The 57,390-nt window shown below is 64.3% G+C and carries 52 protein-coding genes (1 of these 52 only partly in view); 22 read left to right on the top strand and 30 right to left on the bottom strand.

Annotated features, from left to right (window positions below):
* The first annotated feature begins 593 nt into the window (after positions 1-593).
* From CH294_RS10960 to purU, 3 genes are all read left to right on the top strand, one after another.
* On the top strand, positions 594-2,105 hold the full coding sequence (locus CH294_RS10960) for a BCCT family transporter (protein ID WP_170944692.1): 1,512 nt from the start codon (positions 594-596) through the stop codon (positions 2,103-2,105).
* Between the two features lie 177 nt (positions 2,106-2,282).
* On the top strand, positions 2,283-4,748 hold the full coding sequence (locus tag CH294_RS10965; RefSeq protein ID WP_094737944.1) for an FAD-dependent oxidoreductase: 2,466 nt from the start codon (positions 2,283-2,285) through the stop codon (positions 4,746-4,748).
* A gap of 25 nt (positions 4,749-4,773) precedes the next feature.
* The gene (gene purU / locus CH294_RS10970) at positions 4,774-5,622 is read left to right on the top strand and encodes a formyltetrahydrofolate deformylase (protein ID WP_094737945.1); all 849 of its coding nucleotides are present in this window, start codon (positions 4,774-4,776) and stop codon (positions 5,620-5,622) included.
* Positions 5,623-5,788: 166 nt separating this feature from the next.
* Here purU and CH294_RS10975 read toward each other — a convergent pair whose 3' ends face one another.
* From CH294_RS10975 to glyA, 8 genes are all read right to left on the bottom strand, one after another.
* The gene (locus tag CH294_RS10975) at positions 5,789-7,171 is read right to left on the bottom strand and encodes an L-serine ammonia-lyase (protein WP_094737946.1); all 1,383 of its coding nucleotides are present in this window, start codon (positions 7,169-7,171) and stop codon (positions 5,789-5,791) included.
* Positions 7,168-7,578, bottom strand: coding sequence for a glycine cleavage system protein H (locus CH294_RS10980; RefSeq protein WP_037153099.1), 411 nt, complete (start codon positions 7,576-7,578; stop codon positions 7,168-7,170). Before CH294_RS10980 ends, CH294_RS10975 begins: the two co-directional genes overlap by 4 nt.
* Positions 7,575-8,432: a dihydropteroate synthase gene (folP, locus tag CH294_RS10985; protein WP_094737985.1), complete on the bottom strand. Its 858-nt coding sequence runs from the start codon at positions 8,430-8,432 to the stop codon at positions 7,575-7,577. The genes CH294_RS10980 and folP overlap by 4 nt, the downstream gene beginning before the upstream one ends.
* Positions 8,433-8,525: 93 nt before the next feature.
* A complete protein-coding gene (locus tag CH294_RS10990; RefSeq protein ID WP_094737947.1) occupies positions 8,526-9,104 on the bottom strand; it encodes a sarcosine oxidase subunit gamma family protein in 579 nt (192 codons plus the stop codon).
* A complete protein-coding gene (locus CH294_RS10995) occupies positions 9,097-11,940 on the bottom strand; it encodes a 2Fe-2S iron-sulfur cluster-binding protein (RefSeq protein ID WP_094737948.1) in 2,844 nt (947 codons plus the stop codon). Before CH294_RS10995 ends, CH294_RS10990 begins: the two co-directional genes overlap by 8 nt.
* Positions 11,937-12,215 carry a sarcosine oxidase subunit delta gene (locus tag CH294_RS11000; RefSeq protein WP_027494732.1) on the bottom strand — a complete coding sequence of 93 codons (279 nt, stop codon included), beginning with the start codon at positions 12,213-12,215 and terminating at the stop codon, positions 11,937-11,939. The genes CH294_RS10995 and CH294_RS11000 overlap by 4 nt, the downstream gene beginning before the upstream one ends.
* A gap of 51 nt (positions 12,216-12,266) precedes the next feature.
* Entirely contained in the window at positions 12,267-13,505 is a 1,239-nt protein-coding gene (locus CH294_RS11005) for a sarcosine oxidase subunit beta family protein (protein WP_032367894.1), read from the bottom strand.
* Complete coding sequence (gene glyA / locus CH294_RS11010) at positions 13,502-14,782, bottom strand: serine hydroxymethyltransferase (RefSeq protein WP_094737949.1); 1,281 nt, start codon at positions 14,780-14,782, stop codon at positions 13,502-13,504. The genes CH294_RS11005 and glyA overlap by 4 nt, the downstream gene beginning before the upstream one ends.
* A gap of 166 nt (positions 14,783-14,948) precedes the next feature.
* Here glyA and CH294_RS11015 point away from each other — a divergent pair, with 166 nt between their 5' ends.
* Positions 14,949-15,620, top strand: a complete 672-nt coding sequence (locus CH294_RS11015; RefSeq protein ID WP_032405075.1) for a GntR family transcriptional regulator — start codon at positions 14,949-14,951, stop codon at positions 15,618-15,620.
* Here CH294_RS11015 and CH294_RS11020 read toward each other — a convergent pair.
* A complete protein-coding gene (locus CH294_RS11020; protein WP_037153086.1) occupies positions 15,604-16,539 on the bottom strand; it encodes a LysR family transcriptional regulator in 936 nt (311 codons plus the stop codon). The two genes, CH294_RS11015 and CH294_RS11020, sit on opposite strands and share 17 nt — an antisense overlap.
* Positions 16,540-16,675: 136 nt before the next feature.
* On the opposite strand from CH294_RS11020, the gene CH294_RS11025 reads away from it, so the two are divergent.
* Together CH294_RS11025 and CH294_RS11030 are read left to right on the top strand one after the other, a co-directional pair.
* Entirely contained in the window at positions 16,676-18,067 is a 1,392-nt protein-coding gene (locus CH294_RS11025) for an SLC13 family permease (protein ID WP_037153084.1), read from the top strand.
* Between the two features lie 112 nt (positions 18,068-18,179).
* On the top strand, positions 18,180-19,316 hold the full coding sequence (locus CH294_RS11030) for a PrpF domain-containing protein (RefSeq protein WP_094737986.1): 1,137 nt from the start codon (positions 18,180-18,182) through the stop codon (positions 19,314-19,316).
* Between the two features lie 10 nt (positions 19,317-19,326).
* Here CH294_RS11030 and CH294_RS11035 read toward each other — a convergent pair whose 3' ends face one another.
* Positions 19,327-20,223 (bottom strand): LysR family transcriptional regulator, encoded by an 897-nt coding sequence (locus CH294_RS11035; protein ID WP_094737950.1) that lies wholly within the window; start codon positions 20,221-20,223, stop codon positions 19,327-19,329.
* A 182-nt stretch (positions 20,224-20,405) separates the two neighbouring features.
* Here CH294_RS11035 and CH294_RS11040 point away from each other — a divergent pair, with 182 nt between their 5' ends.
* The 4 genes from CH294_RS11040 to CH294_RS11055 are packed head-to-tail and all read left to right on the top strand — an operon-like array spanning position 20,406 to position 25,560.
* Positions 20,406-21,536: a PrpF domain-containing protein gene (locus CH294_RS11040; protein ID WP_094737951.1), complete on the top strand. Its 1,131-nt coding sequence runs from the start codon at positions 20,406-20,408 to the stop codon at positions 21,534-21,536.
* Positions 21,537-21,581: 45 nt separating this feature from the next.
* Positions 21,582-22,697: an ABC transporter ATP-binding protein gene (locus CH294_RS11045; RefSeq protein ID WP_032405080.1), complete on the top strand. Its 1,116-nt coding sequence runs from the start codon at positions 21,582-21,584 to the stop codon at positions 22,695-22,697.
* A complete protein-coding gene (locus CH294_RS11050) occupies positions 22,694-24,454 on the top strand; it encodes an iron ABC transporter permease (protein ID WP_094737952.1) in 1,761 nt (586 codons plus the stop codon). Before CH294_RS11045 ends, CH294_RS11050 begins: the two co-directional genes overlap by 4 nt.
* The gene (locus tag CH294_RS11055) at positions 24,454-25,560 is read left to right on the top strand and encodes an extracellular solute-binding protein (RefSeq protein ID WP_094737953.1); all 1,107 of its coding nucleotides are present in this window, start codon (positions 24,454-24,456) and stop codon (positions 25,558-25,560) included. Before CH294_RS11050 ends, CH294_RS11055 begins: the two co-directional genes overlap by 1 nt.
* Positions 25,561-25,614: 54 nt before the next feature.
* Here the strand turns inward: CH294_RS11055 and CH294_RS11060 are convergent, their stop codons facing one another.
* Entirely contained in the window at positions 25,615-26,220 is a 606-nt protein-coding gene (locus tag CH294_RS11060; RefSeq protein WP_094703637.1) for a TetR/AcrR family transcriptional regulator, read from the bottom strand.
* A gap of 61 nt (positions 26,221-26,281) precedes the next feature.
* On the opposite strand from CH294_RS11060, the gene CH294_RS11065 reads away from it, so the two are divergent.
* The 3 genes from CH294_RS11065 to CH294_RS11075 all read left to right on the top strand — a co-directional run bounded on the left by CH294_RS11065 (position 26,282) and on the right by CH294_RS11075 (position 29,420).
* Entirely contained in the window at positions 26,282-27,817 is a 1,536-nt protein-coding gene (locus CH294_RS11065; protein ID WP_249305228.1) for an acetyl-CoA acetyltransferase, read from the top strand.
* Positions 27,801-28,610 carry an enoyl-CoA hydratase-related protein gene (locus tag CH294_RS11070; RefSeq protein WP_249305230.1) on the top strand — a complete coding sequence of 270 codons (810 nt, stop codon included), beginning with the start codon at positions 27,801-27,803 and terminating at the stop codon, positions 28,608-28,610. Before CH294_RS11065 ends, CH294_RS11070 begins: the two co-directional genes overlap by 17 nt.
* Before the next feature lie 114 nt (positions 28,611-28,724).
* Entirely contained in the window at positions 28,725-29,420 is a 696-nt protein-coding gene (locus CH294_RS11075) for a hypothetical protein (protein ID WP_094737956.1), read from the top strand.
* Here the strand turns inward: CH294_RS11075 and CH294_RS11080 are convergent.
* Together CH294_RS11080 and CH294_RS27990 are read right to left on the bottom strand one after the other, a co-directional pair.
* On the bottom strand, positions 29,393-30,298 hold the full coding sequence (locus tag CH294_RS11080; protein WP_170944687.1) for a serine hydrolase: 906 nt from the start codon (positions 30,296-30,298) through the stop codon (positions 29,393-29,395). The genes CH294_RS11075 and CH294_RS11080 overlap by 28 nt on opposite strands.
* Positions 30,295-31,149, bottom strand: a complete 855-nt coding sequence (locus CH294_RS27990; protein WP_094737958.1) for a LysR family transcriptional regulator — start codon at positions 31,147-31,149, stop codon at positions 30,295-30,297. Before CH294_RS27990 ends, CH294_RS11080 begins: the two co-directional genes overlap by 4 nt.
* 103 nt (positions 31,150-31,252) lie before the next feature.
* Between CH294_RS27990 and bla the strand changes: the two genes are divergently transcribed.
* Positions 31,253-32,182: a class A beta-lactamase gene (gene bla, locus CH294_RS11090; RefSeq protein ID WP_094737959.1), complete on the top strand. Its 930-nt coding sequence runs from the start codon at positions 31,253-31,255 to the stop codon at positions 32,180-32,182.
* 1 nt (position 32,183) lies between these two features.
* On the opposite strand, the gene CH294_RS11095 is transcribed toward bla, so the two are convergent.
* The 6 genes from CH294_RS11095 to CH294_RS11120 all read right to left on the bottom strand — a co-directional run bounded on the left by CH294_RS11095 (position 32,184) and on the right by CH294_RS11120 (position 38,741).
* Positions 32,184-32,636 (bottom strand): MarR family transcriptional regulator, encoded by a 453-nt coding sequence (locus CH294_RS11095; RefSeq protein ID WP_094737960.1) that lies wholly within the window; start codon positions 32,634-32,636, stop codon positions 32,184-32,186.
* Between the two features lie 79 nt (positions 32,637-32,715).
* Positions 32,716-33,525 carry a CoA ester lyase gene (locus tag CH294_RS11100; protein WP_094737961.1) on the bottom strand — a complete coding sequence of 270 codons (810 nt, stop codon included), beginning with the start codon at positions 33,523-33,525 and terminating at the stop codon, positions 32,716-32,718.
* On the bottom strand, positions 33,522-34,004 hold the full coding sequence (locus tag CH294_RS11105; RefSeq protein WP_349290432.1) for a MaoC family dehydratase: 483 nt from the start codon (positions 34,002-34,004) through the stop codon (positions 33,522-33,524). The genes CH294_RS11100 and CH294_RS11105 overlap by 4 nt, the downstream gene beginning before the upstream one ends.
* Positions 34,001-35,167 (bottom strand): acyl-CoA dehydrogenase family protein, encoded by a 1,167-nt coding sequence (locus CH294_RS11110; protein WP_094737962.1) that lies wholly within the window; start codon positions 35,165-35,167, stop codon positions 34,001-34,003. The genes CH294_RS11105 and CH294_RS11110 overlap by 4 nt, the downstream gene beginning before the upstream one ends.
* Positions 35,164-37,158: an acetyl/propionyl/methylcrotonyl-CoA carboxylase subunit alpha gene (locus CH294_RS11115; RefSeq protein ID WP_094737988.1), complete on the bottom strand. Its 1,995-nt coding sequence runs from the start codon at positions 37,156-37,158 to the stop codon at positions 35,164-35,166. Before CH294_RS11115 ends, CH294_RS11110 begins: the two co-directional genes overlap by 4 nt.
* A gap of 5 nt (positions 37,159-37,163) precedes the next feature.
* Positions 37,164-38,741 (bottom strand): carboxyl transferase domain-containing protein, encoded by a 1,578-nt coding sequence (locus tag CH294_RS11120; RefSeq protein ID WP_094737963.1) that lies wholly within the window; start codon positions 38,739-38,741, stop codon positions 37,164-37,166.
* A gap of 90 nt (positions 38,742-38,831) precedes the next feature.
* On the opposite strand from CH294_RS11120, the gene CH294_RS11125 reads away from it, so the two are divergent.
* Positions 38,832-39,449 carry a TetR/AcrR family transcriptional regulator gene (locus CH294_RS11125; protein ID WP_080737392.1) on the top strand — a complete coding sequence of 206 codons (618 nt, stop codon included), beginning with the start codon at positions 38,832-38,834 and terminating at the stop codon, positions 39,447-39,449.
* Positions 39,450-39,575: 126 nt separating this feature from the next.
* The gene (locus tag CH294_RS11130) at positions 39,576-40,124 is read left to right on the top strand and encodes a dihydrofolate reductase family protein (protein WP_094737964.1); all 549 of its coding nucleotides are present in this window, start codon (positions 39,576-39,578) and stop codon (positions 40,122-40,124) included.
* A gap of 121 nt (positions 40,125-40,245) precedes the next feature.
* Here the strand turns inward: CH294_RS11130 and CH294_RS11135 are convergent, their stop codons facing one another.
* A complete protein-coding gene (locus CH294_RS11135) occupies positions 40,246-40,611 on the bottom strand; it encodes a MerR family transcriptional regulator (protein WP_094737965.1) in 366 nt (121 codons plus the stop codon).
* A 61-nt stretch (positions 40,612-40,672) separates the two neighbouring features.
* Here CH294_RS11135 and CH294_RS11140 point away from each other — a divergent pair, with 61 nt between their 5' ends.
* Positions 40,673-41,569, top strand: coding sequence for a polysaccharide deacetylase family protein (locus CH294_RS11140; RefSeq protein WP_094737989.1), 897 nt, complete (start codon positions 40,673-40,675; stop codon positions 41,567-41,569).
* A 213-nt stretch (positions 41,570-41,782) separates the two neighbouring features.
* Here CH294_RS11140 and CH294_RS11145 read toward each other — a convergent pair whose 3' ends face one another.
* A complete protein-coding gene (locus tag CH294_RS11145) occupies positions 41,783-42,835 on the bottom strand; it encodes a DUF3068 domain-containing protein (protein WP_170944690.1) in 1,053 nt (350 codons plus the stop codon).
* Between the two features lie 184 nt (positions 42,836-43,019).
* Here CH294_RS11145 and CH294_RS11150 point away from each other — a divergent pair, with 184 nt between their 5' ends.
* From CH294_RS11150 to CH294_RS11160, 3 genes are read left to right on the top strand one after another with little or no spacing between them, the layout of a single operon-like run.
* Entirely contained in the window at positions 43,020-44,381 is a 1,362-nt protein-coding gene (locus CH294_RS11150) for an MFS transporter (protein ID WP_094737967.1), read from the top strand.
* 28 nt (positions 44,382-44,409) lie between these two features.
* Positions 44,410-45,537, top strand: coding sequence for a HoxN/HupN/NixA family nickel/cobalt transporter (locus CH294_RS11155; protein WP_080737395.1), 1,128 nt, complete (start codon positions 44,410-44,412; stop codon positions 45,535-45,537).
* A 53-nt stretch (positions 45,538-45,590) separates the two neighbouring features.
* Positions 45,591-46,694, top strand: a complete 1,104-nt coding sequence (locus CH294_RS11160; RefSeq protein ID WP_141216489.1) for a lipase family protein — start codon at positions 45,591-45,593, stop codon at positions 46,692-46,694.
* Here CH294_RS11160 and CH294_RS11165 read toward each other — a convergent pair.
* From CH294_RS11165 to CH294_RS11180, 4 genes are read right to left on the bottom strand one after another with little or no spacing between them, the layout of a single operon-like run.
* Positions 46,691-47,506 carry an SDR family oxidoreductase gene (locus tag CH294_RS11165; RefSeq protein WP_094737969.1) on the bottom strand — a complete coding sequence of 272 codons (816 nt, stop codon included), beginning with the start codon at positions 47,504-47,506 and terminating at the stop codon, positions 46,691-46,693. The two genes, CH294_RS11160 and CH294_RS11165, sit on opposite strands and share 4 nt — an antisense overlap.
* Complete coding sequence (locus CH294_RS11170) at positions 47,503-49,128, bottom strand: bifunctional 3-(3-hydroxy-phenyl)propionate/3-hydroxycinnamic acid hydroxylase (protein WP_094737970.1); 1,626 nt, start codon at positions 49,126-49,128, stop codon at positions 47,503-47,505. Before CH294_RS11170 ends, CH294_RS11165 begins: the two co-directional genes overlap by 4 nt.
* Positions 49,125-50,060, bottom strand: coding sequence for a fumarylacetoacetate hydrolase family protein (locus CH294_RS11175; protein WP_094737971.1), 936 nt, complete (start codon positions 50,058-50,060; stop codon positions 49,125-49,127). Before CH294_RS11175 ends, CH294_RS11170 begins: the two co-directional genes overlap by 4 nt.
* Entirely contained in the window at positions 50,057-51,190 is a 1,134-nt protein-coding gene (locus CH294_RS11180; protein WP_032405095.1) for a VOC family protein, read from the bottom strand. The genes CH294_RS11175 and CH294_RS11180 overlap by 4 nt, the downstream gene beginning before the upstream one ends.
* A gap of 124 nt (positions 51,191-51,314) precedes the next feature.
* On the opposite strand from CH294_RS11180, the gene CH294_RS11185 reads away from it, so the two are divergent.
* Complete coding sequence (locus CH294_RS11185) at positions 51,315-51,968, top strand: TetR/AcrR family transcriptional regulator (protein WP_094737972.1); 654 nt, start codon at positions 51,315-51,317, stop codon at positions 51,966-51,968.
* An 18-nt stretch (positions 51,969-51,986) separates the two neighbouring features.
* Here the strand turns inward: CH294_RS11185 and CH294_RS11190 are convergent, their stop codons facing one another.
* The 4 genes from CH294_RS11190 to CH294_RS11205 are packed head-to-tail and all read right to left on the bottom strand — an operon-like array spanning position 51,987 to position 56,400.
* Positions 51,987-52,820 (bottom strand): SDR family NAD(P)-dependent oxidoreductase, encoded by an 834-nt coding sequence (locus CH294_RS11190; RefSeq protein ID WP_094737973.1) that lies wholly within the window; start codon positions 52,818-52,820, stop codon positions 51,987-51,989.
* Positions 52,817-54,352, bottom strand: a complete 1,536-nt coding sequence (locus CH294_RS11195) for an NAD(P)/FAD-dependent oxidoreductase (protein ID WP_094737974.1) — start codon at positions 54,350-54,352, stop codon at positions 52,817-52,819. Before CH294_RS11195 ends, CH294_RS11190 begins: the two co-directional genes overlap by 4 nt.
* 12 nt (positions 54,353-54,364) lie before the next feature.
* Positions 54,365-55,474: a PDR/VanB family oxidoreductase gene (locus CH294_RS11200; RefSeq protein WP_170944691.1), complete on the bottom strand. Its 1,110-nt coding sequence runs from the start codon at positions 55,472-55,474 to the stop codon at positions 54,365-54,367.
* Between the two features lie 11 nt (positions 55,475-55,485).
* The gene (locus CH294_RS11205) at positions 55,486-56,400 is read right to left on the bottom strand and encodes a metal-dependent hydrolase (RefSeq protein ID WP_094737976.1); all 915 of its coding nucleotides are present in this window, start codon (positions 56,398-56,400) and stop codon (positions 55,486-55,488) included.
* Positions 56,401-56,502: 102 nt separating this feature from the next.
* Here CH294_RS11205 and CH294_RS11210 point away from each other — a divergent pair, with 102 nt between their 5' ends.
* A complete protein-coding gene (locus tag CH294_RS11210; RefSeq protein WP_037153023.1) occupies positions 56,503-57,075 on the top strand; it encodes a TetR/AcrR family transcriptional regulator in 573 nt (190 codons plus the stop codon).
* 12 nt (positions 57,076-57,087) lie between these two features.
* Here the strand turns inward: CH294_RS11210 and CH294_RS11215 are convergent, their stop codons facing one another.
* On the bottom strand, positions 57,088-57,390 hold the end of the coding sequence (locus CH294_RS11215; protein WP_094737977.1) for a TetR family transcriptional regulator. 309 nt of this gene lie beyond the right edge of the window; 303 of the gene's 612 nt are visible here — the last part of the coding sequence; its start codon lies off the right edge, out of view; it ends in the stop codon at positions 57,088-57,090.

A 57,390-nucleotide genomic window follows, 5' to 3' on the forward strand; every position in this document is an offset into this window, starting at 1 on the left:
ACGACCTCGTTGGGGCCGGGATCGGGGATGGTGATCGTCTCGATGGAGACGGGTGCGCCCTTGCTCTTGGCGACGACGGCGCGGACCTGCTGCGGCATGGTGGATGCTCCTGGGAGTAGTTGAGCAGCGGCGTTCGACGTCGCTACAGGTGTTGGAATCAAGTTAATATATCAGTTACCGGACAGTATCGAATGTTAAATGCGAGTATCGAATTCGGTTCGGGTGTCGCGCGTTCACTTGAGTGTTCCCAGGTAAGAGCCCATGTTCGGTAAAGAATTAGCGTGTCGAATGCATCGATGCGCCGTGCCATCTCTTGACATAGCCCTCGGGTCGGCTCAGTCTTGTTCGAGTTCAAGCAAATCGAAGTTGCGCAGAGAGCAACGCGTCGCGCATCTATCCGACCATCCACGCTGCGTGCACGGGCGACATACCTATTCGGCGAGAGCCGGAGGGAGAACGATGTGACAACGAACAGCAAACCCCGGGGCGACAAGACTCGGGTCGCGTCACCCGAAGAACATGCCCCTCATCAGTACGGCCCCCTCGAGGTCTATCACCACGGAGAGGAGGGCAAACCGCGCACCGACAAGGTGGTGTTCGGTATCACCGCCGCCATCGTCATCGCGATTCTGACGTGGGGCATCCTCGGCACCGAGAGCATGAAGTCCGTCAACGCGTCCGTACTGGACTGGGTGGTGACGAACGTCGGCTGGCTGTTCATCTTCTCGGCCACCGGGTTCGTGATCTTCGCGCTGTGGCTCGCGCTCAGCCGATACGGAAAGATTCCGCTCGGCAAAGACGGCGAGAAGCCCGAATTCAACACTGTCAGCTGGATCGCGATGATGTTCAGCGCCGGCATGGGAATCGGCTTGATCTTCTGGGGAGTGGCCGAGCCGCTCACTCACTTCGTCACCCCACCGCCCGGAATCACCGATTCGACTGTGGGAACTGCGCTTTCGACGGCCATCTTCCACTGGGGATTGCACCCGTGGTCGATGTACGCCGTGGTCGGATTGTCCATCGCCTACGGCACGTATCGGATGGACCGCAAGCAGCTCATCAGCTCCTCGTTCATTCCGCTGATCGGTCGTCACGCCGAGGGCCCCATCGGCAAGGTCATCGATATTCTGGCGATCTTCGCCACGATGTTCGGCACCGCGGCGTCCCTCGGTCTCGGTGCACTCCAGATCGGTTCGGGAATCGAGGTTCTCGGCTGGGTCAACCAAGCGGGGACGCTTCTGCTCGTCGCCGTCGTCGCCATCCTGACGCTCGCGTTCGTGGCCTCGGCAGTGTCGGGGATCTCCAAGGGAATTCAGTGGCTCTCCAACATCAACATGGTGCTGGCCCTCGTGCTCGCGTTGTTCGTGTTCGTTCTCGGGCCGACGGTGCTGATCCTGAACCTGCTGCCCACCACCCTCGGTGACTATGCCGCGCACATCGCCGGCATGTCGGCGCGTTCGGCTGCATCCGGTGGTCCCGAGACCGAGTCCTGGCTCTCGTCCTGGACGATCTTCTACTGGGCGTGGTGGATCTCGTGGACCCCCTTCGTCGGAATGTTCCTCGCTCGCATCAGTCGTGGCCGCACCATCCGTCAGTTCGTCATCGGCGTCATTCTCATCCCGACGTCGGTGAGCTTGGTCTGGTTCTCGATCTTCGGTGGAGCCGCAATCGGCGAGCAGCAGAAGGGAACCGAAGACCTGGTGGCCCTCGGTAAGCCGGAATCGCAGTTGTTCGCGGTTCTCGACCACTTCCCGTTGGCCGGCATCTCGTCCGTGCTGGTGATGGTGTTGGTCGGCATCTTCTTCGTCAGTGGGGCCGATGCCGCCTCGATCGTGATGGGCACCCTGTCGCAACGCGGCACCCTGGATCCGTCCCGTGGGGTCGTCGCCTTCTGGGGTGTGGTCACCGGTGGCATCGCGATCCTGATGCTGTGGACGGGAGGTTCGGACGCCCTCAACGGGTTGCAGACGATGACCATCATCGTGGCGGCACCGTTCGTGTTGGTGATGATCGGTACGTGCGTCTCGCTCTACAAGGACGTCACGAACGACCCGTTCGTCGTCAAGAACCCCAAGGCTCCGCCGAAAGTGAAGTCCGACAAGTGATGTGAGCCGTCGGTGCGGGACGCGTACACACGTGTCCCGCACCATCGGTATTTCGGGGGTTGACCGAAACAATCCCTGCCCATACTCTTGATATATCAATCTATGGTTAGTTGTCGTGCAGGCCGTCGATCGTCTCGGCCGAGCTCCATCTCTCCACCCCGATACGGAAGGACCACCATGGGTTCACCGAGAGTTGTCATCATCGGCGCCGGCATAGTCGGTACCAACGTGGCCGACGAGCTCACCGCACGCGGTTGGGATCGCATCACCGTGCTCGATCAGGGGCCGCTCCCTCTCACGGGTGGATCCACCTCGCACGCACCGGGTCTGGTGTTCCAGACCAATGCGTCCAAGACGATGACCGAACTCGCCCGGTACACCGTCGAGAAGTTCATGGGCCTGGAAGTGGACGGGCAATGGTGTTTCAACCAGCTCGGGGGTCTCGAGGTGGCAACCACCGAGGAGCGACTGGCCGACCTGCACCGCAAGCAGGGTTGGGCCACGTCCTGGGGAATCGAGGGGTCGGTCATCGACCCGTCCGAATGCGCCAAACTGCACCCGCTGCTGGATCGTTCGCGTGTTCTCGGCGGTCTGTACGTCGAGACGGACGGACTCGCCAAAGCGTCCCGCGCCGTCGTGGCACTGACCCGACGCGCAGAATCGCGTGGAGCCGTCTTCCGCGGTTCCACGAAGGTCATCGGTATCGAACAGACGGGTGGACGAGTCACCGGTGTGGCAACCGATCAGGGCGTGATCGAAGCCGACATCGTGGTGTCGTGCGCCGGCTTCTGGGGACCCGATGTGGGCGAACTGGTCGGCATGAAGGTTCCGCTGCTGCCTCTGGCGCACCAGTACGCCAAGACCGACCAGATCCCGGAACTGGTGGGACGCAACACCGAAGCGGCCGAGGCAGGCTTCCCCATTCTCCGCCATCAGGATCAGGATCTGTACTTCCGCGAGCACGTCGACCGTCTCGGAATCGGCAGCTACGCCCACCGCCCGATGCCTGTCGACACCAAGACCCTGCCCGGCGGAGACGGTGTGTCCGACGAGGCGATGCCGTCCATGCTCGACTTCACTCAGGAGGATTTCGCCCCGTCGTGGGAGCAGTCCAAGCTGCTGCTACCGTGCCTCGAGACCGCCAAGATCGACCACGGCTTCAACGGAGTCTTCTCGTTCACGCCGGATGGCGGACCGCTGCTCGGTGAGTCCCCGGACGTCAAGGGATTCTGGATCGCCGAGGCCGTATGGGTCACGCACTCGGCCGGAGTCGGCAGGGCCATCGCGCAGTTGCTGGTCGACGGACGCTCCGAGGTGGAACTGCACGGATGCGACGTCAACCGCTTCGAGGACTTCCAACTCGATCCCGCGTACGTCAGCGAAACCTCGCAGCAGAACTTCGTCGAGATCTACGACGTCCTGCATCCCTCGCAGCCGCGGTTGTCCCCGCGTGATGTTCGGGTCAGTCCCTTCAACGCGCGGCAGCATCAACTCGGTGCCGTGTTCCTCGAAGGCGGCGGGTGGGAACGCCCCCACTGGTACGAGTCCAATGCCGATCTGGTGCAACAGCTTCCCGCCGAGTGGCAGCCGCCGAAGCGGGACGAGTGGGCATCGATGTTCCATTCGCCCATCGCCGCGGCCGAGGCGTGGAAGACCCGCACGTCCGTCGCCATGTACGACATGACCCCGCTCAAGCGGCTGCGTGTGCGCGGCCCCGGTGCGCTGGCCCTGCTCGAAGGATTGACGTCCGGCAAGATGGACAAGACCGTCGGGGCCGTCACGTACACCCTTGCGCTCGACGAGAAGGGCGGCGTGCGGAGCGATCTCACTGTTGCGCGGTTGTCGGCCGACGAATTCCAGGTCGGTGCCAACGGCAATCTCGACTTCGACTACCTGCGCCGCGAAGCGCCGAGCGACGGTAGCGTCACCGTCGACGACATCACCGGCTCCACCTGCTGCATCGGTCTGTGGGGTCCGCACGCCCGCGAGGTCGTCGAGAAGCTGACTCAGGACGACTTCTCCAACGAGAACTTCAAGTACTTCCGCTGCAAGCAGGTTCGGATCGGGGGAGTGCCCGTCACTGCGATGCGGCTGTCGTACGTGGGCGAGCTCGGGTGGGAGCTGTACACCACTGCCGATTACGGTCAGCGACTGTGGGACATGTTGTGGCAGGCCGGTTCCGAGTTCGGCATCATCGCAGGCGGGCGCGCTGCGTTCAACAGTCTGCGCATGGAGAAGGGCTATCGGTCGTGGGGTTCGGACATGACCACCGAACACAACCCCTACGAGGCCGGCCTCGGCTTCGCGGTGCGCCCGCAGAAGGGTGAATTCCGCGGCCGCGACGCCGTCCTCGAGATGTCCGACGACACCGTCTCGAAGAAGTTGGTCTGCCTGAAGATCGACGACGGCACGTCGGTGGTGCTCGGCCACGAGCCCGTCCTGGTGGACGGCGAACCCGCCGGTTACGTCACCAGCGCCTCGTTCGGGCACACCGTCGGTGCGCCGATCGCCTACGCCTGGGTGCCGGCGCGGAGTGCAGAACCCGGTGCAGCAGTACAGATTCGATACTTCGATCGGCTCGTGTCCGCCACCGTCGTGGCCGAGCCTCTCGTCGACCCCGAGATGGCCAAGATCCGCAGCTGACGACCCACCAGTACCAGGAGATTCGATGACCGAGAACTTCACCCTCACGCTCAGCTGCGGACAGCGGCCGGGCATCGTGCGGGCCGTCAGTGCGTTCCTCTTCGACAACGACTGCGACATCGCCGAACACCAGCAGTTCGACGACTCGACGGACGGCTCGTTCTTCCTTCGCACGTCGTTCGTGGCCAGCCGCACCACCGATATCGAACAGTTGACCGAGAGCTTCCGGGAGGTGGCCGATCGATTCTCGATGATGTACACCTTCAACGGCTGCAGTCAGCCCCGCGTGCTGGTCATGGTCTCCAAGATGGGGCACTGCCTCAACGACCTCATCTTCCGGTGGCGCTCACAGAATCTCGGCGGAGAACTGGTGGCCGTGGTCAGCAACCACGAAGTGCTGCGGCCGATGGCCGAGGCCGCCGGGCTGCCGTTCGTCCACGTTCCCGTCACCCCGGGCACCAAGGCCGAGGCCGAGCAGCGTCTGCTGGACCTCGTCGCCGAGTACGAGGTGGACCTGGTGGTGCTGGCCCGGTACATGCAGGTGCTCTCCGACGAGACGTGTCGAGCGTTGCACGGCAAGGCAATCAACATCCACCACTCCTTCCTGCCCGGCTTCAAGGGCGCGAAGCCCTACCACCAGGCCTTCGACCGGGGCGTCAAGCAGGTCGGTGCGACGGCGCACTACGTCACACCCGATCTCGACGAGGGCCCGATCATCGAGCAACAGGTCATTCGCATCGACCACACTCACGACCCGTCTCGTCTGGCCACCGTCGGACAGGACGCCGAGGCACTCGCACTCTCGCGGGCAGTCCGCTGGCACTGTGAGAATCGCGTCCTGTTGCACGGACACCGGACGGTCATCTTCAGCTGAGCCGACACACACGAGGGGCCCGTACCGAATCGGTACGGGCCCCTCGCATGTGAAGAGGGCGAACCTCACACCCTTTCTGCCGAGTGCGCGCTGGTTCCCTCTGTAGAGAATCGGCGCGCACCCTCGAAAAGGGGTGTGAGGTCCCCGGGGTCTAGCACTCCACGCTCTAGCACTCCACGAAGTTGACCGGCACGTTGATCGCGAGTCCACCGCTGGAGGTCTCCTTGTATTTCGAGTGCATGTCTGCCCCCGTGGAGCGCATGGTTTCGATCACCTGGTCCAGGCTGACGCGATGAGTACCGTTACCGCGCAACGCCATACGAGCTGCATTGATCGCCTTACCGGCGGAGATCGCGTTGCGTTCGATACACGGAATCTGAACCAGCCCGCCGATGGGGTCGCACGTGAGACCGAGGCTGTGTTCCATGGCGATCTCGGCGGCGTTCTCCACCTGTTCGGGTGTGCCGCCCAGTACCTCGGCCAGGCCGGCTGCGGCCATCGACGCAGCCGAACCCACCTCACCCTGGCAGCCCACTTCGGCACCGGAGATCGACGCCATCTCCTTGTACAGCGACCCGATCGCGCCGGCGGTGAGCAGAAAGCGCACTGTGCTGCCATCGGGATCGGCGACCCCGTTGGCGGTGTAGCGAGTGGCGTAGTGCAGCACGGCCGGGATGATGCCGGCCGCGCCGTTGGTGGGGGCTGTCACGATTCGCCCGCCCGACGCGTTCTCCTCGTTGACCGCGAGCGCGACGAGATTGACCCAGTCCTCGGCGAATTCGCTCGAGCGGTGCGGATCCTCGGCGTCGAGTCGCAGGAACCAGTCCCTCGCTCGGCGTCGCACTTCGAGTGCGCCCGGGAGATAGCCGTCGCGGGAGATGCCGCGAACCTCGCACTCGACCATGACGTCTCGGATGTGCAGCAGCCCATCTCGTATCTCGTCGAGCGTGCGGCGTTCGAGCTCGACCTCGGTCATGACGTCACTGATGCTGCAGCGTCGTCGTTCACAGAGCTGGAGCAGTTCCTTGGCCGACGCGAATCCGTTCGCGGAGGCGACCGGCGCGACGGCCTCGACGCTTTCGGCCTCCGTCACCACGAAGCCGCCGCCGACCGAGAAGTAGGTCTCGGTGTGCAGTTCGGTCGAATCCGGCGCGCGAGCAGTCAGTTTCATCCCGTTGGGGTGGAACGGCAAGACCGTCAGCGGGCGCAGCACGATGTCGTCCACCGCGAGGTCGATCTCGCGGGCACCGCCGAACAGAATGCGCCCGGTGGCCGCCATCGACGCTTGCCGCTGTTCCATCACCTCGGTGGAAATGGTCTCGGGCAGTAGTCCTTCCAATCCGAGCAGCACTGCGGTCATGGTGCCGTGTCCCGCTCCGGTCGCGGCCAGCGAACCGTACAGGTCCACGGCCACCTCACGAACGTCTTCGAAGGCGGACATGGTGCGCAGATCGTCGACGAACCGAGCGGCCGCACGCATCGGACCGACCGTGTGGGAACTCGAGGGTCCGACTCCGACGGAGAAGAGGTCGAACACGCTGATCGTCATGAGTCCACCCGAACTGCGTCGGTGGGCTCGCGCGTAGTGAGGTCCTCGAACGACGAGGCGGCGGGAGTCAGGACGGCGAACAGCCAGCCGGCACCGAGCGGGTCTGCAGCCACGATCGACGGGTCATCGCGCACAGCGGGATTGACGATCGTGACCATGCCGCTCGCCGGGGCGAACACCGTGACCGACCCAGTGGACGTGCGGATGGTGCCGCACGCATCGCCTGCGGTGAGCACCGTACGCACCGTCGGCAGGTCGACGCCGAGAATGTCGGCCGCGCCGCCCAATGCCGTCGGCGTCACGCCCACTCGACTGGGGGTCTGAGCAGGTGAGCCGAACGGGTCGACGGCCATCCAGCCGTGCTCGGTGCTGAAGAGTCGGCGGGCAGAGGAGAGGGCTGCAGTCATGAGGTGGCCTCGGCATTCTTCGTGGATTGACCTGGAATCGAGTCGAGTGAACGCAGTGCCCGCATCACGGCCAGTGCGTCGATGGTGGCGGCGACGTCGTGAACCCTGAGGAGTGACGCCCCGTGCTGGGCCGCAATGATCGCGGCGGTGAGTGATCCGGCGAGCCGGTCGTCGACCTCTCTGCCGGTGATGGCACCGATCAGTCCCTTTCGGGAGATACCCGCCATGATCGGCCGTCCGGCCGAGGTGAGAGCTCGAAGTCCCTGGAGCAGCTGCAGATTGTGCTCGAGGGTCTTGCCGAATCCGAACCCCGGATCCACTAGAATGCGGTGCGCCGGTATTCCGGCCCGGATGCATTCGGCGGCCCGCTCGTCGAGGAACGCGCACACCTCCGCGGTGACGTCGCCGTAGCGAGGGGAATGCTGCATCGTCGACGGCTCGCCCTGCATGTGCGTCAGGCATACGGCGGCGCCCAGCTCGGCTGCGGCGGCGAGTGCACCGGGAAGGCGAAGGGCACGAACGTCGTTGATGACGCTCGCCCCGGCGCGCACCGCTTCCCGCATCACCTCGGGGCGTGAGGTATCTACCGACAGCGGTGTCGACGTACGCCTGGACAGTGCGTCGATCACCGGGACGACTCGGGCGATCTCCTCCCGGACGGTGGGTGGGGTTGCCCCGGGCCGGGTCGACTCACCGCCGATGTCGAGCAGCTCGGCTCCGTCGTCGACCAGCGACAGTGCGTGGGCCACAGCACGATCCGAGTCCAGAAACAGCCCTCCGTCGGAGAACGAATCCGGAGTCACGTTGACGATCCCACAGACCACGGGATGTGAGGTGGTCAGTCGAGTCAGCAGTCGGTCGCGGGCATCGGCTGCCCGTGTTGCTGTGGAAACGGTCGTGAGCACTGCGATCACCTTTTTCTGTCGCGCGGGGTTCAGAAGTCCGAATCAGCCGACGTCGGTGTATTCCTCGGCCGCGTCGATCAACCAGGTTGCGAGATAGCGTGCGAACGACGAGCGCACGAGGATGCGGTAGTCCGTTCCCGTGTCGTCACAGGCAATCAGGATCATGCCTGCCATCGCCAGCATCGTCTGGACCGTCGATCCCGCCGGGAAAATGCCGGGATGCAGATCGATCGAGCATCCCTTCGCCAAGACATCGCGGGCCCGAGAACCGCTCAGCCGCAGACTGGTTCGCTGAGCGGACACGTCGGTTGCCGCGCCCCGGTGCGCGCGAACGGCCGAACCGAGACGGTGTTCCAGGTCGACCGGGTCGATGCCGGCTCCGATCACCAGCCACTCCTCGGGACCGAGCCAGATGGCGGTGGTGTTCGTTCCTTCGGCGACGCGGCCGGGGCCGGGGAGTTCGGTGCCGAGCTCGGCCGAGGCAGCGGCCCCGCCCGGTCCGCTCGGGTCGACCCACAGGTCGATCCCGGCGAGGAACGGTTCCTCCACGATGCGGACAGCAGGCGAGTCCGGCAGGACTGTCTGTGCGAGTGGGCTTCTGGTGGCGAGTCGGTCAGCCATCACGGCGGTTACCTTCCGGATCGACGAGTACGGAGCCGGTGACTTCCACGGCGATCAGGGTGTCGCCCACCGGGACGTGCAGGATGTCGCCGAGTCGGTCACGTCCGGCCTCGAGCAGGGCCAACCCGAACGGGCGGCCCAATTCTGCGCTGGCGTAACTGGACGTGACGTGGCCGAGCATCGGCACCGGAAGTTCGGGTAGGACGCCGCTGTCGGAATGCTCGATGATCTGCGAGCCCTCCGGGAGGACGGTCTCCCGGTCGACCGGCAGGAGGCCGACGAACTGCTTGCGCAACGGGTTTCGGTTCTCGGCGCGGTCGAACGAGCGCTTCCCGATGAAGTCGAGCTTCTTCTTCGACACCGCCCAGCTCATGCCCAGGTCCTGCGGGGTGACGGTGCCGTCGGTGTCGTGGCCGACGATCGGGTAGCCCTTCTCGGCGCGCAGCACGTGCATGGTCTCGGTGCCGTACGGGGTGATGTGGTATTTCTCGCCCGCGTCGATCAGCCGCGACCACAGTGCGTGGGCGTGCCAGGAATCGATGTTCACCTCGAAGGCGAGTTCACCGGAAAAGCTGATGCGCGCCACGCGTACCGGCACACCGTCGATCGAGGCATCTCGCCAGGCCATGAACGGGAACGACTCGTTGGCGACGTCCAGTTCGGGAAAGATCTCGCCGACGAGATCGCGAGATCGCGGTCCGACGACGGGGAACGTGGCCCACTGCTCGGTCACCGACGTCAGCCGAACCGCGAGGTGCGGCCACTCGGTCTGCAGCCACTCCTCCATCCAGTCGAGCATCCCTGCTGCGCCGCCGGTGGTGGTGAACACCTGGAATCGGTCGTCCGCCAGACGCATCACGGTGCCGTCGTCGATCACCATGCCGTCGGCACCGCACATCACGCCGTACCGCACCATGCCGACCTTCAACGTGCTCATCATGTTCGTGTAGAACATGTCCAGCACCACACCCGCATCGGGGCCCTGCACGTCGATCTTGCCGAGAGTCGAACCGTCGAGCATGCCGACGCCCGAACGCACGGCCGCACACTCGCGGAGCACGGCGTCGTGCATCTCTTCACCGGGAAGTGGGTAGTAGCGGGGCCGCTTCCACTGCCCGACGTCCTCGAAGACGGCACCGCGTTCGACGTGCCAATCATGAACTGCGGTAACCCGTTCCGGGTCGAACGCCATGCCGCGATTGCGTCCGGCCAACGCCGCGAACGCCACCGGCGTGTACGGGGGTCGGAACGTGGTGGTGCCCAGGTTCTCCACCGGTTTGTCGAGCAGTTCCGCCACGATGCCCGAGGACACCACACCGGAGGTCTTGCCCTGATCGTGCGCGGTACCGATCGTGGTGTAGCGCTTGATGTGTTCCATCGACGACATGCCCGCACCGACGGCGCGGACCAGATCGGCCACCGTCGCGTCGCGCTGGACGTCGACGAACTGGCTGTCGGCACCTGCGTCGTCGCGCACCCGCCACAGCACCGGAGACTCGCTGCTGGGCACGGAATCGACCACAGGAAGAGAGGTTTCGGGAGCATCGAAGCCGAGACGGGTCAGCGCGCCTGCCGCGGCCGAGCCGCCGTCGCGTAGACATCCGGCAAGATCGAAGACCCCCGAGGCCGAGCCGGCGACACTGATGCCCTCGACGTCGTCCGCGGGCACGAATGCGCCGAGTTCGCCGTCGTAGCGCAGTTTTCCGCGGGCCTGGCTGAACAGGTGCACCGCGGGGTTCCAGCCACCGCTGACGAGCAGTACGTCGCAACCGAGAGCTTCGGTGGAACCGTCGGCCCCGGTCACCAGTGCATGGGTGACGCGGGTGTCGCCGTGGGTGCCGGACACGACGCTCCCGGTGCGCACCTCGATGCCGCGCTCGCGGCACAGGCCGAGCCAGTACTCGGGCGCACTGTCGCGAGCATCGACGATGCTCGCGATGCGGACCCCTGCGTCGTGCAGATCGACGGCTGCCTTGTACGCACTGTCGTTGGTGGTGAAGACCACGGCCTCGGTGCCCACCGTGACGCCGTAGCGATGCAGGAACGTACGTGCGCTGTGCGCCAGCATGATTCCGGGACGGTCGTTGTCGGTGAAGACGACCGGACGTTCGTGGGCACCGGTGGCCACCAGTATGTGACGCGATCGAATGCGCCAGACGCGCTGACGGCTCAGTGCTGCAGGCGCTTCCAGTCCCAGGTGATCGGTGCGGCGCTCGAGCGCGAGGACGAAGCCGTCGTCGTAGGAACCGAACGCGGTGGTGCGGCGCAGTAATGTCACGTCGGGGAAGGTCGACAACTCGGTCACCGCGTCGGTCACCCAGTCCAGTGCGGGCCGGCCGTCGATGACGTCGTCGGAGCCGAGGAGCGAACCGCCGAACTCGCTCTGATCGTCGACGACGATCACCCGAGCGCCACTGCGGGCGGCGATCAGAGCGGCCGTCAGACCGGCCGGGCCGGCACCGACGACCAACAGATCGGCGTGGGCGTGCATGGCGTCGTACTTGGCGGAGTCGGAGATCTCGGCGAGACGCCCCTGTCCGGGGATGCCCCGAGCGACCAGACCGTCGTACAGCTCGATCGTGGTGGCGAGCAGCATGGGCTCGGGGAACGGCTCCTCGATCTGCACGAGTCCGCCGGTGTCCTCGGCCCATGCTGCGGTGAATCCACGGGGCCTGCCGAGCTTGATGCTGGTGGTCACCTGATGAATGCCGTTGGCGAGCAACGCAGATGCCAGCGTGTCGCCGGGATGTCCCTGCAGCGCCGAGCCGCCGAACGTGAAGTCGAAGGTGCTCGTGCGGTCGATGCGGCCGCCGGAGGCGGTGCGGAATGCGGTCATGGGTTCACCGGCTTCGGGTCGTCGAGGCGATAGACACTGTGGATTCGGTAGGTGGCCGTGTCACGCACGGCGTTGAACCAACGGCGACAGCCTGCGCTGTGACTCCACCGTTCTGCGAAGAGCCCCTTGGGGTTGTCGCGGAAGAACACGAAGTGCGCCCACTGTTCGTCGGTGAGTGCCGAGGGATCCTCGGGGTAGGCGATGTGCGCCTGGCCGCCGTAGTGGAACTCGGTCTCTTCTCGACTCCCGCACCACGGGCATTCGATCAATTGCATTGCCACTCCAAGATTTCTCGTTCGGGTGCTGCGTGTGTCGGGGCGGAGAAACTAGTGAGCCACGCCTGCGGCACCGTGCTCGTCCACCAGCGCGCCGGTGACGAATCGGTCCAGACTGAACGGCGCGATGTACTCGTGCACCTCGTCGTTGGCGATGGTGTCGGCCAGGCACCAACCGGCACCGGGAGTGGCCTTGAATCCGCCTGTACCCCAACCACAATTGAGGAACACGTTGTCGAACGGCGTGCGCCCGACAATGGGGGAGGCATCGGGACACACGTCCACGATGCCGGCCCAGGTGCGCAGCAGATGCGCGCGAGCGAAGACGGGGAACAACTCGACCGCAGCTGCCATCTGCCGTTCGATGATGTGGAACGCGCCGCGCTGGCCGTAACCGTTGTAGGAGTCGACGCCTGCGCCCATCACCAGTTCACCCTTGTGGGCTTGGGAGACGTACACGTGTACGGCATTCGACATGACCACCGTGGGGTGGACCGGCTCGAGCAACTCCGAGACCAGGGCCTGCAGTGGGTGACTCTGCAGCGGAGTCTTGATGCCGAGCATGTCCGTCAACGTCGAGGTGTGCCCGGCCGCGCACAGAGCGACCTGGCCGGTGGCGATGTCGCCGCGCGTGGTCTTGACCCCGGTGACGCGGTTGCCGTCGGTGGTGAAGCCGGTGACCTCGCAGTTCTGGATGATGTCGATACCGGCTGCGTCGGCGCGTCGGGCAAATCCCCAGGCGACGTAGTCGTGCTTGGCGATGCCGGCACGCGGCTGGTACGTCGCACCGAGTACCGGGTAGCGAATGTCGCTGGAGATGTTGACGATCGGGCACAGCTTCTTGACCTCGTCGGGGTCGACCCACTGAGCGTCGATGCCGTTGAGCCGGTTGGCCTCGACGCGTCGCACGCTGTCACGCACGTCCTGCAGACTGTGCGCGAGGTTGAGGACGCCGCGCTGGCTGAACAGGATGGGGTAGTCGAGGTCGTCGGCGAGTCCCTCCCACAGCTTCAGGGAGTGCTCGTAGATGCGGGCGCTCTCGTCCCACAGGTAGTTCGAGCGGATCAGGGTGGTGTTGCGCGCCATGTTTCCGCCGGCGAGCCATCCCTTCTCCAGCACAGCCACATTGGTGATGCCGTGGTTCTTGGCGAGGTAGTGCGCGGTGGCAAGACCGTGTCCGCCGCCGCCGATGATCACGACGTCGTACGACTTCTTCGGCTCGGGGTTGCGCCACAGAAAGTCCGGGTGATCGGGCAGATGTGCGCCCGGTGGGGTTGCGGGGGCGGTCATCGGTAGCCTTCCGTCAGGTCGGGGTAGAGGGGGAACTGCGCGGCGACGGATTCGACCCGGACTCGCAGTGCATCGAGTCCGCGGTCGTCGGTGTCGGGACGCAATGCGTGGGCGATGACGTCGGAGACCTCGGCGAACGCTGTGGCGTCCAGGCCGCGGGTCGCGAGGGCCGGGGTGCCGATGCGGACGCCTGAGCTCACCATGGGTGGCCGTGGATCGAACGGAACTGCGTTGCGGTTCACGGTGATTCCCACGTGATGCAGTCTGTCCTCGGCCTGCTTGCCGTCCAGTTCGGACGTGCGCAGATCCACGAGAACGAGATGGACGTCGGTGCCGCCCGAGACCACGTCGATGCCTGCGGCCGCTGCGTCGTCGGTCAGCAGTCGATCGGCCAGGATCTTCGCACCGTCGAGGGTGCGCTGCTGTCGTTCCCGAAAGTCCTCTTCGGCAGCGAGTTTGAAGGACACTGCCTTGGCTGCGATGACATGCTCTAGCGGTCCGCCCTGCTGGCCGGGGAAGACCGACGAGTTGAACTTCTTCGCCAGAGCGGCATCGTCGGTGATGATCACGCCACCGCGTGGGCCGCCCAGTGTCTTGTGCGTCGTCGAGGTGACCACGTGCGCGTGTGGTACGGGTGACGGGTGCAGGCCGGCGGCGACCAGGCCGGCGAAGTGCGCCATGTCGACCATCAGGTAGGCACCGACATCGTCTGCGATACGCCGGAATTCGGCGAAGTCGAGGTGACGCGGGTAGGCGGACCATCCGGCCATGATCAGCTTGGGGCGGTGCTCGTGGGCGAGGCGCTCCACCTCTTCCATGTCGACGAGATGGTCGTGCTCACGGACGTGGTAGGCCGAGACGTCGTACAGCTTGCCCGAGAAGTTCAGCTTCATGCCGTGCGTGAGGTGTCCGCCGTGGGCGAGTGCGAGACCGAGAATCGAATCGCCCGGCTGCAGAAGGGCTGCCATCGCAGCGGCGTTGGCCTGGGCACCGGAGTGCGGCTGCACGTTGGCGAACGTCGATCCGAACAGGGCGTTGAGCCGGTCGATGGCGAGTTGCTCGATGACATCGACGTTTTCGCAACCGCCGTAGTAACGCCTGCCGGGGTAACCCTCGGCGTACTTGTTCGTCAGAACCGAACCTTGTGCCTGCATCACGGCCAGTGGAGCGAAGTTCTCGCTCGCGATCATCTCGAGCGTGTTCTGCTGACGGCCGAGCTCGGCACTGATCGCGCGGTGCACCTCTGGATCGAGATCGGCGAGTACGCGGTTCGTCACGCCTCTCGGGTGCGGTTCCGTCGCCGTCGGTGCGAAGTCCTGCGTCAAGATGGCCGCCCTTCTGGAAGATCAATGATCTGGAACTGATATATCAAGATGCCAATAGAGTAAGATCACAACGCAGAGCCGTCAAGGGCGGGGCATCGACCGGGAGTGAGCAGAGAAGATGACAATCGGAATTCCACCGGTGATCGATGCAGCGCAGTCCGTCGGTACCAACGCCGATCGAGCGTACGAAATAGTGCGTGAACAGCTGATCATGCTGGAAATCCGTCCGGGCGAACCCATCAACGACGACCGTCTGGCCGAGCAGTTGGGGCTGGGGCGCACACCCATTCGTGAGGGCCTCAAACGACTGGAGCGCGAGCGACTCGTTGTTGCGTACCCCCGCCGTGGAACCTTCGCGACCGCCGTCGACATGACCGACCTGGCCAACATCTCGGAGATTCGTAAGCAGCTCGAGCCTGCGGCCTCGGCGCGTGCGGCACGCACGGCCACGCGGGCAGCGCGAGACCGGCTGGCGGAACTCGCGGCCTCCATTGCGAGCATCGACGACACCGACGATTCACGCGAGGTGCTGCGCAAAGATGTTGCAGTGCATCGGGAAATCTATCGGGCGTCGGGAAATCCCCACCTCGAAGACATCCTGGTCAGCCTCGACGCACATGCCACCCGCATCTGGTGCCTGTTCCTCGACCGACTGCCGAACGTCGCCGGCCATGTTCGTGAACACGTCGTGCTGCTGCAGGCCATCATCGACGGTGATGCCGACACGGCGGCGGAACTGACCCTCGAACACGTCACCGGGTTCGAGAACGCAATCAGGGAGTTGCTGTAGTAGCAGCCGCAATTCGCTCGGCGGCACCTCTCAATGCGGTCGAGATCGCGTACATCGCCGGGGTGTACTGACGCCGAGCGAGTGACGCGATGTAGATGACGCGGGTGGGAACCCGATCCGATTCCGGGAAGGCGACCGCGGTCACGTCCGGTCGGTGATGCACCACCGACAAACGAGGAACCATCGCGATGCCGACGCCTGCGGCCACCATGGCCTCGATCTCCTGGTAGTCGTGGGCCTCGTACACGACGTCGGGCTCGAATCCTGCTACGCGACAACTGCGATACAGAACTTCGGCAGCAGGGTGGTCGTTGCTGCGGATGATCCACCGCGCGCTTTCGAGATCGTGCAGCGACACGTCGTGCTCCAGTCGATCGTCGTCGATCGGCAGCAGCAGCACGGTCTGGTCTTCCATCAGTGGCTCGAGTGACAGCGATCGTTCGGCCTCCTCCGTCCAGGCATAGCTCCACAGCAGCGCCAAGTCGATTTCGCTCGAATGCAGCATGTCGAGCAACTGTGGGCGCACCGCCGAACGAACCCGAACGTCGACATCGGGCCATCGCGAGTGATAGTCCTTCAACGCGTCGGAGAGCAGCGACGCACTGACGGTGGGAAACGAGCCGAGCCGAACCGAACCGCGTTCCAGCCCACGGATTGCTTCGAGGTCGCCGCTCGCCGCTCGCATCTCCCGTCTGAACAGGCGGGCGCGGCTGGTGAGAATTTCGCCGGCTTCGGTGAGCTGTACACCGCGTGGCAGGCGGGTCAGTACCGGCTGTTTGATGCCGTGTTCGAGTTTGCTGATGCGCTGAGACGCCGCGGATGGGGTCATGTTCGCCCGCTCGGCACCTGCGGTCAGCGAGCCGGCCTCGGCGATGTCCAGCAGAAGGAACAACGTCACGACGTCGAACGTGTGGTTCATGCGGATATCTTTCAGCTCAGCTAAACGACTAGGTAGCAAAACGATATTGTCCTAAAAGCCAGGCGTCAATAATGTGACAGGGACAACGTTCGAGTGCGGATGTAACCGAGCACTTACCACCACCTGAAAGACGCCCATGACTTCCATCGAGATCCTCCCGCTCATCGCACTGGTTGCGATGTTCGTGATCGCAACCTTCTTTCCGATCAACATCGGCATCCTGGGCTTCATCGGTGCCTTTGTGGTCGGGTACTTCGCACTGGGATTCGACGACAAGGAAATCCTGAACGAGTTCCCCAGCTCGATAGTGTTGACCATCGTCGGCGTCACCTACTTCTTCGGTATGGCCAAACGTAACGGCACTATCGATCTGCTGGTGAACAGCTGCATCCGAGCGGTACACGGCCGAGTGACAGTAGTTCCGTGGGTGTTCTTCTTCGTCGCTTCGGTCTTGACGGCGCTGGGCACCTTCAGCCCCGCCGCGGTCGCATTGATCGTGCCTGCAGCCATGGCGTTCGCAGCGCGAACCGGCATGAGCCCGCTGGTCATGGGCATCATGGTGATCAACGGTGCCCACGCAGGAGCGTTCTCCCCGATTTCCGTTTCCGGCGTTCTGGTTCGTGACATCGTCGAGAACAACGGCCTCGCGCTCAGCCCGTGGACGCTGTTCTTCGCCAGCTACGGCATCAACCTGCTGCTCTCGGTCTTGACGGTCGTCGGCTACGCAGCACTGGCCCGCATGAAGGGCTTCGAGTACACCGCAACCGGCTCCACCGACCCCGCGCCCGGCAGTGGCCCGGTGGGCGGATCACCGGTCAAGACGTCCGTCCCCACCGGCGGCGGTACCGGCGGCGGCAGCTCAGCGGGCGGCAGCACTGCGGTGCTCACTCGTCCGAAAACAACCACGCTGGTCGACGCGCCGGCCCCGGTCACGTTCGTACAGAAGCTCACGCTGTTCCTCATCGGCGCACTCCTGGTGCTCGTTCTCGTCCTGCACCTGCCGATCAGCTTCATCGCCATCGGAGCCGGAGCAGTCCTGGCGTTCACGGATCTGAAGAAGCAGAACGAAGCCATCGCAGACATCAGCTGGTCGACGGTTCTGCTGGTTGCAGGCATGGTCACCTACATCTCGATCCTGCAGGAAGTCGGCACCATCGATCATCTCGCCGAAATGGCGATCACCATCGGCGCGCCGATCATCGTGGCCATCGTGCTCTGCTACGTCATCGGCATCACTTCGGCGTTCGCGTCCTCCACTGCGCTGCTGGCCGCCGTCATCCCGCTGGCCATGCCGCTGCTGGGTACCGGTGCACTGCCGGTCGTCGGCGTCGTCGCTGCCCTCGCCATCTCGGCCACCGTCGTCGACGTCTCGCCGTTCTCGACCAACGGTGCGCTCGTGCTGGCCAACGCACAGAACATCGAGCGCCCGCGCTTCTACCGTCAGCTGCTGCTCAATGCGGGAGTCGTCGTGGCCGTCGCGCCCGCCCTGTGCTGGTTGATCCTGGTCGTCGTTCCTGCCCTGTTCTGACCGAGCACACGCGTTAAGCGCTGCTGCACGACATGAACATATTTCGTAATTGTGCTTGAACATCCTCTGTCGCAGGGTGGAAGCATCGGATCCTGATCGGAAGGCACACCAGATGTTCACTCTTCGTGGAACGTGGATGCGTGGAGGCACCAGCAAGTGCTGGCTGTTCAACGCGGTCGACATCGACCCGTACATCGCCGACGCCGGCGGTCTCGACAACATCCTGACCGCAGCCTTCGGTTCCGGCGACCCGCGGCAGCTCGACGGCGTCGGGGGCGGCAGCTCCACCACCTCCAAGGCAGCCATCGTGCGACGCTCGGGCGCACCCGGTATCGATGTCGACTACCTGTTCGCTCAGGTCGCCATCGAGAACCGCACCGTGGAGTGGGGCAGCAACTGCGGAAACTGCGCGACCGCGATCGGTCTCTACGCCGTGCAGACCGGTCTCGTCGCCGTCGACGACCACGTCACCGTGGTGCGGATGCGTAACGAGAACACCGGCGCGATTCTGGCGGCGGAGATCGCAACTCCCGGCGGACGCATTCCTGCGGAGGGCGACGCGTCCGTCCCCGGAACCACCGCTCTGGGTGTCCCGGTGGGATTGACCTTCACCGATCCGGCCTCGGACCGAGTGACGATGCTCCCCACCGGTGCAGAGATCGATCGAGTCACTCTCGGCGACAGATGCTTTCGAGGAACGTTCGTTCGGGCGGGTGCACCCGCCGCACTGTTCGATGCCGCCGATTTCGGGCTGACCGCGTCGGAGACCAACGATGTCGTCGGCTCGCACGTCCCCACCCTCATCGCGCTACGCCGGCAGGCAGCTCTGCGGATGGGGCTGAGCAAGCCCGAAGAACCTGTCTCGCATGCCATTCCGAAGGTCGGGATCGTGGGCCCGCCGCGAGACTACGTGACCACCACGGGTGAGCATGTTGCCGCCGCCGACTACGACATTTCGGTACGCATGCTGTCGATGATGGCACCGCACCCGGCGATCGGACTGACCTCGGCGGTGGCAGTGGCGGCGGCCGCCACGGTCGAGGGCGGTGTCGTCACCACCAACGCCCGCATCGGTTGGCCCGGATCACTCCGCATCGGAACAGCGGCCGGGGTGCTCGACGTCGACTACACCGTGGACCACGACGGATTGCTGCACGCGGTCACACTTCATCGCGCAGTCCGACGTATCGCAACCGCAGACCTCTTCGTGGTGCCGATGCCCGCTCTGGTCGGTGCACACTCCGCTTGAGTTCGTGGCCTCAGAACTGAGCGGCGACGTCCTGGAAAATTCTCAGTAGTACGGTCGCGCTCGGCGAGAGCTTCTGTTCCGCCAAGTGCGCCAGCAGTATTCGACGTGATGGTGCGCCCGTCAACGGGACCAATCGCACATCGTCTCGTATGTTCGACAGCGCCATGCGCGGTGCGAACGAGACGCCCAGATCCACTGCCACCATTGCCTGCGCCTCCTGGTAGTCGTTCGCGGCGAACGAGACGGTGGGGGAGAAACCCGCAGCATGGCACGCGCGCTCGAGCGCGGCACCGACCGGGTGAGTGTCTTCCCGGGTGATCCATTGCTCGTGTTCGAGTTCGGTCATGTCCACCGAATCGCGCTCGGCCAGATGATGATTGACTGCAACGACCAGCATCGGTGGGTCGATGATGAGCTGGTGCACCGTCAGGTCCGAGTCGGTGATTCTGGCCCACTCGTAATCCCAGAGCAGGGACAGCTCCACCTCGCGGGTGTCGAGCATTCCCCGCAGCCCGGCGAATCGCGAGCTGCGCACTGTCAGTGCGACTGCCGGATGGCGCGACTTGAACAGCTTCACCACCGGTGGTAGCAGGCTGGCACCGGCCGTCGGGAACGTGCCGATTCTCAAAGTACCTGCGCGTAGGCCGGACAGATCTTCGAGTTCGTTACGCGCAGCGAGTAATTGAGTTTCGATGCGCTCGGCGTGCCGGACCAGGACTTCGCCTGCCTCGGTCAGGCGCACCCCGCGAGCATGCCGTTCCAACAAGGGTTGGCCGGCTTCGAGCTCGAGCTTGCTCAATTGCTGCGACACCGCAGATGTGGTGAAGCTCAACCGAGTTGCTGCCCCGGTGATGGATCCGGTGCGCACCACCTCGACCAGGAGCAGCAGGCGTCGGGTGTCGAACATGATCGAACCACCTTTAAGTGAAAGTTAAGGGATCTCGACTTTTTCGTAATTGTACTCGACGGCTGTGTGATGCAGGCTATGTACAGCAACCGCACGAGAGCTGCGTCACATGACCGCACTGGCTCCTCGAATGTTCAACTCCAAGAACGTTTTCGAGAGTAACGACCGGAAGGTATCCGAGGATGTATTCACTGCGTGGCACGTGGATGAGGGGCGGGACCAGCAAATGCTGGCTCTTCAGCTCCGTCGACGTCGAGCCACTGATCGAACAAGCAGGATCTCTCGACGAGATTCTGGTCTCCGCCTTCGGATCCGGCGACCCCCGCCAGCTCGACGGCGTCGGTGGTGGCAGCTCGACCACCTCGAAGGCGGCCATCGTCAGCAGGTCCTCCGAGGACGGAATCGACGTGGACTACCTCTTCGCTCAGGTCGCCATCGGTGATCGAAAGGTGGAGTGGGGAAGCAACTGTGGTAACTGTGCCACCGCGATCGGCCTGTACGCACTCCAACAAGGCCTGGTGGCGATCGATCCGATCACCACCGTCGTGCGGCTGCGTAATCGCAATACCGGTGCGGTGCTGCTCACCGAGATCGATACCCCGGGCGGCGTCGTTCCGTCCGAAGGGTCGGCTCAGGTTGCCGGAACGTCGGCTCTCGGCGTTCCGGTCGGACTGACGTTCATCGACCTCGGTGCCGATCGCACTCGATTGCTTCCCACCGGGTCAGTGGAGGACACCGTGGAGCTACATGGGTCGCATCACCGCGGCACGATGGTGGTCGCCGGCGCTCCCGCTGCATTGTTCGATGCATCCGACCTCGGTATGACCGGGGCCGAGACCGCTGCCGAGCTGACGGAACGTGTTCCGCGACTGGTCGAATTGCGCCGCAGTGCAGCACTGCTCATGGGGCTGTCGCGCCCGCAGGATCCGATCGCGCACGCGGTGCCGAAGGTCGGCATCATTGCGCCGCCGGTGGACTACCGCCTCGAAGACGGAACACTCGTCTCGGCCGGTGAATACGACGTCTGCGTGCGCATGCTCTCGATGATGGCACCGCATCCGTCGATCGGCCTGACGTCGGCGGTGGCGGTGGCCGCTGCCGCAACGGTGCGCGGCGGTGTGGTGGATCGGGTCATCCGCGGCGCCGCCAGCTCGACCCTACGGCTGGGGACGCCGGCAGGTGTGTTGGCCGTCGATGTCGACATCGCTGCGGACGGCAACCTCACCAGCGTGACCCTGCACCGCGCTGCACGACGGATCGCGACGGCAGAATTGTTCGTTTCCGTTGCTGCGAAGGCACTTTCGATCGGATAGCTCGACCTGTGAACACGGCTTCGACGACTGAAGAAAAGGAAGATCATGAAGGTTAGCATCGAGAATCTGAGCCTCGCTTACTCGGGAAACACTGTTGTCCGCGACCTCGACCTGGAGATCGCCGACGGAGAATCCCTGGTGTTGCTGGGTCAGTCAGGCTGCGGTAAGACCAGCACGATGCGCTGTGTGGCAGGGCTGGAGACCCCCAGCGCAGGCCGCATCACCATCGGTGACCGCGTCGTCCACGACTCGAACACGAACAAGACGATCCCGCCGCACAAACGCAACGTGGGCATGGTCTTTCAGTCCTACGCGGTGTGGCCGCACCGGACTGTGTTCGACAACGTGTCCTTCTCGTTGAAGATGCAGAAGGTCAACAAGACCGAGATGAACCAGCGCGTCCTCGAGGCCCTCGACCTCGTCGGGTTGGGCGAAATGGCGCACCGAGGAGCGAGCTTGCTCAGTGGTGGTCAGATGCAGCGGGTGGCGCTGGCTCGGTCCCTGGTGATGCGCCCCAGCGTGCTGCTCCTCGACGAGCCGCTGTCGAACCTCGATGCCCGACTGCGCGAACGACTTCGGATGGAATTGCGAGAGCTTCAGCTCCGACTCGGACTGACCACCGTCTACGTCACGCACGATCAGGTCGAGGCGTTCGCCCTTGCCGACCGAATCGCGCTGATGCAGAACGGCCGAATCGTGCAGATCGGCACCCCCGAAGACATCTACACCTCGCCGATGTCCGCCTCGGTGGCCGAGTTCCTCGGTGTCGGCAACATCTTCCGCGCCACGCCTGCGTCGGGACCGCGATCGACGATGGAGCTGACGGACTTCGGACAGATTGCAGTGTCGGTCGATGCAGCGTCGGCGGCCGACGGGCCCGTCGTGGTGTGCCTGCGGCCCGAGGATCTGTTGGTCACCCCGTTGGACGATGCCGAGCCCGAGGGCCAGTCCTGGATGGGCACAGTCGACGTCGCGAGCTACCAGGGGGCGTCCATTCGGTACCGCGTCACACTGGACGACGGCCCGGAGATCGAAGCCGTCGCCACCGGACACGCCAGCCGAATCCTGGGTATGGGAGAACGCGCGCGGGTCACAGCAGTAGCCGGCGGAGCTCAGGTTCTCGTCGACGATCGCGTCGCCTCCGAGGCGGTGCCGGTATGAGCGCCCCCACCGACAATCGGCCCGTCACCACGACGAAGCCGCAGGTCGACACTCCGACACCCCAACGCAGGCCGGGTCTGAAGAAGTGGATTCCGACGCTTCTGCAGTTGGCTCTGCTCACCGTGATCGTGCTGTTCCCGATGTTCTTCATCGTGATGGGCGCATTCACCGACAACGCCGAGCGCACATCGCTGTTCGACTTCGGTAACTTCACCCTCGACAACTTCTCGCTGCTCGGGTCCTCGACCGCGCAGAGCGCCCTGTGGAATTCGGCTCTGGTCGGCATCGGGTCCTCGATCGTCGCGCTGACGATCGGGTGCACGCTCGCCTTCCTGGCAGCACGTACCAACGTTCCGGGCCGAAAGATGATCTACGGCATCGGTATTGCGCCGCTCTTCCTCCCGGCGCTCGTCGGGGCACTGGCGTGGGCATTGCTGGCCGGGCCGGCCACCGGTTACATCAACCTGGTTCTGACCGCGATCGGTCTTCCCGGCTTCATCGACATCTACAGCTTCGGCGGAATGATCTTCATCCTCGGCATCTATTACGCGCCGTATCCGTTCCTGATGGTCCACTCCGCGCTCTCGTTGATGAATCCGGACCTCGAGGACGCCGCCAGTCTGCACGGTGCGAAGTTGACGAAAATGCTGAGCAAGATCACGTTCCCGCTCGTCATGCCCGCCGTGATCGGGTCGGGAATCCTGGTTTTCGCGCTCACCGTGGAGAACTTCCCGGTGGCTCAGGTGATCGGCGTGCCCGGCGGAGTCGACACCCTGCCGACCCTGATCTATCGACTGATGAACGCATCGCCTGCCCGCGGCAACGACGCCGCCGCTGTCGCAGTGGTTCTCACCGTCTTGCTGGTCGCCGTCGTCGCCTTCCAGCAGCGCGCGATGAGCAGCAAGGAATACACCACCGTCAGCGGCAAAGGTGTTCGGGCGCGTCAGGTTCCGCTGCGGGCATGGCGCATCCCGGCTGCAGTGTTCGCCTGGGTGTACTTCGCCTTGGCCGTCCTCCTGCCGCTTGTCGCCCTGGTGTTGGCTGCTCTCCAGACCAGCCCTTACGTCGCGAACATCGGTCAGCTCTTCGACTCGGGAGCGCTGTCGTTCTGGGGACTGGGAGAGACGTTGCGCAGTGCCGACTTCCACAGCGTGATGACCAACAGCGTCATCGTCGGTGTCGCCACCGCCGCTATCGGTACCGCGTTCTGCTTCGCCTTGGCGTACACGAGGTACCGCACGAATGCTCCAGGCCGAAAGCTGTTGGAATATCTGGCGATGTTGCCGCTGGCCGTTCCTGCCATCGTGCTCGGCCTGGGTCTGCTGTGGACGTGGCTGGCGCTTCCGCTGCCGATCTACGGAACACTCGCGGTGCTGGTGATCGCGTTCGTTGCCGTCACCATTCCGCAGGGCTACCGCGGTGTCTCTGCGTCGATCATCCAGTTGGACAAGGACTTGGAAGACAGCGCAGTCATGTTGGGTGCACGGCGGCACCGGGCGATTTCGTTCGTCACCGCGCCGCTGCTCAAGGTCGGTCTGTCCTCGACCTTCCTCTTGCTGCTGATGCTGTCCATGCGTGAGCTCACCGCCGCGCTGTTCCTGTTCACCTCCGACACCCGGTTGCTCTCGATCGCGATCTTCGACGCCTACGACAACGGCTCGTTCCAGTCGGCTGCCGAGTTGAGCCTGCTGTACTGCGTCGTCATCGGTGTGCTCGCAATCCTCTCGCGTCGCTTCGGATCCAAGGAAACTGTCTGATGAGAAAATTGGTAACAGCAATCGCGCTGGGCGTCGCAGTGGCAACTGCCGCGGCCTGCTCGCCGCCACCCGAACGTCCCGCCTTGGCTCGGGCAGCCGAGGAGATCGTCACCGACAACGGCCTCGTCATCGACGGTGAGCAGATCGCAGATCCCGATCTGTGGACGCAGGCCCAGGCCGAAGGTGGCATCACCCTCTACAGCGGTTACACCGCGGTCACCGAGGCCACGGTGCTGAAGAACTTCGAGAAGGACACCGGACTCGACGTCAAGCTCGTGCGGCTCACCCCGAACCGTCTGTACGAGCGACTGGTGGCCGAGTACGGCGCAGGACGGCTCGACGCGGACGTCGTGCGGATCTCCGATGCCGGCTTCGTCAGCGGCCTCAGCGAGCGCGGTGTGTTCCAGCCCTACACGCCGCCGACGGCGAAGGAGCTGCAGGACGACGTCGTGTTCGACGGCGGCAACTACTACCGGACCTTCGACCCGATCTACACGATGGGCTACAACAGTGCGCTCATCGAGGGTGACGACAGGCCGATGTCCTGGGCAGATCTTCTCGACGATCGGTGGAAGGGCAATCTGGGTATCGCTCAGGCCGGAGCCGGCGGTAGTGCACTGGCACTGACTCGGTTCCAGCGTGAGGTACTCGGCGACGACTACCTTCGTGAATACTCATCGGAGGCAAGGGTTTTCGACTCGATCGGAGCTCAGCTCGATGCGCTCGCCCGCGGTGAGATCGAAGCAGGGACCGTCGTGGTGAGCAGCGTCAACATCGCCAACAACGAGAATGCGCCGGTCAACTTCGTGGTACCGGAGGAGGGACTCACCGCCTACGACTACTACACCGGTGTTGCATCCACAGCGAAAAACACTGCAGCCGCGCAGGTATTCATGAACTGGAACCTCTCCAAGAGGGGTCAGCAGGTGTTCAGCGATCTCGGTGAATACTCGGTGCGCAACGACATCGACCCGCCGGTGATCCGCGGAATCGAGCTACCAGAGTTCACCGACCCCAAGGTCAACCGCATCACACAGTCGGAATCGATAGAGAACTCCGCCGACGACCAAGAGGCGTGGAACGCGATTTTCGGTTACAACGAATAGAAGAACCACCTCATTCGCGGCCGCCGAGTCCATGGGACTCGGCGGCCGTTCAGGTCATGCCGTGCCGACACCATCGAGGACTGCGTCGACCAGATTCTCTGCGTAGACGCGGTCGGTCTCGGCGCGATCGGAATCGGTGCGATGCGAGAAGATGACGTGACTGAACACCGCTCCGGTCACCAGTTCGAGAATTCGGGTGGTATCGGCGGACTCGGGCAATTCGCCTCGACTCTGAGCTCGATGCACGATGAGCCGCGCCGCGACCAGACGGCTCTTGTTGAGCGTCTCCATCATTCGGCCGAGTAGGTCGGGGTGCACCCGCGCATCGAGGGCGACCCTCAGGCTGACCAGACCGGCTGTCCCTCGGTAACCCTGCAGAAGCTGCACTGCGAGCTCGACGAGATCTGCCCGCAGCGTGCCGAGGTCGATCGGCGTCGCGAGTGGACTTCGGGCTTCCAGCGCGTCGACGACCAAGGCTCCCTTCGATTCCCAGCGTCGGTAGAGCGCGGCTCTCCCGACCGAAGCGCGGCGGGCAACGGCGTCGAGTGTGAAGCCGGACCACCCCTTTTCCCAGTACACCTCGAGCACCGCGTCGTAGACGCGGTCTTCCAGATGTGGATCGCGAGGACGTCCCCGTCGGCTCGTGGCTTCGTCGGTCACCCCCGAATTGTCGCACCTGACGGCATTGCAGACAATCTCTGTCTGTAATAGGTTTCCGGTCATGAGTTCTGCACGCCACGAGGCGTCGACGGTGGATCCGACACGTGTTCCGGTGATCGTGGCTGTCGGTGAGACAAGCGGCCGGGGCGAACCCATGGGCGTCGAACCCATGGAACTGATCACGCTCGCTGCGACTGCGGCACTCCGGGACTCGCCGACGTCGGAGCCGTGGATTCGCCGCGCGGACAGCATCGCGTTCTGTCATATCGCCAGCTGGGCCTACGCCAGTCCCGCCGCGGCACTGGCACGTGGATTCGGTGCCACACCAGCAGATCTGTTCGACGCTCCGATCGGTGGGCAATGGCCTGCGCGGCTCCTCGATCGCGCAGCCGCGCGCATCGCCTCCGGAGAGTCGACGGTGGCGGTGATCGCGGGCGGTGAAGCCCAGGCCTCGATGAGCGCGCTGGTCAAGGCCGGTCGAGACCCCGTCGACGACGGCGGGTGGAGCACAGATCCGGGCGGTCCACCCACCTTCGACCTCGACCAACTCGGCAGCGCTGCAATGCAAGAGGCCGGTCTGATCTCACCGGTCCGGATCTATCCATTGTTCGAGAGCCGATTTCGCTTCGAGTCCGGCTTGGATCCGGTGGCCCGGCAGGCCGAGTGCAGCGAGCTGTATGCGACGTTCTCCGTTGTCTCCGAGCAGAATCCGTATTCGTGGAACGGGCGAGCGCGGACGGCTGCCGACATCGGCACGCCGTCGCCGAAGAACCGCATCGTGTGCGAGCCGTATCCGCTGTCGATGAACGCGATGCCGTTCGTCGACCAGGCAGCGTGCATCGTGGTGACGAGCTTGGCCGAAGCCCGCGAATGCGGCGTGCCCGAGAGCGACATCGTGTACGTCTGGGGCGGTGCTGGTGCCGAGGACGCGGTCGACATTCTCGACCGCAGTAGTTTCGGCCGGTCCCGAGCGATGGAAGACGCGATGGATCGCGCGTTGCATGGCGCGGAGATCGGGGTCGAGCAAGTGGACGTGTTGGACGTCTACAGCTGCTTTCCGATCGTGCCGACCCTGGCCACACGTCACCTCGGAACGCTGAAGTCGTTGATTCCCACAGTGACCGGTGGCCATTCGTCCTTCGGCGGACCTCTCAGTAGTCATTCGCTGCATTCGATCACCGCATCGGTTCGGGAAATTCGTGGCGGGAAGAGTTGTGCGCTGGTGCACGCGAACGGTGGCTACCTGACCTACCACCACTCCGTGCTGTTGGGTGCCGAACAGCATCCGCTCGGCTACATCGGAAATCCTGAACCCGAAGTGCTGGAATCGGATCCGCCGCCTCGATCACCTGTCGAGGACGGGAATCTTGTGGTGGAGACTGTCTCCGTCGAGCATTCCCGGCAGCAGGAACCGAACCAGGCTTTCCTCGTCGGGAGGGACGAGCGCGGACGACGCGTTGCCGCACAGACGGCTCCCGGCGATACGGCCAGTGCGCATGCGTTGTCCCTCCATCGAGGCGAACCTGCACGCGAAATCATCGGAGCAACAGTCAGTGTCGAGTCGAACGAGGGGAACATTCGTGTCCGAGGCCGATAGCATCGAACCTGTTGTACTGACCAGGCGTGATGGTCACGTACTCGTCGTCACGATCAACCGACCGAAGGCCGCCAACAGCATCGACGCACGCGTGCATACGCTGCTCGGGCAAGCCTGGGAGTCGGCCGAGGCCGACCGCGACATCCGTGCCATCGTCTTGACCGGCGCGGGATCGGCGACCTTCTGCGGGGGTGCCGATCTGAAAGCCCTCGGCACCGGAGGCCCCGGCGCGGTGACCCCGCCCGAGACCGAGCATTGGGGGTTCGCCGGGATTGTCCAACACCCGATTTCGGTTCCCGTCATCTCGGCGGTGAACGGGTCCGCGATGGGAGGTGGAACCGAGATCGCTCTGGCCTCGGATATGGTCGTCGCCTCGGACACGGCCGTATTCGGCCTGCCCGAGATCCGCCGCGGACTCGTCGCGGGTGCGGGCGGTACCTTTCGACTGATGTCTGCGGTGCCGGAACACGTTGCGCTGGAGATGATCTTGACGGGTCAGCCGATCTCCGCACAGGAGGCCGCACGATGGGGTCTGGTCAACAGGGTTGTCGCGCCCGACGACGTTCTCGCGACGGCACTCGGTCTCGCTCGCCTCTGCGCAGAGGGTGCGCCGCTCGCGGTGCGCGCATCCAAGCGGCTCGCTCGACGCATCTCCGACGGCACCATCGCGCACGAGGAAGAATCGTGGCAGCAGAACCGTCGGGAATTGGATCGACTCGCCACCACCCAGGACGTCGTCGAAGGAATCACCGCATTCCTGCAGAAACGGGATCCGACATGGACCGCGCAGTGAGCGCTCAGCGCTGAGGAACACTGTTACCCAAGCGTGACCTGCTTAGCGCAAGTAACGGAGTCGTGCCCGAGGCGATAGACCGGGCACGATGTTCGTCGCGAGTGGGGAGTCGTCATGAGAGTGCGTTCTTCGATCGGATCCGCCCTGTTGACGGTGGTGGCCATGGCCGCCCTGACGGCCTGCGGCGACAATGACGCTCGGCCCGCCTCGCAGGCAGTAGCGACGTCCACCCAGGTGGGCGGTGCCCAACCAGGGTCTCCGGTCGAGAACGCGCCATCGGAGAGTCCGGCGGCCGATGAACCGGATACCGGCGATGGATCAGGGCCGATCGACGCGTCGGTACCTGCACCGACCGCAGCTGCGCCCCCTACTCAGCCTGTGGCGGTCGAGTCGCCCGTTCAGGATCCGGTGCAGCCGCAGATTCCTCCTGTATCGAACCCCGATGGAGACCTGGCGTCGACGATCATGGGGGATTGGCAGCGGCACGCAAGCATTCTTCACCTCGATCCCGACCCGGCGAGCAGCACATTCACCACCGGAGCGAGTTGCTGCGACGTCGAAACCTGGACGGCCACCTACACACCGATCGGTGACGACAAGGAAGACGGCGTGGTCGTCACGCTGCTGGAGCGCACGTTCCTGGCCGGTGACGGGCTGGGCGGAACCCTGTACGAGGGCAAACGATTCGAGGCCTCGCCGAGTATCGGGTACAACGACACCCGCGTGTTGATGACCTACGATCTGGGCGACGCTCCCGGCGTCAACACGTGGTGCCGATCCGGTCACGGCGTTCCCGAGTGCGGTGCCTGACGAACTGCCGTCACTGCGATTCTGGCCGCGCTGCCGATGGCCTGATCGACCAGTGGGAGAAAGAGATCCATCCGTGCCGCTCGGGTGAACACCGACACCGCGACGGGCTTCTCGCCTGGAAACGAGACCACGGCGACCTCGTTGCGAATGGGGCCGATGGTGCCGGTCTTCCCCGCGACCTGCACATCCGGGTACGGGATTCCGCTGCGGATTCTGTGCGGCCATACTTGCTGAGACAGAACCTCTTTCATGTACCGGCACTGCGCCTGCGATGCCGCGGTGCCCAGCCAGATCGAGCGCAGAACGGTGTTGCTGTCGCGAGGGGTGGTGCACGAGGTGTACGCCGGATCGAAACCCGAGCTGTCGACCACCGTGTAGTTGCTGGCCAGTAGGCCCACCGCTTCGTCCGCGTTCAACCGGCCGGTATCCCGGACGATCTGATCACCCAGTTGTTTCGTGCCGCCGACGATCCGAGTCTGCTCGAGCCCGAGATCCTCGATCACAGTGGCAAGCGAATCCAGGCCGAGGGCACCGAGAAGTGCGTCGGCAGCGGCATTGTCGGAGACGGTGATCATCGAGCGTGCGATGTCACGCCAACTCATGGTCACCGGATCCGCGTAACTCGAGATGCCGGTCGGCCCGGGACTGCACTGTGCCGGAACGAGTCGCACCGAATCGGTTGCAGTCAAGGATCCTTCGTCGAACGCACGCGCAGCGGCAACGAGCAGCACGATCTTCCACACCGACGCGGCGACGACGGGTTCGTCTCCCTCGTAGTCGACGACCGTGCCGGTGCCGTCGATCCGCTCGGCGCGCACCCAACCACGACAGCCTGCGTCGGCGAATACGGCGCGCAGCTGTTCGTCGGTCGTATTCACTTGCCGGCCTGCAACAGGATTCGGCCGATGAGATTCACCAGAGACTCGGCCTCGTCGTTGCGGCGCACGATCCGCACTCGCAGGGCAACGTCGTCGGACGAGAGGTCGAGATGTTCGGTGCCAGGCAGTACCGGACTCGCGGCAGGTACGAGCCCGAAACATCGACCTGACGCAACGCTGATCGTGACGGCGCGAAAGGTGTTCGCAACGAACACCTCTGGATCGAGGGCGTGGCGCCTAAACGCATCGAGCAACAGGTCGTGTGCAGGTGGATTCGCAGCCCGCGGCGTGGTGGCGAAGGCCAGGTCGGACAACATGGTCAGTCGCGGCCGCGCCGCTCGGGCCGACCTGTGACCGACCGGAACGCTGACCCGCCGGGGTAACGCAATCACTGGTCCGGCCACCAGTCGATCGAGTACCACCGGGTGATCGATCACGGCAACGTCGAGTTCGTGTGATCGCACCCGGTCCAGCAAAGACACTGCACCGCCGGTCTCCACCCGTGCTTGGACACCGACGGACGCGGCGATACGCGCGGCCAGTGCATCGTCCAGCTGGGGGATGAGGCCGATGCGGACCGTCTCGGACGCGGTGAGTGACTCTGCCGTGGTGGTCAATCGGCGTGCGTCGTCGACGATCAAGCGAGCCCGGGGCAACAGCGCAGCCCCGTGCTCGGTGATGGCAGCACCGTCGGGTGTCCGCTCCACGAGTACGACACCGAGGTGCTTCTCCAGGGTCTTGATCGCCCGAGACACCGGTGGCTGCGTCACGCCCAGAGCCGCCGCTGCGCGGCCGAAGTGGCGTTCCTCGGCGACGGCGACAAAGTACTGGAGATGGCGAACAAGATCCACCGACCTATTGAAACACGTCTACCTGCCGCGATACCGAAGTGGAATGACGAAGTCATGCCTCGGGACTTGGCTCGGAGGCGAGAGGGTGTGATCGCATGAGCCCATGCGTACTTCGACATCCACCCGACTGATCACCGTGATCGCAGCTGCGGCGCTGACTGCCGGAGTTGCCTGTTCCTCGACGGCCACCACCGAACCACCGCGATCCGACACGAGTGTGTCTCAGCCCGCGAGCGAAGAGTTCAGTGCCGAACAGGCATACCTCGAACTCGAGGCCAGGGACACTGCACGGCTCGGCGTCAATGCGCTCGATCTCGCGACCGGTTCCACTCAGAGTTACCGCGGCGACGAACGTTTCGCGTTCTGCTCCACCTTCAAGGTGTATGCCGTCGGTGCCGTACTTGCCGCCGTCGATGCAGGCAAGTTACAGCTCACCGACACCAGAACGATCACCGCCGAGGACAAGGTGCCCGAATCCGCGGTCGATTGGGAACCAGGCTCGGTCGTCACCATCGCAGACTTGGCAGCGGCCGCACTGACCAAGAGCGACAACACATCCGGCAACCTACTGATTCGCGAGGCAGGCGGCACCGCGGCACTCACCGACTTCGCACGATCACTCGGTGACACCGAATTTCGCCTCGATCGCACAGAGCCGGAATTGAACACGGCAATTCCGGGTGATCCACGGGACACAACGACACCCAACTCGCTGGCCGCCGGCTACCGATCCCTGCTCGACGGCGATGTTCTGACCGAGGCCTCGCGCAAGCAGCTGCTCGAGTGGATGGGCGATACCGAGACGTCCACGGCCCGCTTCCGGGCGGGCATTGCGCCGAAATGGACTTCGGCCGACAAGACCGGCACCGGTAGCTACGGCGTATCGAACGATGCCGGACTGCTCTTCGGACCGGACGGGCAGAGGATCCTGCTGGTCGTGCTCAGCGCGACGACGTCGGGGGTGGAAGATTCGCCGGCGATGAACCCCTTGGTAGCCGACGCGACCAGAGCAGCCGTGGAACAGGTGGAGTGAATCAGCCCTCGGCGCGTCGAACGGCGTCCACCAACGGGATGAGATCCGGCTCGTCGGATGCTTCGTCGAGAGCCTCACGCAACGCCGCATCGTTGGTCGGCCGCGCTGCCTCGAGCAGGGCCAGGCCTTCTTCGCTGACGTCGGTGTAGATACCGCGGCGATCGGTGGGGCACAGGTACCGCGTGAGCAGCCCCCGATCCTCGAGCCGAGTGACCAGGCGGGTCGTCGCGCTCTGGCTCAGCACGACGGCGTCGGCCACCTGCTTCATCTGGAGGTGGCCGCCGACCCCGTCGTGCTGCCTGCCCAGGACGTCGAGCAACCAGTACTCGCGCGCGCTGAGATTGTGGTTGGTCTGCAGCGCTCGCTCGATACGGCTTTCGATACGTCCGTGCAGGACGGCAAGCGCAAGCCAATTCTGCGCAAGGGCAGTCAGGGCGGGGTCGTGTGCGCTCATTGGTCGTGCCTCTCGATACCTGTACTCGTGACCACCCACCATACCGCGCCGACAATTAACGGCGTCTGCAATTACCCTTCTACGAGGTTCGACGCGCGATGATGCGTCGAGCATGCGCCAGAACGGGTGCGTCGACCATGCGACCGCGGAAGGTGAAGACGCCGCGGTTGTGTGCCACAGCGTCGAGCACGGCGGTGGCCCACTCGATCGCCTCGGGGGTCGGCGCGTAGGCGTCGCGAATGACCGGGATGTGGCTCGGATGAATGGCCACCTTGCCGTCGAAACCGACGGCCACGGCGTCGTCGGCCTCCACACGCACCCCGTCGAGATCGGGGATGTCGAGGAACACCGAATCGAGCGCGAACACCCCGCGTGCCTTCGCGGCCAGTAGCGTCTGCGACCGAACATGCTGTGCGACATCGCGGTACGAGCCGTCGCCGTGCCTACTCGAATTGCCGCCCATGGCGGCCACCAAGTCCTCAGCACCCCACATGGCACCGATGGCGTTGTCGGCCGCGAGCGCGTCGAACACCGTCGTCGCGCCGAACGGAGATTCGATCAACGCGACGACGTTCAACGGAGCCAGAGCGACAATCTGTTCGGCCGATTCGCATTTGGGCAGCATTACGGTTGTGTACTCGGTGTGCGTCAACGCCTGGAGATCTGCGGCCTGATCGTCGGTGCCGTGCGCATTGATGCGGACGATGGTGCGCGACGGGTCCAGAGCGGTCGACACCACGGACTCGCGAGCCCCGGCCTTGTCCGCGGCACCGACAGCATCTTCGAGATCGAGGATCACCACATCTGCTCGGGCTGCGGCTTTCTCGTATCGCTCGGGTCGGTCTGCCGGGCAGAACAGCCACGCCGGACCGGGCGGTAACCAACTCATACGGCATCCTCGGGGCGCATCCGAACAAGCGTCTTGCGGACCGCGATGGCGACGACGTCCCCGTGCTGATTTCGACCGGTGTGGGTGAACGTCACGATGCCTTCGCCGGGGCGAGACTTCGACTCGCGCTTGTCCGAGATCAGCGTCTCCGCGTACAGCGTGTCGCCGTGGAACAGCGGCTTGGGAAAGGACACTTCAGAGAAACCCAGGTTCGCGACGATGGTGCCTTGAGTCAACTGCGTCACCGACAACCCGACGAGGGTCGAGACCGTGAACATCGAGTTCACCAGGCGCTGGCCGAAAGGTGTTGTCTCGCTGTAGGCGGCGTCGAGGTGCAGGGCCTGAGTGTTCATCGTCTGCGTGGTGAACAGCGTGTTGTCGGCCTCGGTGATGGTCCGTCCCGGGCGGTGTTCGTAGACGGTGCCCAGTTCCATCTCCTCGAACCACAGGCCGCGTTGCCGAATGCGCTTGTCGCTCACAGTCCCAGGCTCCGGGCGATCAGCATCAGTTGGACCTCGGTTGTACCCTCGCCGATTTCGAGGATCTTGCTGTCGCGGTAATGACGGGCGACGACGTACTCGTTCATGAAACCGTAGCCGCCGTGGATCTGCGTGGCATCGCGCGCGTTGTCCATTGCCGCCTCGGAGGCGACGAGCTTGGCGATGGACGCTGCCTTCTTGAACGGCTTGCCCGCCAACATCAATGCCGCTGCGTCGTAGTAGGCAGTGCGAGCAGTGTGTGCACGGGCCTCCATTCGGGCGATCTTGAACGAGATCGCCTGATTGCGGGCGATCGGAGCACCGAAGGCCTCACGCTCCTTGGCGTACTTGACGCTCTCGTCGACGCAGCCTTGCGCGGCACCGACCGATACCGCAGCGATCGCGATCCGGCCCTCGTCGAGGATGTGCAGGAAGTTCGCGTACCCGCGACCTTCCTGGCCGAGCAGGTTCTCCTGGGGTACGCGCACATCGGTGAAACTGAGTGGGTGTGTGTCGGACGCATTCCAACCGACCTTGTTGTACGCAGCCTCCGCGACGAAGCCCGGGGTGGCGGTGGGCACCAGGATCGAGGAGATCTGCTTGCGTCCGGTTGCCTCGTCGACGCCGGTCACCGCGGTGACGGTGACGAGCTCGGTGATGTCGGTACCGGAGTTGGTGATGAATTGCTTGCTGCCGTTGATGATCCAGTCACCGCCGTCACGCTTGGCGGTGGTCTTGGTGCCGCCCGCGTCACTACCCGCACCGGGCTCGGTCAGACCGAACGCGGCCAGGGCTTTACCCGCTGTGAGCTTGGGCAGCCACTGCTCCTTCTGCGCATCGTTGCCGAAGCGGTAGACGGGCATGGCACCGAGCGAGACGCCGGCTTCGAGCGTCATCGCGACACTCTGATCGACCTTACCGAGCTCCTCGAGTGCCAGGCACAGGGCGAAGTAGTCGCCGCCCATGCCGCCGTATTCCTCGGGGAACGGCAGACCGAACAGGCCCATCTCGGCCATCCCGGCGACGACCTCGTACGGAAACGAGTGCTCGGCATCGTGTTTCGCCGAGACCGGCGCGACGACCGTCCGGGTGAAGTCGGCAACGGACTTCACCAGTTGCTGGTACTCGTCGGGCAGATTCGACGAAGACAGAAGATCGGTCATGGCTGGTCCTGTTCGGTGTCGGTGGGAACGATTCGGGCGAGGACTTGGTCTACGCGGACCTGATCCCCCACTGCAACGGTGAGTTCGACGGTGCCGTCGATCGGTGTGGTCAAGGTGTGTTCCATCTTCATCGCCTCGACGACGACGATGGCCGAGCCTGCGGTGACGGCGCTGCCGGTGGTGGTTCCGATCGCGATGATCGAACCCGGCATCGGTGAGAGGATCTCGGCGTCCCCGGAGTGCGCTTCGTTCTCGCGCACACTGGGCTCGGCGATCCGATCGACACGCCAGGTACCCCGAGAGTTGGAAACCCAGGTGGCCGAGCCGCTTCGGGCGAACGTGATCGTCTCGCGGCGGTCGTCGAGCACCACGTCCACCGAATCTTCGCTGGCCACGGCGCGCAGGGCACGCGGCATTCCGTCGTCGACGACGACCGTCGCCGCATCGAGGGTCCCGGTGATGGACACGTGGGCAGTGCGCCCTCCCGATGCCAGACGGCAGTGGAACGGCGCGTGCGCTCCCACACGCCATCCCGACGGCGTACCCCAGATGTCGTGGCCTGCCGCCTGCCACACATCGAGCCAGGCAATGGCTGCCGCGGCGATCAGTGCCTCGTCGGTTGCCTCGGCGGCGACGAAATCCTCGACCCGGCGGTCGAGCAGTCCGGTGTCGAGGTTGCCGGTTCGGACGTCGTTGTCGGCGAGCAGGAATCGCGCGAACTCGATGTTGGTGACGACTCCGAGCACGGCAGTGTCGGCGAGCGCCCGATCCAAGGTACGCAGCGCCGTGCTGCGGTCTGGGCCGTAGGCAATGATCTTCGAAAGCATCGGGTCGTAATTGCTACCCACCTCGGTTCCGACGGCGAGGCCGGAGTCGACGCGGATGCCGGGACCGGTGGGTTCACGCAATCCGACGACGGTGCCGCCGGTGGGGAGGAATCCGCGGCTGGGATCCTCCGCGTAGACGCGGGCCTCGATGGCGTGGCCGGTCAGCTGAATGTCGTTCTGGCTCAGAGTGAGCGCTTCACCGGCGGCTACCCGGACCTGCCATTCGACGAGGTCGAGTCCGGTGACCATCTCGGTGACCGGGTGCTCGACCTGCAGGCGGGTGTTCATCTCCATGAAGAAGAACTCGTCCGGGCTGTCCGCCGAGACGATGAATTCGACCGTGCCGGCACCCGAATAGTCGACGCTTCGGGCGGTGTTGCACGCGGCCTCGCCGATGCGCGCCCGGGTCTGTTCGTCGAGCAGCGGTGACGGTGCTTCCTCGATGACCTTCTGATGCCGCCGCTGCAGACTGCATTCGCGCTCGCCGAGATGGATGACGTTGCCGTGTCCGTCGGCGAGGATCTGCACCTCGATATGCCGGGGCCGCAACACGAATCGTTCGAGGAACAGAGTGTCGTCACCGAAGGACGAGGCCGCTTCCCGGCGAGCGCTGGTCAATGCCGCGGGGAGGTCCTCGGCGCGCTCGACCAGACGCATGCCCTTGCCGCCGCCGCCTGCGGACGGTTTGACCAGTACGGGGAAGCCGACGTCGGGTGCGCCGGCGATGAGGTCGTCGTCGGACAGTCCGGGTCGGGAGATGCCGGGTACGACGGGTACGCCGAATGCACTGACGGCGGCCTTGGCGGCGATCTTGTCGCCCATCACTTCGATGGCCTTGGCCGGCGGCCCGAGGAAGGCGATTCCCGCTGTGGCACAGGCGGTTGCGAACTCCGAGTTCTCGGACAGGAAGCCGTATCCGGGATGAATTCCCTGTGCGCCGGTGGCTTTCGCGGCGGCGATCACCTTGCCGATGTCGAGGTAGCTCTCGCGTGCGCTGGCGGGCCCGAGTCGTACGGCGGTATCGGCTTCGCGGACGTGCCGGGCGTCGGCGTCCGCGTCGCTGTAGACGGCGACGGTGCGAATCCCCATGCGACGCAACGTGCGTGCCACTCGGACGGCGATCTCGCCGCGGTTGGCGATCAGAATGGTGTCTATCGTGGTCATGTCTCTCACATCCTGAAAACGCCGTAGGAGACCGGCTCGAGCGGCGCATTCGCGCACGCCGAGAGAGCCAGTCCGAGAACCTGCCTGGTATCGGCGGGGTCGATGATGCCGTCGTCCCAGAGCCGGGCCGTCGAGTAGTAGGGGTTGCCCTGACTTTCGTACTGATCCCGGATCGGAGCTTTGAACGCTTCCTGGTCTTCGTCGCCCCACGGTTTGCCCGCCGCATCGAGCTGGTCGCTGCGCACGGTGGCGAGCACCGATGCGGCCTGTTCACCGCCCATCACCGAGATGCGGGCGTTGGGCCACATGAACAGGAAGCGGGGCGAATATGCTCTGCCGCACATGGAGTAGTTGCCCGCACCGTACGAGCCGCCGATGACGACGGTGATCTTCGGGACGCGGGCGCAGGCCACGGCCGTCACCATCTTCGCGCCGTGTTTTGCGATGCCGCCTGCCTCGTAGTCGCGGCCGACCATGAAGCCGGTGATGTTCTGCAGGAAGACGAGCGGGATGCTGCGCTTGTCGCACAGTTCGATGAAATGTGCGCCCTTCATGGCAGATTCGGCGAACAGGACACCGTTGTTGGCGATGATTCCGACGGGATGGCCGTGGAGGTGGGCGAATCCGGTGACGAGTGTCTTGCCGTATTCGGCCTTGAACTCGTCGAGTTCGCCTGCGTCGACCACTCGGGTGATCACCTCGCGCACGTCGTACGGGGTGCGAGGATCGGTGGGCACGACGTCGTAGATCTCGCTCTGATCGGCAACGGGCTCGCGGGTGGTGACGACGTCCCATGGCCGCGTGGTGCGCGGTCCGAGAGTGGAGACGATGCGGCGCACTCGTCGCAGTGCGTCTCGATCGTCGTCGGCCAGATGGTCGGTGACGCCGGAGATCTTCGAGTGCAGATCACCACCGCCGAGTTCTTCGGCCGTGACGACCTCGCCGGTCGCGGCCTTCACCAGAGGCGGGCCGCCGAGGAAGATCGTGCCCTGGTTCCTGACGATGATCGCCTCGTCGCTCATCGCAGGCACGTAGGCACCGCCCGCGGTGCAGGAGCCCATGACGGCAGCGATTTGCGCAATTCCTTTGGCGCTCATGGTCGCTTGGTTGAAGAAGATGCGGCCGAAGTGGTCGCGGTCGGGAAACACCTCGTCCTGACGCGGCAGGAATGCGCCGCCCGAGTCGACGAGGTAGATGCACGGGAGGGTGTTTTGCAACGCGATTTCCTGAGCGCGCAGATGCTTCTTGACCGTCATCGGGTAGTAGGTGCCGCCCTTGACCGTCGCGTCGTTGGCGATGATCACGCACTCGCGTCCGGAGACGCGGCCGATGCCGGCGATGACACCGGCACCGGGGCATTCGTCGTCGTACAGACCGTTGGCGGCCAGTGGGGCGATTTCCAGGAATGGGCTGCCCGGATCCAGCAGCTCGTCGACGCGGTCGCGGGGGAGCAGCTTGCCGCGGGCGATGTGTCGCTGCCGGGACTTCTCGTTGCCGCCCAGGGCCGCGGCGGCGAGCCGGTCGGCGAGTTCGCTGGTGAGAAGCTCGTGATCTGCGCGGTTGGCAGCGGTATCGATCGCCATGAGGTGCACGCCTTAGGGGTCGGACGTCGGTGTCGCAGGAGTTCAGTTAATGGTTGATAACTGACATGATAGTAAACTACGATTAACTGAGTGTCCAGGGTCGAGGGGGTGCAGGAGTTGGAAAAGCCGACGACCGTGCGCGAGCAACGCAAGGCCGAGCGCCGGCAACAATTGCTCGACGCCGCGGCATCGCTGTTCGCCGATCGCGGGTTCACCTCCGTGCGGCTAGAGGATCTGGGCGCGGCAGTGGGAATCAGTGGTCCCGCCGTTTATCGCCACTTTCCGAACAAGGAGGCGGTGCTCGTCGAATTGATGGTCGGAATCTCGGAGTATCTGCTCGACGGCGGGCGCGAGGTGGTCGGCCGAGAGGTCGTCGACTCGGGGACAGTGTCGGCCTTGGTGGAGTTCCACCTCGATTTCGCTTTCGAGACACCGGCATTCATTCGCATCCAGGATCGCGACCTGCAAAGCCTCCCCGAGGGAGCTCGACGCAAGGTGCGCCGAATGCAGCGCGAGTACGTGGAACTGTGGGTCGAGGTGCTGTGTGCCGTCGACCCGGAGTTGAACGAGGCCGATGCGCGCACCACAGCGCACGCGGTCTTCGGCCTGATCAACTCGACGCCCTACAGCGCGGGGCGTACTCCGTCACGAAGTGCTCGGCCGGTGTTGCGAACAATGGCACTGGGGGCTCTGGGGGTACGGCACTGACCTGAGTGTCCACAATTCACCTCACCGACCGCGATCCCGCCTACGGAACGAAATAGTGGGCGCTGAGGTCACCTGCGACGCTCGATACCGCAGTCCGGTTACCTCGCGAGGTGATAGAACTCGAAGATGCGCACCTTGGTCATCACGCAGAACATCACCGTTGACGGCGTCATCGAAGCCACCGACGACTGGTTCGCCCAGGCAGGTCACGATGCGGAGCTCGATGCTGCGTTGGCCGCTCAGCGCGATATGTCGGACGGGTTCCTGGTAGGTCGAGTGACCTTCGAGGGTATGCGTGACTATTGGGGACCGAAGACCGACGACACCACGGGGGTCACCGATCACCTGAACAGGGTTGCCAAGTACGTCGTGTCCTCGACACTGAAAGACCCTGGTTGGGTGAATTCGACCGTGTTGTCGGGGCCGTTGACGGAGGAGATCACGCGACTGAAGGAACTGGACGGTTCCGATATCGTGTGTACCGGAAGTATCACCCTGTGTCGCAGCCTGATTGCGGCAGACCTCGTCGATGAGTACCGGCTGTTCCAGTACCCCTACGCGCGTGGTCACGGCGAACGATTGTTCGACGGAACTCCGCCACAGACTCTGAACCTCGTGGAATGCCGACCGTTTACGTCGGGTGCGTCGTTGGCGCGGTACCGCGTCGTTCGATGAAGTCGAGTTCGTATTCGAGATGACGAGCCTTGCAACGGGGGTGCCCGTCTGCACGAGCCGAGGACCGAGGCCGAGCTGATTGTGTTCTGCTCGGTCGGGCTGTCCGTTCGATCGAGTCCGACTATTCGGATTCGCACGTCGCGGCGTCGATGATTTCGTCGAGTGTGTCGCGGGAACGCTGCAGGTTCCGGATGGCCTCGTCCACCCGCGCTCGCTCTGTCGTCAAGACCTCGGACAGTTTTTCGGTGGCGTTTGCGGATGGCCGGCCATCGACGTCTCGCATGCACGGCAACAGAGCGGATACGGTTTTGCTGCCGACTCCTGCAGCGAACAGATGCTGGATGTGCACCACTCGATCGACTGCCCACTCCGAGTAGATTCGCTGGCCGGACGGTGAGCGATCCGAAGTCAGTAGTCCTTGCTGCTCGTAGTAGCGCAAAGACCGTTCACTGACGCCTGTCCTGCGGGCCAACTCCCCGATTCGCATGGTTCGGTTATACCTTCGACGGTTGACTCTGACATGGGTGTCAGGTTTTACCGTGTCGTCCATGACAGACGAGACACGCTTCGAGCCGCCTTACAAGTACAGCCCCATCGTCGACAGAGCCCCGATCGTGTGGCCGGGGTCCGCGCGGGTTGCGGTATACGTCGGGCTGAACGTCGAGCACTTTCTCTTCGACGAGCCGTCGACCAGCATTTGGCCGAGCAGTTCGGCACTGACTCCGGACGCGCTCAATCACGGTTGGCGTGATTACGGTGCGCGCGTCGGCATCTGGCGCACAATGGAGAGTCTCGATCGTCATGGAATTCGCCCCAGTGTTCTGCTCAATTCAGATGTTGTACAGCACTATCCACAGATCATTGCCGCTGGTCTGGAGCGACACTGGACGTGGCTCGCACACGGACGCACGAATTCGAGATTGCACAGTGGACTCGAACCGGACGAAGAACTGCGCGTACTGAAAGAGGTAACCGACGTTATTCGCGCAGCGACGGGCACCGCTCCTCGCGGTTGGATGGGCCCAGGACTGACCGAGACCCACCACACTCCGGCGATTCTCGCGGAGCTGGGCTACCGCTATGTTCTGGACTGGACCAACGACGACCAGCCGTATGCGCTGACAACCCCGGGGATGCTCAGCGTTCCGTACACCGTCGAACTCAACGATCTTCTGCTGTTCGGTAAAGGGCTCACCGGTCCGGATTTCGTGCAGATGGTGGTGGATTCCTACGAACAACTGCGTGCGGATTCGACCACGAGCGGACGGGTCCTGCCTCTTGCTCTGCACCCCTTCGTGATCGGGCAACCCTTCAGACACAAGTATCTCGATCTCGCGCTGGCCTACCTCGCGGCGCAACCCGACGTCTGGTTGACCACCAGTGACGAGATCGCCGACGAATACATCCGGCAGTCGGAAGGCCAGGATCCTCCTGGAGGATCGTGACGACGGCCGCGGTGAACGTCGTTCGAGTGGTGATGGCGTCGGCTGCATCCCAACTCGAGAACGTCACGAGGCTTCAGCTGTTGCAGATCACTTCGTGCCCTGAGCTTCGAGCCGCCTTACAGCGCGGGACGTAGTCCGTCACGTACCGCCAGGCCGGTGTTGAGAGCAATGGCGTCGAGAGCGTTGGGAGTTCCTGAGTGACGCTTTGACCACCTACACAGACGCGTGTACGGTTTCGTCCGCATCTCGGCGGGTGGGCTCGGGCGAGCGTGCGCGACGGGACCCGATCATCCCGGCGGCAACGGCACCGACGAGGCAGGCCCCACCGACCGTGTATCCCAATAACGGTCCGCGAGAAGTCAACCAGGCCAGTTTGTTCGCTGCATCGCGCGCCGAGGCCACCTGCTCCGAGCGGCCCGTCTCGTCCAGGGCGATCGACGCCTTGAAAATGGTGACCTCGGGGATCTTCGGATCTCTCGCGAAGTACTGGTACGGGGTTTCCTTGCCCCACACCAGGCTTCCGCTTCTGGGTTCGACGTAGATGTCGCGAACGTTCGAGTACCACCGCTTCATCGTGATCGGTTCGTCCCCGTCGCCCAGTCCCCACTTCGATGCAGGCAGGGTCACCGAATTGATCGGCGATTGCGTCGTGGTCGAGAGGTCGGCTTCGGTCACGATCGATCGGAAGTGATAGATCGGCAGCCCCTCCATGGTGAGTTCCTCCACGAAGTTCGCCTCGAAGCTCGTCCACGCCGTCGCGTCGTAGACCGTGTACGTGATCGGCTGCGTATCGAAGGGAAAGCGATGCTGTAACCCTGTGCGCGGCAATGGAACAGCAGCCGAATCGACGGTGGTCTGTAGTGATCCCGCCGGCTCGACGGGTAAGCCCGTGCGCCGGTCGCTGGTCACTCGATCCACCGAGGCGGTCAGCAGGCTCTCGTCCCCGTCGCGGTCGGCGCGTCGCACCGTGGCTCCGACCTGGAAGGTGACGCGGTCTGCGTCGGAGGGGTCCTCCACGGTGATGTACCGCTGGAGAACGAGGGGAACACCTGTTGCAATCGACAAGGGGCCGGGTCCCGTGATCGTCTTGGAGTCGAGGACCTCACCGCCTGCTCCGTCTGCCGTGGTGGCCACCGTGGTGGCGGCGATGTCGAGGGGAGTCACGGCCAGGCTGTCATATACGAGGGTGGGCAGAAGTAGCGCAACGACGATCGCGAAGGATCCCAGACCTGCCAGCGCGCACATCGCGATTCTGACCCGTGACATGAACATCGTCCCCACTGTTTTCGATCTCGGCCACCTCATACTGCCGTGACGAAAGCGTCGAATGTCCGCTTCCGCGTTGTGACCTGTCAGCACGTTCGGGGGAAATGACAGAGACATCAACTGATGTTGAGACTGTGCCTCGCGGTGCACACTGGTGTCGATCGCGCTGAACAGGGGGACGACCATGGCGACCGGTATCGATCGAGGCACGGTGGTCGATCGCGGCAGCCGTTGGCGAACCATCGGGACGTTGCGAACCGGGCCCGGTTCCGCAGTCCTTCCTTTCGGCTGGGGACCGGCGATCGTGTTGGTCCTCGTGGCCTTCGTGGACCGTATCGAATTCAGCCTCGTCGCCGCGGTTCTTCCTCAGCTGCAGGCCGAATGGGGTTTCGGCGACGCGGTGGCGGGATCGCTGCCCAGTGCATCCGCGATCGCCGCGGGCGTCCTGGCGATACCGGCTGCGTACTTCGCCGACCGTCACGATCGCGGCAGGATCGTGACCTGGGTCGTCGTTCTGTGGTCTCTGGCGACGCTGGGCTCGGCGCTTGCGCCCACCTTCCTGATCTTCTACCTCGTGCGGGTCGGTCTTGCCGCCGCGGAGGCGGTGGACAACCCGGCGAGCGCGAGTCTGCTTGCCGACTTCTATCCGCCTGCAACACGATCCACCGCGTTCGGTTGGTGGCGAACGTCCGCGTACCTGGGCGGCGCGGGCATCGTCCTGGGTGGTGTGCTGGCGGACTGGCTGGGCTGGCGCGGGGCGTTCATGGTCATGACGATCCCGGGACTGCTTGTTGCAGTGCTCGTCTCACGTCTGAAAGAACCCGAACGTGGATACGCCGACACGGTGGCAGCCCATGCAGACCCGAGCGCGCAGACTGCAGCACCGTCCGGGCCGCTGGGCTCGCAGATACGGCGAGTTCTGCCCATCCGAACGCTGTGGTTCACCGGAGCGGCTCTGACGGTCATGAGTCTGTCGATCGGTGGTCTGACCTTCTGGCTTCCGAGTCTGCTGCAACGCCGATACGGCCTGTCCGAATCGGCGGCCGCGACGGCGGGCGGAGGAATGACACTTATGGGGATCGTTATCGGCACGCTCGTCGCCGCGATGGCAACCCGACGAGCCATGATCGGGACCAGCCTCGCGCAGTGGCGAGTACTGCTCGGCGGTGGCGGGATTCTGCTGGGCAGCGTCTTCATGTCGATTGCCCTCGTAATGAACTCCACGGTGGTGTTCGTCGTATTTCTCACCGTCTTCGCGTTCTTCTCGGCTTTCGCCCTCCCCACGCTCACCGCGTGTGTCGCCGACGTCGTCCCGGCACGTGACCGAGGTCTGGGATTCGGCATGCTCCAGATCGCCGCGACGGTGGGCGGTGCCGTCGGGCCGCTCCTGGTCGGCGTGGTCTCCGATGCTGCGAACTCACTCACGGTCGGCATGATTCCGCTCCTACCGCTGTTGGCCGTCGGCGGAGTTCTCGCCCTCCTGGCCTACTGGTCCGTGGAAGGCGATGCGCAACGCGTCCTGGCCGCCGCAGCGCGAGAAGAGTAATCCGTCGTCATCGGAGACAATGATCGACATGACGACCCAACTATCGCGCGCCGAGCTCGGCAGACGGCAGAGTCGATTCACTCTCGACGAGGTTCCTCGGCTGCTGGCGATGGCCGGCTTCATTGCCGCGTTGCATGTGATCGGGTGGGGGCTGTTCACCCATTACGACTCCATTCCGAGTATTCACGGCCTGACCGGAGCCGACGGCACCCTCGTCTACGCCGGAGCCGGCGTGCTGGCGTACACCCTCGGTCTCAGGCACGCGTTCGACGCCGATCACATCGCCGCCATCGACGACACCACCCGCTTTCTCTTGCAGAAGGGCAAGCGGCCGTTGGCCGTCGGGCTGTTCTTCTCGCTCGGTCACTCGACCGTCGTGTTCGTGTTCGTCGCCGCTATTGCCTTCGTCGCCTCGCAGGCGACGGCATTCCAGGATGCCTTCGCCGGGGTCGGCGGCATCATCGGCACGTTGGTGTCCGGAACGTTCCTCTATCTCATCGCCGCGCTGAACATCGCGGTCCTCGCCGGCATCGTCGGGGTGTGGCGGCGCGCGAAACGCGGTGAGTTCACCGAGGCCGGGCTCGACGAGCTGCTGGCCAAGCGCGGCTTGATGAATCGACTGTTCCGGGGCCGCTACGACAAGATGATCAACCACTCGTGGCAGATGTACCCGCTCGGCCTGTTGTTCGGGCTCGGTTTCGATACCGCCACTCAGGTCGGTCTGCTCGCCATCGCCGGCACCACCGCTATCGCAGGCGGACTCCCACCGATGGCGATCATCGCGCTGCCGGTCCTGTTCGCCGCGGGCATGACCACGATGGACACGATCGACGGCATTTTCATGTCCAAGGCATACGGCTGGGCGTTCGTCACCCCGGTCCGCAAGATCTACTACAACATGACGATGACGGGCCTCTCGGTCTTCGTAGCCCTGGTGATCGGGACGGTGCAGCTGCTGACCCTGCTTGCCGAGCAGTTCGAGCTGACCGGTGGCCTGTGGGACGCACTGGCCGTCATCGATCTGAATCTGGCCGGCCAACTCGTCGTCGGCACGTTCTTCGTTGTCTGGATCGGCGCGGTCGTGTATTACAAGGTGGCGCGCATCGACGAACGCGGTGGCGTTCTCGCACACTCGAATGCAATGGAGAATCAGTGATTGCTCGTCGTCGGATCGGTGTCCTCGCAGTCGTCGCAGCGCTCGCCGCCAGCATGGCGAGTTCGACACTGCTCGCGGCCCCGGCCTCCGCAGCACCGGCGATCACGCAGGACATCGGTGACGTCGTCTCCAGTCGTGAGCTGCCACAGGACTTCTGGATTCCCGGTTCGTCCTCGGCCGAAGTGCTCACCTACGTCACCACCGACACGTTCGGCGAGAAGGCGCTCAGCACCGGCACCGTCTTCCTGCCGCAGGGCACTGCCCCGGACGGCGGTTGGCCGGTGATCTCGTGGGCCCACGGCACGTCCGGACTCGGTGACTCGTGCGCACCGTCCGTCGCGGGACCGGCTCTGGCCGAACGTGATCTGCCGTATCTGGGGAACTGGCTCGCGCAGGGCTACGCCATCGTCGCCAGTGACTACGCCGGACTCGGAACACCCGGTTTGCCCACGTATCTCGACGGTAGGACCACGGCACACAACGTCGTGGACATGGTCAAGGCAGGCCGCAATTACAGCGAAGACCTCTCGCGATCCTGGGTGGCCGTCGGCCAATCGCAGGGCGGCGGCGCAGCGATCTACACCGCTCGGTACGCAACCGAATTCGGTGGACCGGATCTGGACTATCGCGGGGCAGTCGGCACCGGAACCCCCGCGTACATCGAGAAGTTGGTCTCTATCGGTGGACCGGGAGTTCCGCCCGTGGAGCTACCGTCGGGACTGACTGCGTACGTCGCGTACATCGGCGCTTCGTTGCGCTACGCGCACCCCGAGCTCGGGCTGGACAACATCTTGACCCCCCTCGGAAAGAAGTACGCAGACCTGGCCGAGACGGCGTGTGTGTCGGACCTCGAGGAGCAACTCGACGGCGTGAAGATCGGCGATTTCTTCACCGCGCCGCTGACCAGCCTGCCCAATTTCACGGCCGTGCTCGACGACTACATGGCGATGCCCGAAACCGGATTCGACAAGCCCTTCTTCATGGGAAACGGGCTGCAGGACATCGACGTTCCGTTCCCGACCACTGCCGCCTACGTCGCCCGTCTCACGGCCGCCGGTCAGCCTGTGACGTTCCGGGCCTACAACACCGACCACAGTGGAGCCCTCGTTCAGTCCCAGGCCGACACGATCCCGTTCGTCGCAGGACTGTTCCGCTAGGTGACCGGGCGCTTGCTGGGCAGACCGTACGCCCGAGCCGTGAACTTTTCGAGCACGGTGCGCGGCAGCAATCGTTGGGCGAGGAACACTGCAGGCGCATTGCTGCCGACGGCGTAGATCGGAAGAGTTTTCTTGTCCTCGACGGCTCGCAACACCGTCTTGGCGACGGTCTCGGCCGAGATACCCTGTGCCTCTTTGGCGTCGAGCTTTGCGATCACTGTGGTGAAATCGCGTAGATACGGCGAATGCGGTCCGCAGTACTTGGTGCGACGCGCCGAGAGCCCGGTGGCGATCGAGCCGGGTTCGACTGTGGTGATGTCGACTCCGAACGGCTCGAGCTCGAACCGCGCCGCGGTGGCGAACCCCTTGATTGCAGCCTTCGTCGCGGCGTACGAGGAACGGTAGGCCAGCGGGAAACTCGCCAGCATCGACCCGACGTTGATGATTCGTCCGCGTCCACGCTCGCGCATCGCCGGTAGTACGGCCTGGGTCAGCTCGATCGCGCCGAAGACGTTGAGCTGGAACAGCCGGGTGATCGCCTCGATGGGGAGTTCTTCGATCGGTCCGCACTGACTTTCACCGGCATTGTTGATCAGCACATCGATCGGGGTGTCGCCGATTCCGTCCACGAACGCGCGAATCGATCCCGGATCCGTCAGGTCGAGATCGCGGTAGTCGACGCCTGGGATCGGGTCGGACACGTTCGAGCTGTTGCGGCTCGTCCCGATGACGCGAAAGCCGCGAGCGATGAGAAGTTCGGCGATCGCCTCGCCGATTCCGGAGGTCGCTCCGGTGACAATTGCAGTATTCATCTACGCCTCTTGGTTGCTGTGCGAGGTGCTGTGCGCGTGGAACTGGTTGTGTGAACAGGTTTCGTCGCGTTGGGCGAGGGGCGATCTTCGGTGCACAGTGTGGTGCTCGGCACCACTGTGTGCAGGGACGGCACCGACTTGCCGGCCGACATCACCGTCCGGTCCGGACGAACGATCGCTGCAACAGCGCGACCGCGCCGCAGCCACAAGCCGAGATCGGACGAGGCCGCTACTTCCACCACTGCGGCACCGCGCCGCTGGACCTCGCGTCGCTGCTCCACGGTCAGGGGTGTCGACGCGAGAAACAGGAACTGCCCAGGTGCGCGATCATCGAGTCGCATCCCATTGTCCAACAGGCTGTTCGGGCAGAGTTGTCCGGCGAGTGAGCGAGGCTGCATCGGCGATCGCAGAACGTACTGCGACCCGACGAGGGAGGGCGTAGTGCTCGCGGTGACCTTGTCGCCGATGACCGGAAGATGTCCGAGGACGGGCGCGATGTTGGTTCGCATGATGCCGGTGAGCTTGCTCCCGCCGGTCATGGCCCGCCCTATCATCACGGCCAGCCTGATCATGGCCTTGGCGTGCGTCTTTCGTTCGGTCTCGTAGCTGTCCAGCGCGGACTGGGGCACGTGTCCGTCGAGTGCGCCGACCAACTTCCACACCAGGTTGCGGGCGTCGCGCAATCCTGCTCCCATTCCCTGACCGATGAACGGCGGTGTCAGATGCGCGGCGTCGCCCAGGACGAAGACCCGGCGATCACGCCACCGATCGGCAATCTGTGCCTTGAAGGTGTACTCGGCACTGCGAATCAGCTTCATCTCAGGGATCTCCACCGCAACGAACCACGGTGCGATCAGTGGGTGTACTGCCGAGAGATCGGTGAACTCGTCGAGGGTTTCGCCGTCGAGCATCTGGAACTCCCAGCGGTAGCGCGTGGTTCCGATACGCATGTACGTCGCCGATCTCTCGGAATCGCACACCTGATGCACACCGTCCCACTGGTCGAGGTCGACATCGGTCTCGATATCGACGACCAGCCAGCGCTGCTCGAAACCGAGATCCTCCATTTTCGAGCCGATGGACCTGCGCACCACACTGTTGGCACCGTCGCACCCGAGAACGTAGTCGGCGGTCACCCAGTGCGGCGTTCCGTCCTCGGTGGACGTGTACGAGACCCGGACACTGTCTTTCAGATTCTGTACATCGGTGATCTCGCATCCTCCGCGCATCGCAATGCCGTCGTAGCGAGCAATGTGAGAACGCATCAGACGCTCGAGTTCGGGTTGATCGAACATGTTGGCCTGCGGATAGCCGTGCGGTCTGTCGTCGGGATCGCGCTCGAACTCGGCCAGGGTCCGCAGGTCCTTGGTGCACAGTCGTAGCCCGCGCGCCGGACGTGAGATGGCGGCGAAATCCTCTGCCACACCGATGTCGTGGAGAATTCGGTACACCTCGTCGTCGAGGTGGACCGCGCGCGGCTGGGGATAGACATCTGCCCAGCGGTCGAGGACGAGAGTGGGTACGCCGTACCGGGCCAGCTGGAGCGCGGCGGTCATCCCCGTCGGCCCAGCGCCGACGATCACCACCCGGTGGTGCGCGCCGTCGGGCTCGTGTTCGCTCATCGGTAGGAGACCCGGGTGCGCTGAACCCCCAGATCCAGGGCTCCGTCGGGAGTCGAGCTCGTCAGTTCGAGCACGTCGCCGTCCTGCAGGAAGTCGGGATTCTTGGCCTGCTTCTTGAAGAAGACCTTCCACTTGACCGACGGCGGAATCAGAGCACCGATCATCTCGATCGGCTTGGCGGGAGCCTTGAGGGCGGTACCGCCGGGTGTGCCGGTGAGGAGCAGGTCGCCGGGATCGATGCGCTGGAACTTGCTCAGCGCCTTCAGTGATTCGACCGGCCGGAAGATCATGTCTGCGACCGTACTGTCCTGTCGGACAGTGCCGTTCACTCGGAGCGTCATGGCCAGCTCGCCGAATCGATCGAACTCGCCCTGCTCCAGCAGTACCAATCGTGGGCCTACAGGAGTGAAGGTGGGGTACGACTTGCCCTCGTAGAACTGGGTTTTCGGCAGCTGCACGTCACGCGCCGAGACGTCGTTGGTGAGTACGAGTCCCGCCACGTACTCGGCCACATTGGTGGCGTCGATCTTGGTGCCGACGGTCAGAGTCTTGCCGAACACCAGACCGATCTCGATCTCGTAATCGAGAAGTTTCACGTGCGGGGGCTTGACGACGTCATCGGTGGGGCCGCTGATCGAACCCGAGGTCTTCCGGAAGAACGTCAGCGGCACCGTCTCGGGGTTCATGCCCGAATCCTTGACGTGCGAGACGAAATTGGTCATGTTCGCCATCACGCGGCATGGTGCGGTGACCGGGGAGAGCAGCGACAGTGTCTCCACCGCAACAACATCGGTGCCGGCACGCGCTGCATCCACGGCCACGCGATCGGCCAGAAGCTCGGCAGTGGTGGTTGCCGAAGTGTCGATGCGCGACGCTCCGTTCGGGGTCTCGACCCACCAGGCGTCGGCGGTGCGTAGTACAGCGATGCTCATGAGGAAGCCACTTTCATCAGGCCGCGAAGGCGTTCGGTGTCGAATTCGTTGTTGTTGCGTAGCGAGGAGAGGATCGATTTCAGTTCGTGCAGAGACGCTTTGCTCGGCGCGATTCCGAGAAAGTCCTTGGATGCCGGTGGGCCCCACTGTGCGAGGCCCGACGCCGTCATCGGTGCCCAGCCGGGTTCGAGCGAACTGTCGAACATGTCGCCGTCGCTGAAATGCTCCACCAGGAAACCGTCGGGATCACGCCAGTAGTCGAAGATCTGGCTGCCCTGGATGTGTCTGCCGATACCCCAGGAATGCTTGTACCCACGCTCGGTGAGGAATTCGCCACCGGCGGCGATGGCATCGATGTCGGTCACCTGATACGCCGAGTGCACGTACCGATTCGACGGACCGAGAGTCATGGCGAGCGTGTGATGATCGGACGGGATGCTGCCGCGATCGCAGCGGATGAAGCTCATCACCGGGCCTCGGTCGCGTTGGCCGTCGTAGTAGAGGAAATCGCTGACGATCAGTCCCAGGTGATGCAGGTACCAGTTCAGGTTCTCCAGGTAGTCCACTCGCTGCAGCACCACATGCCCGAGTCGTTGTACTCGCGCGGGCTGATGCGGTGGGCGCTGAGTGGCGTTCACCCGGTTGCGGGGATCGCCGAAGTTGTAGGTGTGTGTGTCCTGGCCCGGAAGCTCCGGGTGTTCGGTGTATCCCGAGACGACCTGGACGGGCTGACCGCCCGGATCGGTCAGAGTGACGGCGATACCGCCGAGGGTGTCGGGCAGTCGGTGGACGCGCTGCCCGGTGGCCTCGGCGAGTCGGACGACGTCGGCATCCTCGGCGGCGGCGAACGCTGCACCGACGAATCGCGTTCGCTTACCGCGTCGGATGATCACGCACGGTGAGCCGATGTGGGTGCCACGAAGGTGAATCTCCTCGGACGTCCGCAGCGAGACGGTGAATCCGAACGCCACGGCGAACGCCTCGGCCTTGGCCAGGTCGGGTTTGCGGAACTCGAGCCAGGCGATGTCGCGCACCTTGACGATCGGGTCGGTGGCTTTCCCCGGGTGTTCGCCTGGTAGCGCGCCCTGATCCACATGCATGTTCTTGTGGCCGTCGACGTCGTGTCCCATCAGCCCTCCCTCGTTGTTGACACTATCGTCACCTATGAGTGCAGAGTCAGTCAAGAGTATTGACAAATTCGTCAGCGGTGAGGAAAGGTCAGCGGGAAGACCAGCGTAGACAGAGGTAGGCAACATGGTGGAGACCCAGAATCGCCTCGAACGGCGGAAGGCGCGCACCCGTGGCGCGCTGATTGCGGCGGCGCAAGGCTTCATCGCTCGGGGCGAGCTGAATGCTCCGATCGCGGAGATCACCCAGGCGGCCGACGTGGGGATGGGTTCCTTCTACAACCACTTCGTCAGCCGCGAGCAACTGTTCCAGTCGGCGGTCGACGGTGCCCTGGAACTGCTGGGACGCTACCTGGACTCGTTGACCGACGCAGGCGCAGATCCCGCCGAGGCATTCACTCGGTCGTTCCGAATATCCGGCCGACTCTTTCGGCTGCAACCGGAACTGAGCCGGGTACTCATCCACTCCGGTCCCGAGTTGATCACGTCGCAGCACGGCCTCGGTCCACGTGCGGCGAGAGACATCGTGGCCGGAATCGATGCAGGGTATTTCCGGGTCGAGGACATTCAGTTGTCCCTGGCTCTGGTGGCAGGGGCGTTGCTCGGTCTCGGCCAGCTCCTGCTCGAGCAACCCGATCGTGACGACGGCGAGGCTGTGGACCGGATGGCGTACACCGTGCTGCTCGCGCTGGGAATGTCCGACGGCGACGCCCAGGACCTGTGCTCGCGACCGCTGCCGCCGATGAGTGACGTCCCGAGCGTGGGGGACGAGAGCGAGTAGCGCACCACCGCACGAATGTCAGCGTGCGCGAGTCGATTCAAGATCGCGAATGATCTGAGCGATCGCGCGGTCGTGGACAAGCCGACGTTCCAGAATCGGGTTGATAATTCCGCGGAGCCAGAAGTACGGCGTCCACACAGCAGGGGCTATCAGTCGTGCCCGACGGGTGCGGACCGCGCGGACCAGCAACTCCGCGGCGCGCTGGGACGGCAGGCGTCGGCCCAGCGGCCATGGGAGCAATCCCCCGATTCGCTGACCGATCGGGTCGTCGTCGAGGGTGTGACGCGCCAGGTCGGTATCCACCACTCCGAAGTACGCAAGACCGGCCGATGCGCCGACGGCAGCGAACTCGATACGCAGAGCGCGTCCCAACTGTTCCACGGCACCCTTGCTCACCATGTACGCAGACCCGCCCATGCCGGGAGTGAATGCAGCACAGGACGATACGAGCAGTATGTGGCCGCCGCTCGCCACGATCTCGTCGGCAGCGGCCCGTACGATGTTGAGGACGCCGCCGAAGTTCACTGCCATCACCGAGTCGAAGACGGCGCGGTCGATCGACCGAATCGTCGCGGGCGGCGGGGTGATTCCGGCATTGGCGATCACGATGTCGAGGCGGCCGAACGTGTCGATCGTTGCCGCGACGCAGTCCACCATCGCTGCCGGATCGGTGACGTCACCGACGAGGTGAAGTGTCTTGTCGGAACCGGTCGTCCCGGGTGGAAAGTCTCGATCCACCACCGCCACTCGGACTCCCGCGGACAGTAGTGACGCCACGGTCGCAGCTCCGATGCCGCGTGCCCCACCCGTCACCAACCCGACCTTGCCGGTGAGGTCCATGGACTTGTTCATACGAGGTCCTTCGTCGTCACGAGCGTCGGATCCACACCGGCCGCCGCACTCCGACAGTGATAATGGTCGAGCTCGATGGTGGACATGCGTCGAGTGAAGTTGCGGACCGAACCCGGCCAATAGGTGACGTTTCGGCCCGAGGGGCTCAGGTAGTAGCTGCTGCATCCGCCCGAGTTCCACACCGACCCTGCCAGTAGTTCATCGGTGTGATCGGCGAACTCGGTCTGCGCGCGCCTGCTCACTTCGAGCGCCGAGATCGCGTGGGAGTCCATGGCGCGCAGGGCCGCCAGGATGTAGTTCACCTGTGCTTCGATGGTGACGACCTGCGAGGTGTACACCACCGAATTGGGGCCGAGCAGCATGAAGAAGTTCGGAAAACCGTGCACCGTGGTCCCTCGATACGACGACATCTCGCCGCCCGGCCACGTGTCCGCCAGCGACGTTCCGCCTCGCCCGACGATGCGTCGGAAGCCCGAGTGGCCGGCGACGGTGAAGCCGGTTCCGAGAACGATCGCATCCACCTCGTGCACCGTTCCGTCGGTCGTGACGATTCCCTCGGGCACGATTGCGTCGATGCCGGTGGTCTCGACGGTGACGTTCTCCCGGCACAGAGCCGGGTAGAACTTGTTGGAGAAGGTCGGCCGTTTGCAACCGAATTCATAAGAGGGCGTGAGCTTCTCGCGAAGAATCGGATCCTTCACCTGACGCCGCAGGTGTGCGCGCCCGAGTGCAGTCAGTGGGGCCAGCAGAGAACGGTGCCGAATCAATCCCGGCACCAACGCTTCCTGGAACAGATCGAACATGCGACGCATGGCGCGCTGAGCCGGTGGGAACTTCTCGAACACGGATTTGACGGAGTCGGAGATAGGCCGGTCGGGGTGCGGAAGAATCCACGTCGGTGTCCGCTGGAACAACGTGAGATGCCCGGCCTCGGGGGCCAGACGAGGGACGAACTGCACCGCCGAAGCACCGGTGCCGATGACGGCGAGGCGTCGACCCTTCACGCAATAGTCGTGGTCCCAGTTCGCGGAGTGGAACACCGAGCCCGAGAACGAATCCAGCCCTGCGATAGCGGGAGTGGCCGGTTCACTGAACGGGCCGAGGGCTCCGATCAGGATCCGAGAAGTCCATGTCCCGCCGCTCGTGCGAACCACCCACTGCGCTCGCTCGTCGTCCCACGTCGCGTCGAGTACCTCGTGTCCGAAGCGGATTCGATTCCGGATTCCGAACCGGTCGGTGCAGTCGTCGAGGTACTGCTCGATCTCGGGCTGCAGCGGATACAAGCGCGTCCAGTTGGGATTGGGCGCGAACGAGAACGAATACAGCGCCGATGGAATGTCGCATTGGGCACCGGGATAGGTGTTGACATGCCAGGTTCCACCGACGGCGGTATCACGCTCGAAGATCAAGAAGTCGCTGCGGCCTTCCTGCTCGAGCCTGATCGCGGCCCCGAGACCTCCGAAGCCCGCGCCGACGATAGCGATGTCGATGTGCGGCACGGCCGTGTCGGCAGTGGAATGTGTTGCAGTCATGGGGGTCTCCTTCTACAGATCGAGGACGAGAACTTCGCCGTCGACCGCGCCACGTGAGACGCACAGGGTGAGTGAATTCTCGCGCTCGGTGGTGCTCAGCACGCGGTCGCGGTGCTCGACGCGGCCGCCGACGAGCCCCACGACGCAGGCCCCGCAGAAGCCCTGGCGGCACGAGAACGGTTGATCCGGCCGAATTTTTCGGAGCGCGTCGAGAGCAGTCTCCTGCGCACCGACCTCGATGGTGTCGCCGGAGCCGTCGAGCTTCAGTACGAATGGGGTGCCGTCGACCACCGGTGCAGGCGCGAACAATTCGGTGTGGAATTCCCGAACCGCGGTGCTGCCGGCGGCCTCCGCGCGCAATCTGCGCGAGAGAGCCGCGGGTCCGCAGACGTACAGGGCCGAGGATCCCGTTCCGAGATCGACGATGTCCGCAGGAATGGGAAGTCCCTCGACGTCATCGGTTCTGACGATCACGTGACCATGTGAGGCGAGCGCCATCTGTTGCAGTTCGGCGACGAACGGCAGACTCGCACGCGATCTTCCGTGGTAGTAGAGCGTCCACCGTGTGCCCTCGGCGACTGCGCGTTCGATCATGGACCGGATGGGGGTGATGCCGATGCCGGCGGCCACGAAGAGGTAGTGCTCGGCGGCTGCCATCGGAAAAGCGTTGCGGGGTCCGCGAACTCGCAGAACATCGCCGCGGGAGAGGGTGTGGATCTCTGCGGAGGCCGTGCCGCCGGGTATCTTGCGGACGCTGATGCGGTAGCGATCACCTGCGCTGGGATGTCCGGCGAGCGAGTACTGCCGCACCGAACCGGACGGGGTGGTGACGTCGACGTGTGCACCGGGCAACCAGGTCGGCAATGCAGCACCGTCGCTGCGACGGAGCAACAGTGAGCGCACGTCCTCGGCCTCGTCGACGATCTCGTCGATGGTGGTCTCGAATTCGTAGCCGACGCATCGCCGCGGTCGGGCCGGGGACAGGGCGGTCACGAGGGACGAGTCGGTGACCAACTTGGCGTAGAAACGGGACGCGGCACCGACGGCCCGCAGGCCGAGGCCGGGCGCGGTCACGGTGACCTCGCCCAGATGGCTGTGCACCGGAGGTGCTGTAGTCGTCACTGCTGTAGTCGTCACTGCTGGGCAGCCAGTGCAGCGGGTGACTGTGCGAGGTATCGCACGGCCTTGTCGATGTCGCCCATCTTCGATGGGTGAAAACCCGGTCGGATGTACAGGGCGAGTTGGACGAACAGGAACGACAGGCCCGGGATGAGTTGCTTGCGAGACGCTCGCGCGAAGGCGAAAGGCCACGGGGTGCGAAGTCGGCGTTTCCCGGTGCGCGGGGTGGCGACCGAATTCTTGTACAGGTACGCGGCGGTGCTGAACCACAACACCGCCAACCCCGCGCTGGCTATCACTGCGGTGCGGGCGCGGCGAAATCCACCACCGTCGACGTACTGGAATGCGTCGAATGCCACGTTGCGGTGTTCGAGTTCCTCGGCACCGTGCCAGCGGAGCAGGTCCAGCATCGTGGGGTCGACGCCGATGCGGTCGAATTCGGTGTTGTCCAAGAGCCATTCACCTACCACGGCGGTGAAGTGCTCTGCCGCTGCGTAGATTCCGAGCCTCTCGTTGAGCCATGCCTTGGCTGCCCGGCCGGTGAGGCCGTGGTCGCCGAACACCACGCCCACCGCGAATCGAATCCGCTGCAGGATCGGTTCGATGTCGACTCCGTGGGCAACGAGGTAGGTGCGGAAGCCTTCGTGGGAGGACGCGTGAGTGGCCTCCTGCCCGACGAATCCGACGACCTCCTCGTGCAGTCTGCGGTCGTCGATATAGGGAAGCGCGAGGGCGAACACGTCGGCCATCGCCCGTTCGCCCTCGGGCAGAACCAGATGCATCACGTTCCAGAAGTGGGTGGCGTACCACTCGTGCGGAATGTACTGCAGCGGAACGCCGGTCCAGTCGAACGTCACCGCACGGGCCACGATCGCGTAGGACTCGTCCGTGTGGCGCGCGTTCGGGTCGATCGCTCTGTCGCGAGACATTCGAGCTCCATTCGTCGAGATGCTGATGTTCTGATGCTACATAGCAACAATTAGTGTTGCAATGTTGCATGGAACGATCGAGGGTGACGTTAGGATCGGACGATGCATCCAGACGGTGACGACGGGCCGATCCTCGATGCCGCGTTGGAGTTGTTCGGCGAGGTCGGCATTCCCAGAACGACCATCGGCGACGTGGCCAAGCGCGCCAAGATCAACCGGGTGACGGTCTATCGCCGCATCGGCTCCAAGGACGAGCTGGTACGCGCGGTCATGGCGCGTGAATCGACGAGGCTGTTCGTCGCGGTGGCGGCAGCGGCCGCCGAACAGTCGTCGCGTGCGGATCGAGCTGCGCACGGATTCGCGACGACGATCGATTCGGTGCGAACCAACCCCGTTCTGCTCAAGATGTTCGATTCCGAGAGTGCGTTGGTGCTCGAACAGTTGACGACCAATGCGTCGGCATTGCTCGCGTCCGCGATAGACGCTGCCGCGCAGATCGCCCGGGGAGAGGTGGACTCGGACAGTTTCGCAGTACCTGATGCCCCCGAAATCGTGGTTCGCGTTGTGCATTCGATCCTGTTGACGCCTGCTGCAGGCGCTGCCCTCGAGACGTACGACGACTTGCTCGCCTTCGCGCACCGCAGCATCGTGCCGCTTCTCGTAGGTGCTGGCTAGCGAGCTCCGGCCTCAGGCTCGCGGCATGTACGAGTCGAGCACGCGCAGCAGTACATCCTTCAGTTCGGCCCGATTGCCACCCGGTGTGGGCCTGGCGATCTCGTGCAGGGTGTAGCCGTCGATCAAGGCCAGGAAATGCCGAGCCGGTAGATGTGGTTCCGCGATGCCGAATGCCCTGAGCGCCGCTTCTGCCGCCTCCTCGATCATCCGCATGATTCGGTGCACCGAATCCGCCAGCTCGGGCCGTCTGCGCACGGCAAGGTATGCCTCGAACTGGACGAGCGAGTCGTCGTCCTCGGGGGAGGAGAGCAGCGA

It is taken from the genome of Rhodococcus sp. 14-2483-1-1 (genome assembly GCF_002259335.1).
GTDB lineage: Bacteria > Actinomycetota > Actinomycetes > Mycobacteriales > Mycobacteriaceae > Rhodococcoides.

Bases quoted from the DNA above. Each gene is read 5' to 3' on its own strand.
- CH294_RS10965 (WP_094737944.1), top strand. From the start codon at position 2,283: ATGGGTTCACCGAGAGTTGTCATCATCGGCGCCGGCATAGTCGGTACC.
- purU (WP_094737945.1), top strand. From the start codon at position 4,774: ATGACCGAGAACTTCACCCTCACGCTCAGCTGCGGACAGCGGCCGGGC.
- CH294_RS10975 (WP_094737946.1), bottom strand. From the start codon at position 7,171: ATGACGATCAGCGTGTTCGACCTCTTCTCCGTCGGAGTCGGACCCTCG.
- CH294_RS10980 (WP_037153099.1), bottom strand. From the start codon at position 7,578: ATGACTGCAGCCCTCTCCTCTGCCCGCCGACTCTTCAGCACCGAGCAC.
- CH294_RS10990 (WP_094737947.1), bottom strand. From the start codon at position 9,104: ATGGCTGACCGACTCGCCACCAGAAGCCCACTCGCACAGACAGTCCTG.
- CH294_RS10995 (WP_094737948.1), bottom strand. From the start codon at position 11,940: ATGACCGCATTCCGCACCGCCTCCGGCGGCCGCATCGACCGCACGAGC.
- CH294_RS11000 (WP_027494732.1), bottom strand. From the start codon at position 12,215: ATGCAATTGATCGAATGCCCGTGGTGCGGGAGTCGAGAAGAGACCGAG.
- CH294_RS11005 (WP_032367894.1), bottom strand. From the start codon at position 13,505: ATGACCGCCCCCGCAACCCCACCGGGCGCACATCTGCCCGATCACCCG.
- CH294_RS11015 (WP_032405075.1), top strand. From the start codon at position 14,949: ATGACAATCGGAATTCCACCGGTGATCGATGCAGCGCAGTCCGTCGGT.
- CH294_RS11020 (WP_037153086.1), bottom strand. From the start codon at position 16,539: ATGAACCACACGTTCGACGTCGTGACGTTGTTCCTTCTGCTGGACATC.
- CH294_RS11025 (WP_037153084.1), top strand. From the start codon at position 16,676: ATGACTTCCATCGAGATCCTCCCGCTCATCGCACTGGTTGCGATGTTC.
- CH294_RS11030 (WP_094737986.1), top strand. From the start codon at position 18,180: ATGTTCACTCTTCGTGGAACGTGGATGCGTGGAGGCACCAGCAAGTGC.
- CH294_RS11035 (WP_094737950.1), bottom strand. From the start codon at position 20,223: ATGTTCGACACCCGACGCCTGCTGCTCCTGGTCGAGGTGGTGCGCACC.
- CH294_RS11040 (WP_094737951.1), top strand. From the start codon at position 20,406: ATGTATTCACTGCGTGGCACGTGGATGAGGGGCGGGACCAGCAAATGC.
- CH294_RS11045 (WP_032405080.1), top strand. From the start codon at position 21,582: ATGAAGGTTAGCATCGAGAATCTGAGCCTCGCTTACTCGGGAAACACT.
- CH294_RS11050 (WP_094737952.1), top strand. From the start codon at position 22,694: ATGAGCGCCCCCACCGACAATCGGCCCGTCACCACGACGAAGCCGCAG.
- CH294_RS11055 (WP_094737953.1), top strand. From the start codon at position 24,454: ATGAGAAAATTGGTAACAGCAATCGCGCTGGGCGTCGCAGTGGCAACT.
- CH294_RS11065 (WP_249305228.1), top strand. From the start codon at position 26,282: ATGAGTTCTGCACGCCACGAGGCGTCGACGGTGGATCCGACACGTGTT.
- CH294_RS11075 (WP_094737956.1), top strand. From the start codon at position 28,725: ATGAGAGTGCGTTCTTCGATCGGATCCGCCCTGTTGACGGTGGTGGCC.
- bla (WP_094737959.1), top strand. From the start codon at position 31,253: ATGCGTACTTCGACATCCACCCGACTGATCACCGTGATCGCAGCTGCG.
- CH294_RS11095 (WP_094737960.1), bottom strand. From the start codon at position 32,636: ATGAGCGCACACGACCCCGCCCTGACTGCCCTTGCGCAGAATTGGCTT.
- CH294_RS11100 (WP_094737961.1), bottom strand. From the start codon at position 33,525: ATGAGTTGGTTACCGCCCGGTCCGGCGTGGCTGTTCTGCCCGGCAGAC.
- CH294_RS11110 (WP_094737962.1), bottom strand. From the start codon at position 35,167: ATGACCGATCTTCTGTCTTCGTCGAATCTGCCCGACGAGTACCAGCAA.
- CH294_RS11115 (WP_094737988.1), bottom strand. From the start codon at position 37,158: ATGACCACGATAGACACCATTCTGATCGCCAACCGCGGCGAGATCGCC.
- CH294_RS11120 (WP_094737963.1), bottom strand. From the start codon at position 38,741: ATGGCGATCGATACCGCTGCCAACCGCGCAGATCACGAGCTTCTCACC.
- CH294_RS11130 (WP_094737964.1), top strand. From the start codon at position 39,576: ATGCGCACCTTGGTCATCACGCAGAACATCACCGTTGACGGCGTCATC.
- CH294_RS11135 (WP_094737965.1), bottom strand. From the start codon at position 40,611: ATGCGAATCGGGGAGTTGGCCCGCAGGACAGGCGTCAGTGAACGGTCT.
- CH294_RS11140 (WP_094737989.1), top strand. From the start codon at position 40,673: ATGACAGACGAGACACGCTTCGAGCCGCCTTACAAGTACAGCCCCATC.
- CH294_RS11145 (WP_170944690.1), bottom strand. From the start codon at position 42,835: ATGTCACGGGTCAGAATCGCGATGTGCGCGCTGGCAGGTCTGGGATCC.
- CH294_RS11150 (WP_094737967.1), top strand. From the start codon at position 43,020: ATGGCGACCGGTATCGATCGAGGCACGGTGGTCGATCGCGGCAGCCGT.
- CH294_RS11155 (WP_080737395.1), top strand. From the start codon at position 44,410: ATGACGACCCAACTATCGCGCGCCGAGCTCGGCAGACGGCAGAGTCGA.
- CH294_RS11160 (WP_141216489.1), top strand. From the start codon at position 45,591: ATGGCGAGTTCGACACTGCTCGCGGCCCCGGCCTCCGCAGCACCGGCG.
- CH294_RS11165 (WP_094737969.1), bottom strand. From the start codon at position 47,506: ATGAATACTGCAATTGTCACCGGAGCGACCTCCGGAATCGGCGAGGCG.
- CH294_RS11170 (WP_094737970.1), bottom strand. From the start codon at position 49,128: ATGAGCGAACACGAGCCCGACGGCGCGCACCACCGGGTGGTGATCGTC.
- CH294_RS11175 (WP_094737971.1), bottom strand. From the start codon at position 50,060: ATGAGCATCGCTGTACTACGCACCGCCGACGCCTGGTGGGTCGAGACC.
- CH294_RS11180 (WP_032405095.1), bottom strand. From the start codon at position 51,190: ATGGGACACGACGTCGACGGCCACAAGAACATGCATGTGGATCAGGGC.
- CH294_RS11185 (WP_094737972.1), top strand. From the start codon at position 51,315: ATGGTGGAGACCCAGAATCGCCTCGAACGGCGGAAGGCGCGCACCCGT.
- CH294_RS11190 (WP_094737973.1), bottom strand. From the start codon at position 52,820: ATGAACAAGTCCATGGACCTCACCGGCAAGGTCGGGTTGGTGACGGGT.
- CH294_RS11195 (WP_094737974.1), bottom strand. From the start codon at position 54,352: ATGACTGCAACACATTCCACTGCCGACACGGCCGTGCCGCACATCGAC.
- CH294_RS11205 (WP_094737976.1), bottom strand. From the start codon at position 56,400: ATGTCTCGCGACAGAGCGATCGACCCGAACGCGCGCCACACGGACGAG.
- CH294_RS11210 (WP_037153023.1), top strand. From the start codon at position 56,503: ATGCATCCAGACGGTGACGACGGGCCGATCCTCGATGCCGCGTTGGAG.